We start from the raw sequence: 57,671 nt of genomic DNA on the forward strand, positions 1-57,671 counted from the left end.
CATCGAAAACGGTACCGGCAGTTGATGCCAGGTGGCCTCCGGCTGATGATCCGGCTATTCCGATTTTTTCAGGATCGATCCCCCACTCCGCTGCATTGGCCCGAACTGTACGAACAGCACGTCGGGCATCGCTCGATGGGACTTCATCATTACCGTAAGGCAAACGATATTTCAGCACGATTCCTGCAACACCTTTTTCCTGTAAAAACTTTGCAATATCAAATCCCTCGTGATCCATGGCTTCAATCCAATAACCTCCTCCGGGACAAATAACCACCGCTGCACCGGTATTCTTTTCCTTTTCAGGCAGGTACACATACATTTCAGCCTCCGAAACATTGCGTACCCTGACCCCGTCGTATTTTTCTTCGGGATCCGTCATCCCGTTGTCGTTGGGTGCGCCGTTGGGCCAAACTTTTAATGTTAGGTCTTGTGCAATCACACTTGTCACTGTCATAAAAAATAATAGAACCGGTAAGATTAGTTTCATTGCTAGTTGTTTTTATAGATTTTAGAATATCGATTAACGAATGCTGAATTCAGATTTTCATCCAGAAAACATCCTTCCAAATCTTAATTCGTTAATCTTCAATCAATATTCATTTATTTCGTTTTGGCTCCCACAAAATAATGTTCCTTTTCAGCAAATAGGACATTGAATGTAGTTAACGAACCATAGGCACGCGTGATGTACTGCTGAATATCTACCTTTTCCTCGTCAGTCAGCGACTTGCTGCTGTTAATGTTTTGCTCGAGTACGCGTAAGCGGTCGCGTAGCATTACAATTTTATGAAAAAACGTTTCAATCGGAATTTCCTTGGCCTGAAGTTCGGGATTGGCGGGTTGCAATTTCATCATACCTCCCTGCCATTTTTCACCAAGTGGTACCACTTCGTTCAGCGCGCCGTATTTATCGAGCACATAACTCATCACTTTCTCAATCTCCTTAATGGAAAGTGTTGACTTTGGAGCTGCCTCGTTGGCCTGTAACACTTTCAGGTCGGTATTTCGTTTTGTGATTTCGATTTTACCACCGCGTTCAAAAAATATCTCATAGGCAGTCAGGTTATCTTTGCTGATTATTCCTTCGCCATAACGTGGATGTTCCACACGTGTTCCTACTGTTAAGTCTTCCATTTTTATCGATTTTTTTGAAAACCTTAAAAGTAGAATATTTTAGGAAAAAATACCTGATGAAACGAGCATAATAAAAGAGCTTACTGATACTATGGCAAATGATTATGCGAGTTACATGAGTTGTCTTGAAAATAAACAATTTAAACGAATGAAAATCTATTTCCCAAATTATTGAAGCAGGCTTTTGGGGTGATAAATTAAAGTTTGCATTAAAACTGTTGCAAATGACTAACTCCGGTATTTATGCCGGGGGATTAGAACAAACCAAAACCCTGTGGACTTTAGTCCTTAAAAAACAAATTCGGACTAAAGTCCTGCACCATCTCATGTCATCAACTCCGCCCTGAAGGACGGAGTTGGTCATTAGCAAACAAAACCAATGTGGTTAACTCCTTTACTATTCCTTTTTACGAATTCCAAATTCCGGATCGATTTTCAGGAACGGGATCACCAAGAATATCGGAATGGTACAGATCATCACCCAGATAAAGAAATTCTGGTAACCAATGATCTCCTGCAACCAACCGCTGACCATTCCCGGAATCATCATTCCGAGCGCCATAAAACCGGTGGTTAAGGCGTAGTGCGCTGTTTTGTATTTTCCCTGCGAAATGTAGATCATGTAAAGCATGTAAGCCGTAAAACCAAAGCCATAGCCAAACTGCTCGACCACCACCGCGGCAGCCACATACCACAACGATTCAGGCGTAAACAGCGAAAGAAAAAGGTACGATAAGTTGGGCAGGTTAATTGCAACAGCCATCCACCAGATCCAGTATTTCAGGCCATTTCGCGATGCAACAACACCGCCAAGAATTCCGCCAACTGTAAGCGCAATCATTCCGGCCGTTCCGTAAACCAGGCCAAGGTCGCCGGTAGTGAGTCCCAGTCCGCCAATTTCGCGGGCATCGAGCAAAAACGGCGATGCCAGTTTTACCAATTGCGATTCAGCGAGGCGGTATAACAGCATAAAAAGTATGGCCACGCCAATTTGTTTCTTCTGAAAAAAGCTGGCAAAAGTCTGCAGAAATTCCTTTAACACACCACTGCCCTGTTCCTTGTTAGCCACATCCGATTCCGGACGGGGCAAAATAAAGCGGTGGTACAGGAAGAATAAGGCGAATAAACCGGCAATCACCACAAACACCATCGACCACGCAAAAGTGATATTTCCCGAACGACCAATAAATGATGCCTGCGTCGGTTTGTTTAGTTTCGAATCGAGCTGAACCACTGCAAATGCAGGTTTGTCCCAGTTCTTGGGGCTAAACTCAAAACGGTATTCACGTGTCAGTTTTATGCTTTTGTCTCCTTTATCGAAGCCAAAATTCAGCACCAGCGTTTCGTCTGCTTCCGGCACATTTGCCAGCTGAATCGGAATGATGGCAATGTTACCTACCTCGGCACCTAATTGTGGTGTTTGCCTGTTGAAAACACGTTTCAGCAAATTCTCCATGGGCATGGAAACATGCTTTTTCCAGGCAGAAACACGTTCGGTTTTTGCGAGCGTTTCTTCCGCCGTATAAAAGGAATGATCAATGTTCCACTGGTTTACCAATTGAACAATGGAATCGGCAGTTGCTGCCTTCACTTTAGCAATCGAAACATTTAATTCTTCGGGAGCTACAAAACGGGTTTCGCCCTGTTCTTTTGTTATTTGGAAATCTTCGGGATTAAAGGCTATCTCTTTTGCCGCACTTTGCTGAGCCGACACATTAACTTCAAGCGGTTGCAAACCTGTAAAAGTTTCGATACTTCCGGCCAAAATAACAAGCAGACCCTGACCGGTAAGCATCGCAAAACGGTAAAACGTGCTTCTGATTCCGACAAAGAATGCCTGGTCGCCACTCGAAAGTTCGAGCATGTAATAGCCGTCGGCGGCAATATCGTGTGTAGCCGAACTAAAGGCAATTAACCAGAAAAAAGCCAGTGTAATTTGAAAAAAACGGTCAACAGGAATGGTAAAAGCTACGCCTGCCAAACCTACTCCGATCACCAGCTGCATGATGATGATCCAGAAACGTTTCGTTTTCAGAATATCAACGATCGGGCTCCACAAGGGCTTGATTACCCAAGGCAGGTACAGCCAACTGGTATAAAGTGCAATGTCGGTGTTCGATATTCCCAGTCGTTTGTACATGATCACGGAAAGTGTCATAACAATTACGTAAGGAATACCTTGTGCAAAATAAAGTGAGGGAACCCAGAACCAGGGCGATCGTTGTTTAGATTTAGTTGACATAGTTAATTTCAAATATAAGGCATGCTTCAACTTTGATCAGCATGACGTGCAAAGTGAACTTTGCGAATGATTAATACCTGCTTTCCAAAGTTATATTTTTAAAATAATGATGCAGAATCTCGTCGTATTTATATCCTTTGTGGCCCATTACCGCAGCACCGATCTGGCACAGCCCAACGCCATGGCCCCAACCGGCACCGTGCAAAACAAATTTACCCGGAACTCCATCCTGCTCGTCCTGTTTTTCAATAGTAAAAGCCGAACTGTAAAGGTGAGATTCACTTAACCAGCGGCGTATTTCCAGTTCCTTTCCAACAGTCAGTGTTTTTTTCGAACCTCTGATTTTTAGCCGGATCAAACGTGCCGATGTACCCCTTTCAATTGGAATGAGGTCGAGGATCGTTCCAAAATCGTGGCCCGAACGACGCAAGATCAGATCTGATAATTCCTGATTGGTATATACCACTTTCCAGCGGTAAAAATCTTTGGCTGTCCAGTCGTAGTCGTTCAACACCTGCTTAAGTACCACCTCGTCATGGGTGTTACAAAATGCGTCAGGACTCGCGATTAACCAGGCCGCCGCGTTTTGCTCCACAGTGAGGTCGGCTTCAAAACCTTTCGGAAATTCAGGATTATCAACCACTGCCGTTAAATAAGGATGATTGACCGGCTCCCAGCAATTTTCGAACAACTCAGCCACCCCGCCACAACATTTCGAAAAACGGGCATCGCAAACATTTCCTTTGTAACTTAGAATAACCCCCGAAGTTTCATTTACAGCTTTCACCACATTCGGATTATGAGCCCGTGTAATTCCCTGGTAGCGCTGGCAATGATCGTCGGCACAAACATGGAAATTCAGATGGTCCTCGCGGTCGTACCATTTTATGTATTCATCATCAGAAACAAAAGAACTTTCGTAGGCTGAAGTTTCCGTTGTGATCTTTTCCTGTTTGTCGATTTGTGCAATCAGCCAGCTTCGCGAAATAATGGCGTGCGCTTTTAAGAGCTCCAGCGAACTGTTGGCGCTCATTTCCGACGAAATCACACTGATCAGGTAATCTTCGATCGGCAAAACATTAATCGCAGTTAATTTTCCGTTTTCAACGATCAGTTTCAACGCTCCTTTGAATTGCTGATTTTCCTGTTGCTCCCAGTGAAAGTTTACTCCGATGGTGACGTTTTTCAGTTCGAAAGCAGCATCGGAATACTTCTCCGGAATAAACAATAACTCCTTTTCAGCGATTGAAGAATTGGCCAGACGAACCATTTCTCCGTCAGGCGAGGCAGACAGATCGCCCTCGAAAAACCAATCGATGTGAGGCACTTTGAAACGACCACTGAAACTGAATTCAATGGTCGTTTCACTCATGATTCCTACTGCTATTTCAGGATGTTTTTTTTCCATTCTGTACAAAAATGTTAGTCAAGGCAAATTAACATTTTAATCAATCACCCTGATTGTGCCTTCTACACAATCGTCCCTCTCTATGAATAGAGAGGGATTGAGGGAGATTGCGGATTAAATGCTTTGCAATATTTTGCGTAGTTCATATTTATCTGGCTAAAAAGGCATCAACACCAGCACCTAATGCCGGAGCCTCCCTAAGTTTTGACACCTGTACAACAGCATCAATATCTTTATAATGTTTTTTTATTTCAGCAGGCAGAAACTCTGAATTCTGAATCAGTTCGTGTAACTGTGCCAAAACAGGTTTTCGTACGATTTCTTTTCCGTTTTCATCATCAAACAGGTCGCCAAGTCGCTGACCAATAATCAACACCTCGAACACTTTTCCTTCGTTTGGATGTTCGGGATTCAGTGCCGGACGATTTGGATTCACAAACCCGAACAGGTCTTTCCATCCCTGGTTTAACGTTACTATGCGTTCGTAAAGTAAACGGGCCAGGTTTTGGTTCACCACCTCAAAAGTCCGGATGGCAGCCTCTTCCCCGCTTTTTGCCAGTCCCGAAATCTGCAGCGGATAAATTTCTGCCTCATTCAGTTCTTCCAGAGTTTTTCCGGCAAATCCGGCATAAGTACGCTGAATTCCGCTCACCGACGTTACCAGCTCCAGCGAAATTCCTTCGGCACTTTTCATTTCCCAGGTTTTGGCCATCCATTCTTTGGCATTGTCGAAAGTCACCAGCTTACCATCCAGTTTCATGGCATCGGCAACACCGGTTCCTCCACCAAGGTAGTAAGCGTTTGAAACCGACCGAAACAAACCTTCCTGAGCATAATTCTCACCAATTCCGCAATAATCGGCATCGCTGCCCAAATGTGCGATTGGTGCTGCCAGTTGAATTCCCAACTCCAGTAGACGCTGTTCAAGCCGGTCGGCATAATCCACCATGCGCGGACCATTTGCCACCACGGCAATCCCTCGTTTGCTATCGGTTTTTAATCCCGGCATTCCTATTCCAATCAAAACTTCGGCTTTTCCTGTCTGCTGAGCAAGTGCATGAATTGCCTGAGCACAAGCCTCCACGTATACGGCGGCCTGCTGCTTTTCCTCGCTTGTAGGATGAATTTCTGCAGTTCGCTCGTTGAGCTGAACCGTTAATTCCACCGGTTTGAAATCGGGTATAAAACCTTCTATTTCGCGATATGATTTCACGGCATTCGCAGCACCTAAAACAAAAGTCGATTGCTGTTTGTCGTAAACGATCTCCCAGGCACTGACTTTTGTGGCACCACCGTCAATTCCAATCAACAAAGCTTGATTTTCCATACTTACGAAAACTTCTATTTGTTGAGTTTAATACGTCGCTGAATACTTTCCTTTCGCATAAAATCTTTGGCTTCGTCGTTGCGATCGATGGTATTCTGATCGATGCTGTGGTCGGTTCCACCTGCATGACGGATCACTTTGTAAATTGGATCCCAAACACGGCCAATGCGGTGACGTTCACTAATTTTCATCACCATCTGGTAGTCTTCGCCATAATTTCTGGCAAACGGTTCTTCGTTCATGCTAAAACCAATTTCTTTGATCAGTTCAATCGGGATTGAACGCGGTGCTCCTGCTCCGTTGATACGCAAGAGGTTGTTCCGGCCATTTTCTTCGGTCCACTCGTCGTGAGTTACCACCGGGATCTGCTCCATTCGCGTGATGGCACCGCTGGCATCTTTTTCCCACACTTCGTACGAACCAATTACCATCCCTATTTTGGGATCGCTGTTGTACACTGCCAAAACTTTCTCAACAGCATCCGGCGTCAATCGATCGTCTGAATCAAGCTGCACATAATATTCTCCGCGGGCGATTCTGGCACCTGAATTAAAACACAGACCCAGATTGTTCATATCGTGTATCAGCAAGCGAACTTCAGGTTTTGCAGCATCGTATTTTTCGCCACCCGGTTGGTAGGCCTTTACCGATTCTACGGTAGGGTCATTTTCACCTCCGTTTACCACAACAATCACTTCAACTTCCTTCACTGTTTGCGCCTGCACGCTTTCAATCGCGTCGCAAATAAACTCCGGGCGATTATTTACAGGAATGATCACCGAAGCTTTTAAAGTTGCTTCTGAACCGGCTTTTGGCCGCTCGGTATAATGTGCTCCGGCCTCGAGATAAGCACCGATGCGTTTTAAATGTCCGCTTAAAATATTTTCGGCTTCAAGCTGACTGTCTTTGCTGGCCAGCAGGTAATCGAAAACATTGTGCGCTTTCGACTGCGCAACAACTTGGTACAACGAACCCGCATAACGGTTGGCAATGTGCAGCAGTTTGAATTTCTCTGAAATTTTTAACCGTAGATCGTAGATGGCATTAAACTGTACATCGGCTGAAACAGGCTCGCTGTTTTTTAAAGCCTCAGCAGTAAAAAAGAATACTTTCCCGTAATCCTGGTTATCTCGAACGCGTCCGATATGGTGTTTCAATAAACGGATTTCTTTAACCTCGTTATTTTCCAGCATTTCGTAATCACCGTAAATCATTCCAACATTATTGTTGTTTTTCACGGTCAGGCCCAAAAGTTCGAGTGCACTTTTCTTCAGCACCACTTGCTGTGTTCTGTTATCGATGTATAGATGTCCATCAGCGTTGCTGTTCTCAAAAGCTTTTTGCAGCTGCACCGATTGCGGTTCATCCTGAAGTTTAAGAACAGTTATGGCAACTGCGCTGGTGTTTAAGGCTTCTATTTCGGCTGAAATATCCGAATCTGAATCGTGAAGAATTGTAATTTCAAAATCCTTACCGGTTTGTACAAAAACAGATTGCAGCGTTTTTACCCAGTCTTCCTGACTGTATCCTGCTGATTTCGAATGATGTAATACAATGTTTGTTTTCATTAACTCGATTATTTTATAATTCTATTATTTCAATTAAAAAATTTGACCAAAGAATTTTTTATCAACTACTTCTTAACTTTTTCCAGGCATCAACTTCGTATATTTTCTGACCTTCATTTCCTTCCGTAATCCTAGTGAAAGAAACACTTTCAACAAAAACCTGCGCCCTCACTTCATCGTTCACAATTGGTTCTTACGAAATCAATATCCCAAAAAACTTAGAAACAAATATAGATGAATATTTGTAGTACATATTACAAAATACCAAAAAATTATATATTTGTAGAGCAGTTCATGTCTGAAACAAAATTAGACCAAATATTTAAAAAAGTATGATTGTTATTGCTGATAGTGGATCTACAAAAACCGATTGGTTGTTTATAAACAAACACCAACGGATTTGTATTGAAACTCCGGGAATAGAATTGTTTCTGCAAAACTCAGAAAAGGCAAGTAAAATACTTACCGATTGTTTTTTGAAACAGGATTTCAATAGTGTTTTTGAGGTTTTCTTTTACGGATCAAACTTCGAACAATCCACTATAAATGAAGCAGTTCACCACATACTTGGTAATCTGTTCAATCGCGCTGAAATTCATATTGAAAACGAAATTTTAGGGGCTGCCAGGTCTTTATTGGGGCACGAAAAAGGCATAGCCTGCATCCTGGATACAGCTGCGGATTCAGGGTATTATGACGGACAGACAATTGCAAAAAAGATACCTGCCCTGGGATTTTTGCTCGGCGAAGGCGGGAGCAGATCGCACCTGGGTATGCTTTTCCTGAAAGACTATTGCGATTACGAAGTACCCGGAGACATCAAAGTACTTTTTGAACACGAACTAAATATCGATATGAATGAGGTATTTAGATTGGTTTTTAAAGGTGAATACCCGCTTCACTACCTCTCCGGCTTATCGGAGTTTCTCGAGAAACACCGAAACCATTGCTATGTCAGAAATTTAATAAAAAGAAACTTCTCGGATTTCTTTGTAAGTAATATTAAACAGTATAATGGATTGCAACAACACAAGGTAAACTTTGTAGGTTCAGTTGCGTATCATTACTCTGAATTACTGGAAGAAGTTGCTATCGAGAAAGGAATTCCATTGGGTAAAATAATTGAAAAGCCAATGGACGGTTTAGAACTATTTCATACAAAATAAGAAAAATGAAGATTACTGAATCAACCTCTCTATACGATAACCTGGATCAAATGTCGGTAAACGAAATTCTTACCAACATTAATAATGAGGACGCAAAAATCCATGTTGCCGTAAAGTCACAAATTCCAAAGATTGAGCAACTGGTTACCATGCTTGTTGACCGGATTAAACGCGGTGGACGGCTGTTTTACCTGGGAGCCGGAACCAGTGGAAGACTGGGAATTCTCGATGCTTCAGAAATACCTCCAACCTACGGTATGCCCCATGGCGTGGTTGTTGGCTTGATAGCCGGCGGTGACAAAGCCATCAGAAAAGCAGTTGAAGCAGCCGAAGACAACATCCATGGCGGATGGAACGACCTAAAAAAATTCAACGTGAATCAGAAAGATACCATTGTTGGAATAGCAGCATCAGGTGGAACTCCCTATGTAATCGGAGCACTCAAAGACGCCAATGCCAATGGCTTGCTTACCGCCTGCATCACCTGCAATCCGGACACTGATATTGCAAAAGAAGCAGACATTGCAATTGAAGCAATCGTCGGTCCCGAATTTGTAACCGGCAGCACACGCATGAAAGCAGGAACTGCCCAAAAAATGGTACTGAATATGATCACCACTGCTTTGATGATCAAATTAGGCCGAATAAAAGGAAACAAGATGGTTGACATGCAGCTTACCAATAAAAAACTGGTAGAACGCGGATCGAAAATGATAATGGATGAAACAGGCCTGGAGTACGAAGAAGCCAAACGCCTGCTACTGCTTCATGGTTCAGTTAGGGCTGTACTCGACAACTTAAAATCGAACGCTTCTTAATCGATAAAACCGTAGCAAAACAACGTTCTTACAAATTATAAAAGACAGTATTTTCAATGCAATTACAACACAAAAAAATACATTCATCTTTAACACTTTGTTCACACAAGAATTGGTTAAAAAATTTGCTTTTGTAGTACATTTCTTCTAATATTGCCTTAGGCAATTTGTAATACATCATATTTTAATTAATTAATAACTTTAAATGTCACCTTATGAAAAAAATCTTTACCTTCTTATTTTTAGCCGCACTGGTCATTACGACATCGGCACAGGATGTCAAACTAACCGAAATCTGGCATCATTCAACCCGTAGCACTGCTACTGATCTTGGAGGAGGAACTTTCCTTGAAGGAACAGCACCTGAATGGATGGGAGCAACCACAGAAAGAAGTATGGTTACAGCCAACGGAAAAATGTATGTTGCCTCCAGAAAAAATGGCATGGAAATCGTTATAATCGATCCTGCTACCGGTGAATTCATGAAAGCAATGTCTCTTACTGACACTATTGTTAAGGGTGGATTATTCCCTATGAACTGTGTTGCAGCTACTGAATCGGGCGACTTGATTGTAGCCAGCTTGACAACAAATACACAAGCTGCCGACAGCACAGGAGCACCGCTTCCCAGCAGTTCATTTAAAGCCTATCACGTTACACTTACTGAAACCGATGACAGCATTGCCAGCATTGAAACTATCATTGACTGGAACAATGTAGGCGACACGCTGACTCCGTCTTTCAGAATTGGTGATGGAATGACTTTCTACGGCGACATGACAGATGGAACAACTGGTTACCTGGCAGTTGCAGCAGCAGGAACCGATTACATTTTAAGATGGAATGCCACTAACGGAGTGATGGACCAAACTCCACAAATGTTCCGCGTAGCTACATCTAATCCTGCTCCGGCTGAAGGTTCTGCAGTTAATTTTGCAACTGCACCACAGGTTACACCTGTAAGCGAAAACCTGTTGATTGTTGACGGAAACAACCTTTACCCAGCCGTTTACGACCTGGCAAGTTCAGATCCAATGGCTGTTGAAATGGTAGCCACTTTCGATACGATCGTATATCCGCAAACGCCGAACCTGAACGGCTGTGATTATTTCGAATTCAAAGGAAGACAGTTCATTGTTGCAGTTACTGCCTATTGGACAACGGCTTATGCTGCTCCACCAAACTCATTTGAAGTATTCGAATTGATCAATGGAGATTGGGCTCAGGCTGTATCTTTGGGATTTGTTCCTGCAGACGGATTGAGCGCTACTACTGCAACCAAAAATACTTCATTTGCTTATCCTGCCTCTGTTGATGTACAACAGGATACAGCATTTATCTATGTAATGTCAGCCAACATGGGTATTGCAAAATATGCTCTATCAATGGTAGCTACCGGCATCCAGGATGATTTTACAGCCGACCAGGTTAATATCTATCCTAACCCGGCTACTTCGGTTATTAACTTCAGTAAAGAAATGAGCACCGTTCAAATATTCGATATCAGCGGCCGTGTAGCAAAAGAAGCTACCAACGTTTCAAGAATGAGTGTAAGCGAACTGAAAGGCATGTACATCGTTAACGCGACTGACAGTCAAGGCAACAGAACAATTAAGAAACTCATTGTTCAATAGGTATAATAGTTAAATTTAGAAAAAGGTCGCTCGTTTTGAGCGGCCTTTTTTTGTATCTTCCATTGCCGTAATGAATACATGCATATAACTTTTCGCATACAAAAACGGGAAGATTTATGTGTTGTTAATTCATGTTTAAAAAAATTACTTGAATGATGTATTACATATTTACAGAAAACTTGCTTTTCTGACCTAAAAATGATAAAATTGTACAGCAATGTACGTGCATCTTAAATATGTATCATACAACAAATAATTTAAATAAGTCTCAAATTAAAACTTCCGGGTTTTAATACATGCGTTGAGCTAAAATCAAGCGATCATATTTAGCTTGGTTCATACTCAACAAACAGCTATAAAGCATTGAATAACCAAATCAATTTTCTACAGATGAAAGAAAAACTAAAAACAAGGTTCAGATTCAAACAAGCCGGATTTCCCCGAGCGGGATTTGGAAGTTTGTTGTTGGCTACCTTTATGTTGGTTGGAAATCTAAGTTCTGCTTCAAACGAACAGGCAGACGGACCAAACCAATTCAGGGAAGAAAAAGCCTTATCAACTTCATCGGCACAGCAAAACACCATTAAGGTTACCGGAAAGGTTACCGACGGACAGGGACTGGGACTTCCGGGTGTAAACATTGTTGAAAAAGGAACGATGAAAGGCGTTGTAACTTCAGTTGATGGAGACTACGAAATCGAGGTACCTGAGAATACGACACTCATTTTCTCGTTTATCGGATTCAGCACACAGGAAATCAATGTGAATGGAAGAACCACTATTGATATTGTAATGCAGGAACAAACACATGGATTGGACGAGGTTGTGGTGACCGCCATGGGTGTTGTTTCTGAAAAGAAAGAACTGAATTTCGCAGTACAGGCCATTAATTCCGATGAAATTACCCGCGACAAACAAGCGAGTTTTGTTGATGCACTGCAAGGCCGAATTGCGGGTGTGGATATTTCGGGAACAGGTGGCTCACCAACCGCAAGTTCACAAATACTTATTCGAGGTATCGCCTCCATTAACCCGGCACAAAACAACGAACCGATTTTCATCCTGAACGGAATGCATGTATCGGGAGGAGCTTCAAAGGCTGCCGAAATCAATCCGAACGACATTGAGAATGTAACTGTTCTGAAAGGAGCAGCTGCAGCAGCACTTTACGGACAGGAAGCAGCCAACGGCGCCATCATGATCACCACCAAGTCGGGTAAAGCCGGCGAAGTGATCGTTCAGGCCAGCAGTACTTTCCAAATCGACGAAGCCTACCGCATTCCTGAAATCCAGGATATGTACCTCCGCGGAAGCGACGGAGTTTACCGCGAAGAAACTTTCCTTGGTTGGGGACCGCTTAAACCGGCCAATGTTCAAACCTACGATAATGTTGGAAACTACCTGAAAACAGGAGTTTACCAAAAATATGACCTCTCCGTTTCGGGAGGAACAGATAAATTCACTTCATACGCTTCAGCAAGTTATACCGATCATAAAGGAATTGTTCCAAACGATTACCTCAAAAGAACGGGCGTTTTATTTAAATCGGATTATAACGTTAGCGACAAGCTGAAATTTGGCTTTATGGCCGATCTTACAAAACGTGAATCACGCGGTCCGGGCTCAATGGGCACCGTGTATTCCTGGCCAATCGACGATAATATGGCAGATTACAAAAATCCTGACGGAAGCATGCGTTACCTTTGGTTCAGAATCGATGATCTTGGAAATAACAAGTATAACCGCATCCACAATTCAACCAACCCGTATTGGAGCCGATATGAAGATTCCGGTGTTAGTGAATCGTACCGAACGCTAGTACAGGGAACGGTGAACTGGAATCCGGTTAAAAACCTGAATCTTACCGGCAGACTTGGGTACGATCTTACAAACTCAGAAAGCCAGAGTAGTGTTACGGCACGTTATAAATTGCAGGAAGGCGAAGAGATTATTGCTTCTGATCTTCCTTCGTTTGGATCGTTTAGTTATTACGATGGTAAAAGTTCGGTGGTAAACGCAGCAATTCTGGCTACTTATTCCTGGGACATCAATGAGGATATGTCGCTGAATTTTCTTGGAGGTGCCGATCTAAAAACCTCGAAAGGAAGATCGACAAGTCTATTAGGACAACAATATATTGTACCTGAGTTTGAAAGTTTAAACAACACGGCGGTTATTGAGCCGGATGTTAATTACCGCTCGATGTACCGCACCGAGAAAAACGTATACGGTTACTACGGCGAAGTAAAATTCGATTACCGGGGTATTGCGCACCTGGGAGTTACCGGCAGAAACGACCACTCTTCTACCCTGCCTAAAGAGAACAACTCCTACTTTTACCCGTCGGTTAGTGGTGGTTTAATCGTTACCGAACTCTTCGAAATAAAAAATCAATTAATTAGTTTTGGAAAGATCAGAGGCAACTGGGCTAAAGTGGGTAAAGATGCGCCACTTTACCGTTTGAACAACTGGTACCTGGCTATGCCGTTCCCCGATGGCGGATACGGGATTAACCCTGCTCGAAGCAGTAATCCGAATCTGAAACCTGAGTTTACAACCTCATGGGAAGTCGGCCTCGACATGCGTTTATTCAACGATAAAACTCATTTGGATGTAGCCTATTATTCAACATTGGTGGAAGACCAGATTGTTGACGTACGTGTTTCACCGGCATCGGGAAATATTTTACAGACCAGAAACGAAGGAAACATCAAAAACCGGGGTATTGAAATAACCTGGGGACAGGAAGTCATTAATAACGGATCTTTCCGATGGAATATGACCACCAACTTTGGCAAAAACAAAGGTACGGTTGAAGACCTGCCCGACGACCTGGTGGAAGTATATCATTATGCCGGTCAGGTTGGCGACATTCGCCCAACGGCTTACCTGCACGGATCAACTCTAGCCCTTTCGGGAAAAGACTACCTGCGTAACGATGACGGAAAGATCATTGTTGACGAGAACGGTTATCCGAAAATCAATGCCAGCAGTTCCCTGCTGATCGGTAACCGCGAACCAAAATTTACAATGGGCTGGCAAAACAACTGGAGCTACAAAAACATTTCGTTGTCGGCGCTTATCAACTTCCGTTATGGCGGCGATGTTGTTAACGGAACTTACAAATACCTGATGAGTAACGGTCAATCGGCCAAACTTGAAGATTACCGTAACCGACAAATTCTTATAGATGGTGTTGTGGAACAGGCTGACGGAACTTATACTGAAAACACCACACCGGTTATTTTCGATCATCAGTTTTACACCAACTATTTCGCACCTGTTGGATCGAACTTTATTGAAGACGGTTCTTTTGTGCGTCTGTCGAACGTTACCTTATCGTACGACTTTGCCGGTTTGCTGAAAAACTCGAATATCAAAGATCTCGTGTTCTCAGTAACAGGAAGAAATTTACTGCTGCTTACCAATTACAGCGGCTCTGATCCCTCGGTGAACTACACCGGTTCGTCAGGCGGTACCGGAACTTACGGAATTGATTATATCCCCGTTCCGAATACCCGATCGATTGCGTTTAACATCAGTGCAAAATTTTAAACTGAAACAATTATGAAAAGATTTAAATATATATTTCTGTTGCTGATCATTCTGGGCACCATAACCGGGTGCGAAGATTATTTGGGTGAAAACCGCGACCCGGATTCGGTTGATGCGGTTCCGCCGGATCAGATATTTCCCGTTGTGTTGTTTTATTCGTCGTTACAGAATTACGACCATAGTGAATACGGCACTTATCTCAGCCAATGTCTGACTACTGCAAGTAAAAGCCAAACCAGTGCTCATGCTTACCGAAGTGGTTGGGAATTCCTTGGAATGAACCGTCACCCGCAGTGGCGTCGTCACTTTTTCGATGTAGGTTCAAATGCAAAAGACCTTATTCAGTTTGCAAAAGAAGAAAACTCGGCAAACTATGAAGCTATTACAAGGTTGTTAAACCTGATTTCGGTACAGCTAACTACCGATGCCTTTGGCGACATGCCATTGTCGGAAGCTTACCAGTCGTCATCGCCAAAATACGACACACAGGAAAGTATTTACGAATGGATGAAAAACGAAGTAGCCGAACTGGAGACGATGTTTAACAGCGCTGAAGTGCGCCAGGCAACCAACCGGATAATGGACGGCGATGTTGACCGCGTATTTGCAGGGGATGTTGACAAATGGCAAAAGGTACTTTATGCAATAAAATCGAGAATTTTGTTGCGTCAGCTGCCAAACTTAAATACCGACGCTGCTACCTGCAACCAGATTATTGCTGCAGCCGAAACCGCATTAAATGGCTGGGCTGATCCGCGTTACAAATTCGATGGCGGATCGAGCGTTGAGAAAAACTGTATGTGGGGCCGCACTAACCGTCCGGTAGGTGGATGGCAAAGTCGTACCAACGATTTAAGCGGCGCCATTCCTTCAAAATTCCTGATGGAAAACCTGTTTGGCTATAATCCGAATACCGGCGAATTCACCGATCCACGTCTGCCCCAAATTATGAAAGCTCGTGGTGATGCGGCCAGCGGAATAGATACAACCTACCGCTACCTTGAAAACAACATCGGAATGCCGGCTACTCATAAAATCGAATGGTATCCTGACATGTATGAGTCTCCGCTAACTACTGATACATCAACCATTACATTGTTTACCAAAGGCGAACTGTACTTTATTGTTGCCGAAGCAGCTTACTGGGCCGGCGATAAATCGAAAGCAGTTAACAACCTGGTATCAGGAATCCGATACCACATGAGCCGTTTGGGTGTTCCTGCCAACGAAATTGAAGCTTATATTTCTAATTCAGAACTGGTTCCCGGAACTGCAAATATTAGTTTGAGCCACATCATGCTTGAAAAATACAAAGCATTGTATTTGCAACCTGAACAGTGGACCGACCTGCGCCGTTACGGTTACAGCAACAACCAAAACGGTGTGCTTTACGACAACACGGTAATTTACCCCGGTTTACGTCGGCCGTACAATTTATACGAAGCCTACTGGAGTAACGAAAACGAATGGATTCAACGTATTAACTACGATCCTGAGACAGAAGAGAAATACAACCGCGAAGAGTTGATCCGCCTGGATGCGTTCCGTAACCCGGAATGGCTGAAAAAACCAATGATCTGGGCTCCTCAGAACTAGATAAATTGATTGAATGATTAAAATCAAATGAAAATGAAACAAATCACAAAATACATTTTGGCGTTGATTCTGGGAGCCACAACACTGGTTTCATGCGAAATCAACGATCCGATAGGCGACATTGCCCGAACCGGAGATATTGCCGCCAACATATACATGGTCATCCCATCGTCGATCGTCGATGCCGGTAATCCTGTCGATTTTCATGCCGAATACTGGTCGGTTGACGATCAGTTTGAATCGCTGTCTATCGGTTATGCCATTCAGGCTAAAATGAGCTACAGCATTACTGCAGTGGCAACTAACTATACGTATACGATGGACTCTTCAGAAGTTGCACGCGAGTACCAGCCTATAAAATCGTTTGAGCATTCTTCGGATAACTACGATGCAGAAGCCAGAGCTTATGTTATCAACGACGATTTTCCGGTAAGTTACACACTGGCCACCTCGGGCATTGGTAACAGCGACACCTATAATGAGGAACTCATCAATTCTGTATTCCCGGAAAGTGCCATTGCTGCATTTTACGATGGATTCTTTGAAACACTCGATTACGATTTAATGAAAAACCTGGTGGTTACCACGCATGCCATTGTAGACGAAGAAACTTTCGAATCGCATTGGAATACCGAAACCATTGAAGATCCGGCCGGTGGCGATCCAATCGAGGTAAAAACGATGAAAGAGGAATCTGTTCCGACACTAAAATCGTATACCAAACAAATTCCTTTAAGCGATATTGTATACAATGCCAATAAATTCATTTATGAAATTGCCTATACAAAGTCCTACGAATTAAATACACGGTTCAGGATAGTGAACGGTACCGGTATCGAGAACTTCTCTGAAGTAAAAACAATCACCGTTAATTAAAACGTAACATCATGAAGAAGACAAATAGAATCATATCATTTATTCTGATAGCTGTGTCGATGCTGGCATTCACGGCCTGCGAGCAGGAACTGCTCGTTGAAGAATTTGAATCGGACATGGTGAATTTCAGCTACAAAGCAACATCAATTCATTATGTTATCGGTGAAGAGATCAGCTTTATTAACGAATCGAAAGTTGGGAGCTCATGGGAATGGAATTTTGGCGATGGAACTACGTCCACCGATCGCGATCCGGTTCACAAATACGACGAACCGGGAACCTACAAAGTAAAATTGGTGGTTGACGGCGGAACATACTCGGTAGAGAAAAACATCATGGTTAGCGATATCATTCCAATTGTAAGTTACAGTACCGAAGACCCAACGATTGTTTTTAAGCAGTCGGAAGTTACTTTCGATGTACAATTGCTGAATCCTGAAGGCCTGCCTGTGACCTATACGTGGGCTTTCCCAAAAGGTTCGAGCGGCGAAGGAATCGATGAGAACGGAAAGTCGGAACTGGCTTCACCTACGGTTGTTTTTGGTTCAATTGGTAGCCAGATCGTAAACCTCACCATCAAGCTGGGCGACAAGGACCTTGCCCCCATCAGCGTGAATGTGAAGGTTAATTACGACAAGCCGGTTAAAACCTTGTTCTACGCCGTAAAAAATGGCAATTTAATGTCGCGCAAAATCATCAACGATGCTATCGATCCGGAAATTAACCAGCCTTTCGATTTGGGTTATCGTTCAGGAAAACACCCGATGACACTGCAGGTTGCCGGCGACTGGGTATATGTTTTTGATGCCGGTACAAGAATTAGCTATGTAGCGGATCCTGCAGGCCTAGGTGATGGTGAAATTTTTGCCGTTGCTACCGACGGTTCGAAAAGAGAATCGGTGATCGAAAATTTTGGTGGCGATACCTACTACGATTTTTATTACGGTTTTGTTGATGAAGCCGCCAACACCTTATATTGGACCGACCGCCGCGAAGGAATTTTCCGTACTTCAATGAATACCCGAAATGCCAAATTCTCTCTTGATGAATACAACTACTTCGTACAAAACAGCTGGCTGGGCTATTACGGCAAAGGAATATACTGGGGTAACGTAAACGGACCGATCTTCAGAAGAGGTGACACCTGGTGGTGGGGTAAAAACTCAAACGGTGCCGGTATTTTCCGTTTTACCGAAGCCGATATTAAGGGTGCACCTGTTGAAGCTGAAGAGCCGGAACCGGCAGCAGGTTCATTGTTAACAACGTTTACGATCCGCGGCATGGTGGTTGATGAAGTAAATCAGCGCCTGTATGTTGCATCACAAAGCCATAAAGTGATTTTCTGTTTCAATTTGGATGGAACCTTCGTTAAAATTGTTGAAGCTTTTGGTGCCGACGACGCTCCACCAACAAGCAATGAAAACATTTTTGTTAGCGGCATGGCTATTGATGTTGACGAGAACGGCGACGGTTACCTCTACTACGCCTACCGAGGCCCGGAAGGCTCAGAAGATCCGAAGTTGAAATCCGGAATCAAAAGATATAAACTAAATGACGATACAGCCGTACCCGAGTTTTACATCGAAGGTGTTGAAGCCTACGGTCTGGCCATCGATCAGGTAGCCAAGTAATAAAAGCGGGTGTGGAACAAAACCACACCCGCTTTTGCTCTCCCGACATGCTATTTTTAAAAATTTGAAACACTTCCATGAAAAGATTAAACACTTTTATTTTACTTTTTACCCTACTTTTTGGGGCTTCGAACCTAAAAGCGCAGGAACTGCCAAAACACGAAATGCGTGCCGCATGGATGGCAACCATTTGGGGACTGGACTGGCCATCGGCAACCATTCCTTCAACAGGAAGCAGCTACTACATCAACCTGCAAAAGGATCAGTTTATATATCTTTTAGATGAACTTGAGAAAGCGAATATCAACACCTTGTTCTTTCAGGTGCGTTCGGAATGCGATGCCATGTATCAGTCGTCATACGAGCCGTGGTCGGCCTACCTGGTAACAACCCGTGGCCTGGATCCCGGATATGATCCGCTTGAATTTGCAATCAGCGAATGTCATAAACGAGGTATCGAATTGCATGCCTGGCTGAATCCGTACCGCTTTGAATCTTTTGTAGGTAAATATGAAGGGAAAGCCGGAGACTACAGGGAAAGCCACCCGGAATGGGTACTGGAATATCCCGACAAAAAGGACGGCACAAAAAACATTTCCATTATTGATCCGGGAAATCCTGAGGTTCGCCAACGAATTGTGGATGTAGTAACCGAAATTGTTACCAACTACGATGTTGACGGCATTACTTTCGACGATTATTTTTACGCATACGGCGGCACTCCAAATAACCTGGATGCCTACGCACAGCAAAACTTTAAACCGGCCGATATAAACCTGCACGACTGGCGCCGCGATAACGTAAATCGCATGGTGGCTGATGTGTACGCTAAAATCCAGGAACTAAAACCATGGGTAACCTTCGGGCTATCTCCTTTCGGAATCTGGACAACCGATAACAATGTAGCCGAAAAAGAAGGGATTGAATTACCGGCAGGAATTTCCGGCTCGAACATGTACCAGGAAATATATTGCGACCCGGTGGCGTGGTTAAAAGAAGGCACCGTGGATTATATTTCACCACAGCTTTACTGGCCAACTACAAGCAGCGGACAGGACTACGATGTACTTGGTCCATGGTGGTCGGATATCGCAAACCGTTTTTACCGTCACTTTTATTCAAGCAACAATTTATACGACCTCACTCCTACCAGTTACGCCAGCACCGAAAAATCGGCAGGAACAAACGATCTGTCCGTTGAATTAAATGGTTTATCAATGCTGGAGTACCTTGGTGTGTATAACGACAACTTAAAATCAGCAACTTCGCAACACCCTACAGAAATTGGTAAACAGGTAGCTGTAAACCGCAAGTCAGACAAAAACGGCGCTCCGGGCAGTGTAATGTACCGAACAAAAAACTTTACCACCCAGGGCTTTGTGAACTACCTGAAACAGGAGGTATTCAAATACCCGGCGCTGGCACCTGCCATCAACTGGAAACCGGCTGAAACAAGAAGCATTCCCGAAAATATCCGTTTAGAGGGAAATAGTGTAAAATGGGATTCGGAGGAAGACAATGTGCGTTTTGTGGTTTATGCTATACCGCAAGAACAAGCCGGAGCCTCCGGTAATTTCAGTACCGGAGAACATATTCTGGGCATTTCTTACTCGAAACAATTCGATCTCGCCGAAGATTCAGCCCTGATCTCAACACACACATTCGCGGTTTCGGTTCTCGACAGGTTTGGTAACGAATTTCCAGCCGGGTTAATGAATCCGATTTCAGGCGAAAATCAGGCTGCAAACCTGCTCTTTCCAACAGCTGGAGAAGAAGTATTCAAACCATTTGTTTTCAGCTGGGATTCTGTTGAAAATGCCGACTCCTACATTTTTGAAGTAGCATCTGATTCTACTTTTAACAATACTGTTTATAAGCGCTCGCTAACTGCCACCGAATTTGACGCAGCGAATATTTCAATGGCAGAAGATTCAATGTATTTCTGGCGTGTTTCAACGCGAATGGCAGGTGTTCACGATACGGTTTCTGCAACTGAATCATTTCTGCTGATCGCAGAACCCAGTCCGGAGATTACAAGTCCAATTAACGGCGAAGAAAATATGAGTCTCACACCAACGATCACCTGGACCGATTTTGGCGAAGGATTTTTATACCGGGTACAAATCTCTTATCAAAATGATTTTTCGACACTGGTAGTTGACACAACAGGAGTGGCGGGACAAAGTTGGCAGGCGGCTGAAAATTCTTTACACGCCTACGGATCGTATTTTGTTCGTGTAATAGCATACAATAACAACATGACGTCGGCGTGGTCGGATGCAGTTGCTTTTTCAACCATTGAAGAAGCCCCTGACATTCCGGTAATACTTTCACCAACTGAAGACGAAAATATCAGTGCCCAAGAGGTTTCTGTAAAAATTCAGGACGATGCCAGAGCTTATAGTTTCAGACTCGAGTTATCGAAATCGAGCACTTTCCCGTGGACTGACAGAAAGGTGTTAACCTTGAATACCTTTGAATATGAAGGCCTGTACACCGGACTCACCTCAGGAACTTACTATGTTCGTGCCAGAGCTTCGTATAACGGCACAAATACCGAGTGGTCGGAAACCCGTTCCTTCAATGTTATACTCACATCAGCGATCGATCAGGAAGAAAATGGCTTGTCGCTGAACTGTGCCACTTTGCTAAGTGAACAAAATGCTCCGGTAGTAGTAAACCTTCCACGTAAATCGTTCATTCAGCTAAAATTATACGATACAACCGGAAGACTGGTAATGGATCTGGCTGAAACGAAGTTACCCGCGGGTGTGCACCATTTCAGCATTCCGGCTTCAGGACTTTCGAGCAAAGTATACCTCTTATCGCTAAGAACCGATTACGGATTCAAAACTTTGAAATTGGTTAAATAGCTATTGTTTGGAATTGTTTTTGTCTTGAAAAGAAGAAATTTAAACCAGATATTATGCAAATAAAGATTTCAATTTTATCCCTGTTCCTTTGCTTTTCGTTGCTTTCGAAAGCGCAAACCGAAACAGGTGTAGCAGAAAAGATCAAGTTGCCAAATAACGAGCGGATCAAAGCGTTCAAAATCAGCTCAGCAGGTAACTACATTGCATTTACCTCGCTCCTCGACAACAAGACAAAAACCTTGAGTTTAAGAGATAATTCCCTGGAAATACTGCCTGAAGAAGCACAGCTAAATTCAATAGCTTTTTCGGCTAACGAACAGCGCGTGTTCTTTCTCGCTGACCAAAACCTTATGGTTTATGACCTGAAAAACCGCGAAACGCAAAGCATAACTCAGGATGAATTTAAGTCTTCGCAAAAGTGGTTATGGTGGTATCGTTTCTGGGACTCGAAAAAAGCTGAAATGCTACGACTCGACTGGAATGCATTGGCAGCAGGAGCAACGCAACTTCCGGCAGTAAGTTTGAAAAACGGAAAGCTCATTTTATCCACTGAAAACGGTGCTCAGGAAATTGATCCGTTGGATTCGAGGTATTACCTCTCTCCCGGCCTATCGCCCGACCAAACAAAGATTTGCGGCGTGGCTTACGGAAAAGGAGCTTTTGTTTGCGATCTGAATAAAAAGGTCGTGTTCGGCCCTGAAAAGCTGGAAGCACCAATCTGGATCGATGACGAGCTTATTGTTGGCGTAACGACCAAAGATGACGGACTAAATATTCAGCAATCAGCGTTAAAGGTTGTGGACATCCAAACCGGAAAATCGGAAGTTATAGAACTGGCCGGTATAAAGCCTTTGTCACCAAAATTCAGCAAAGCCGACAATAAAGTGTACTTCCAGACTCCTGATGGAGAAATGTATTCAATAAAAATAAAACACGTAGACGAATGAAAATGAAAAAAATGATGCTCTTTCTGGGCCTGTTTGCGGCAATGATCGATTTGTCGAACGCCCAGCCGGTGCAAGGCACCACTCCCCGAAAAATCATCAGTGGAGAAAACCAGTTTTTCATGCGACCACAGTGGTCTCCCGACGGAACAAAGATTGCTTTTACCGCTGAAAAGAATCAGGGAATCTGGATCAGTAATGCCAAAGGGAACAAACTAACACAAATAACCGACGACAACGAAGCCGGTTTCGGGTTTAGCTGGTCGGCTGATTCAAAATCGATTTTGGCACGCCCCGTCGTACAAGTGGATGACCAACGGTTTCACCAGGTAAAAGCCTATGATATTGAGAGCGGTGAAGACAGAATCATTGTTGAAAATACCCGAAAGTTGCAGAGTCTGCCGGTCTGGAGCAACCACGATGCGTCAATCGCTTTTCTTATGAATAACGCCGTTGAAACACGCAACAGCGGAAAAACTCAGGTTAAATCGGCATCAAAAGATACACCAAAAGCCATGGCCCTGGGAAATGCACTTAAAACTACAGCCGGCTCTGAAACCATTGAATTCGATCAGTTCAAAGACCGGTACATTTTCAACGTAAAGACCTCGCCCAACGGACAAAAGATGGTTTTTCAGGTTAACGGGCTTGGATTGTTTGCCTGTAACGCTGACGGCACTGAATTAAAGTCGCTTGGACACAGTGAGCAAGCAAGCTGGATGCCCGACAACCGTTACATCGTTACTACAAAAGTAGCTGATAACGGTGTGGCGATCACCGCCGCAGAACTGATGCTGATTGATACCGAATCAGGTTCGGAATTCCCTTTGCTAAGCGACGCCGATTACATTGCGCTTAATCCTTCGGTTTCGCCCGACGGAGCAAAACTGGTTTTCGAAAATGTGAAAGACGGCGCCATTTACCTGATGCCTCTTAAATAAACCCACTAAATGAAATTGTTATGAATGTAAGATTTTTACCTACTATATTTTTCATTGGATTGTTGTTCTTCGTTAACAACTCATTTGCCCAGGTAAGTGGATTGGCCGATTACAAAATTTTTCTCGATCCCGGCCATGCGCAAAAAGAGAATATGGGGCTGTATAACTATTCTGAAGCTGAAAAAGTTTTACGTGTTGCCCACGAGTTAAAAGATCTTTTTGAAAGCCAAACCGACATTGAGGCTGTTCACTTGAGCCGCCTGACCGATGCTGACCAGATTTCGCTTTCTGAACGTACCGACCTTGCCAATTCGCTGGGTGTCGATTTCTACTATTCCATCCACAGCGATGCGGGGGGTTCTACGGCAAACAGCACCCTCACCATGTATGGCGGCTGGAGAAAGAACGGTTCTACAGTTGAAAAAAGTCCGGTTGGCGGTAAAGCTTTTGGCGATCTCCTGAATGTAGACCTTTCCGGAGCAATGCGTATCGCCAACCGTGGCAATTATGCCGACCGTGTTTATTACCAGGGTGAAATTTACCACCACGATAATCAGTGGCCCTACCTTCATGTGAACCGTACTACAAACATGGCTTCGCTGCTTAGTGAAGGAGGATTCCACACCAATCCGACTCAACAACAACGCAATATGAATGCGAAGTGGAAAAAACTGGAAGCTATGTCGGCTTTTCGTTCTTTTCTGAAATACAAAGGCATTGAGCCACCGGCAATAGGTGTCGTAACCGGAATTATTACCGATGAAGACAATGGGTTGCCTGTTAACGGAGTAGTGGTAACCATTGGCGAAAAACACGATACTACTGACACTTACCAGTCGTTGTTTAAAAATTATTCCACAAAAGACGGTCAACTTCGAAATGGTTTTTACTGGATTGACAACCTCACTCCGGGAGCAGAAGTGGAAGTGATTTTCAGTTCTGAGGATTATCTACCCAAAACGGTGAGCCTGACCCTGGCTACCGATTCAGCCGGATGGACAAAGGACAACCTGAGTTTTCTGGATGTGAGTTTAACCAGCAATAAACCACCCCTGGTTGAAAGTGTAACGGCTGAAAACGGTCTGGGGAGAGTAATTCCGGGAATGGATCCGATTTCGATCACCTTTAACCGTACCATGAATAAAGAATCGGTGGAACAGGCCATTTCGGTTTCGCCTGAAGTACCAATCAGTTTTAATTGGAAAGATGATGCCACTATCATGATCAACACGGATAGCCTGGCGTTCAACGCCAACTACACCTTTACGATTGCCGACAGCACTGCCAAGAACGACGTTACCGGTCAGTTTCTGGATGGCGATAACGATGGCGTGGAAGGTGGAGCTTATCAATTCGACATAACAACTTCCACCGAAGACATTACCGCACCGCAGCTACTCACATACTGGCCAAATGATACTACAGCCTCTGCTGAAATAAGGCCGGTGATCAGGATGGTTTACGACGAAGAAATTGCCGATGAAAGTGTAGCTTCGAACATCGTTTCGGTACAACGTATTTCCGATGGCAGATATGCTTACGGGAAAGTTGGACATGTTGTGGTGAACGGTCAAAGTGTTTTGCACTTTTTTACAACGCAGGATCTGGTAAACCGCGAAACTTACCGGGTAAGTATTAAAGCGGGGCTTAAAGATGTGAACGGAAATGCAACTGAAGCTTTCAGTTTTACTTTCACAGTTAAGGAGGAAGAAATTACAGCCAAGACCATAATCGACGATTTTAACGCAGGCGTTACCGGCTGGTGGCAGCCACAGGCATCAGGTTCTACCTCGGGAATTATTACCGAAGTAACCAGTTCGGGTGCCGATACAGAAGAAACCGTTCTTTCGGTTGGCAGTACCGGAAGTATGAAGCTGAACTACGGCTGGGATGTTGAAGCCTCAGGCCAGTATATCCGCGAATACCTTCCATCAACTGCAGATCAGAATAACAACCGATTTGGCATCGACGACGTACTGCAAATGTTTGTGATGGGTGATGGTTCCGGCAACCAGTTTCGTTTTATGATCAAAGATGGCGATTCGAAATACGAAGCCAGCCAGTGGTACACGCTCGACTGGAAAGGCTGGAAACTTGTTTCGTGGAATTTAAGCGATGATCCGGTTTATGCCTGGGTTAATGGCGACGGTGTGCTGAACGGCGATAATTTCCTCGTTGACGGTATCCACCTGCGTTATGCCGATGGCGCTGTTGCGCAGGGAACGCTTTGGTTCGACGACCTGCGTTTTGTAACGCGTTCGGCTTACACACCACCTACCGACGTGGAACTCGTTGCTGATGATGAAATGATCAGCATGTTTCCAAACCCTGCCCGGAGTAAAGTCAGAATTGAAACAAAGGAGAACATCAGAAGTGTTTCTTTCTACAATTTATCGGGGCAGCTTACAAAACAACTTCAACCTGATTCACGCGAGGTTGAAATTAAACTGAATGAGATCGAACCGGGCTTATACCTTGTTAAAATTGAAACGACAAAAGGAATTTCAACTAAAAAACTGAACGTTGTCAAATAAATTCATAACCAGCACCTGTTCAATTTAGCAGATTGAACGGGTGCTTTCTTTCAAAACAAAAACGGAATAAACCGTTTGGTCACCTTCATATAATCCTCATACTCCGCTCCAAAATAAGCAATACACTCCTTTTCATCGGCACGCGCAGTGAGGTATAAAAATGAACTGGCAAAAATGGTAATGTGAATCAAAATCCAGTCGGGTTGCTTTAAATATGCGCCCCAGGCCAGTAACAAAAGCGATGCATACAAAGGATGACGAATGTATTTGTAAATTCCTGTTGTTACAAGTTTCGATGTTCGTTCAAAAGCATACAGATTTTCTTCTCGCCTTTCCTTCTTTTGCTGCCCTTTCTTTTTAAGCATAACTGTACCTGCAAGCACAAAATACAAGGAACTGAACAATAGAATCCAGGAAATGATCTGGTTCCAGGAGAAGGGATCTTTAAACCAGAATTCAATCTTGAAGATCAACAATACAAGGATAGCTTCCCAGCTAAAAAAGCGATAAAAACCATGACTGCCTTTTGCCTTCAACGATTTCCATGAAATAAGTAAAACGGGTAGGCTGACTAAGATAAATGCGAGTAGGTATTTCATTGATTAAAAAGACAGAAACATTCGGTTTTAATCAAATTACGCAATTATCCGGCCAATAAGAAATATACTATTCTGAAATTACAATTTTCTAACCCCAATCCCGGGCAGATCATTCAAAGTTACTTTGCCATCGATCACTTTCATGCCTTCAAAAATATCGTTGCTGATCAACAAGGCACCATCCAGATCGGCCCAATCAACAAGCGGGGAAAGCTGAGCCGCCGCAGAAACCGCACATGAAGTTTCGGTCATACATCCCAACATCACTTTCATATCAAGCGAGCGGGCTGCATCCACCATCAGTTTCGCTTCGCGCATACCTGTACTTTTCATCAGTTTAATATTGATGCCGGAATAAACATCTTTCAACCCTGAGATATCATACAAGCGTTGAAATGCCTCATCGGCAATAGTTGGCAGCGGACTGTGAGCCGTCAGCCAGGCCATGTCATCCAGCTGTTCCTTTGGCATCGGTTGTTCAATAAACACAATCCCCTTTTCTTTTAGCCAGAAGATCATATCCAGCGCCTGTTGTTTATCGGTCCAACCCTGGTTAGCATCCACACAAAGCGGTACGTCAGTAACCGAACGAATTGTTTCAATGATCTCGCGATCGTTATCGCGTCCCAGTTTTATTTTCAGAAACTTAAACTCAGCGGCTTCTTTTGTTTTCTGAATGATCATTTCCCGTGTATCAATCCCGATGGTGTAGGTTGTGAAAGGTGTTTTTTTGGCATCCAGTCCCCATATCTGATGCCACGATTTTCCCTGAAGTTTCCCTACCAGATCGTGCAAAGCAATGTCCACCGAAGCCTTTGCAGCACTGTTTCCCGGAGCAATGGAATCCACGTAATCAAGCATGTCATCCATTTTCAGCGGATCGGAAAAACCAGATAGATCAACCTTCTGTAAAAACCGTGAAACAGTTTCATGCGATTCGCCCAGGTAAGGTGGCATCGAAGCTTCTCCATAACCAACAACTCCCTCATATTCGAGTTCAACCAGCATAACCGGGGTTGATGTTCGCGAACTGGTTGCAAGATTAAATGCGTGTTTTAGCTTTAGTTCGTAGGGTTCGTAACGTAGTCGGATCATTCTTAGAGTTTTTATTATTCGGGAAGGACCATTTTATAAAAAGCATTATCCACAATCCACTCAATCCCCTTATCGTCCACATTATTCATTACACGGCGGGCGCGAACGTAGCCTTTTTCGTAATGTTCGGTATAATCTTCACTTGTGGCATCGAGGCTGTTAACACGCACCTTTCCCGATTCGTGAATAAACTTCTGATCGCCGATGCAAAGCCCAACGTGAGTTACTCTTTCAGGACGATCTTCAGTTGCTTTTCTGCCAAAGAATACGAGATCGCCGGCTTCAAGATTTTCATAGCCATTTTCCACGCTGATTTCCTCGCCATACAACGTTTGCTGCGAAGCATCACGCTGCAGAAGCAAACCGTTAAAATAATAGGCAGTTTTCGTAAAACCGCTACAGTCCATCATTTTAGGCGAAGTTCCACCCCATAGATATGGCACGCCTTTAAACCGGAAAGCGGTTTTTAAAAGATCTTCTATTGTGAAAGATTTACTGTTCCACTGATCGGTTGAAACACATTCATTTTTCTTCACAAAAGCCTCGCGACCATCGGGGTAAAGTATTTTGTAATATTCCTTATCCTCATTCTCAACACTGAGCAAATTTCCTAAAACCAGGTCCGATTCCACACCGGAATTTTGTTTTGGTTCGGAATAGGCAAAGCCGCTAACCTCGGCATAAATCACTTTTGGCAACTTCTTCCATTCAAGCATTTCGGCATTCGTCTTTGCAGAAATACCTGCTCCATCGACCCAGCCAAAATAGCGATCGGGTGTTTGTACAAGGTACCAACCACCTTTTTTCCTGTAAATTTTTACAGGGGTGCCAAACAAAGCCTGCGTTAACAGTTCTGCTGCATGATCCGGTTTTGCCCGCATGTTACATACCGAAAGCGTAACTATTCCCCATGGATTTTCCTTAAACACTGCTTCGGGAAGCAATTCGACCTGGAAATCGTAATCGTTTTCCTTTGCCAGTTCCTGAAGCTTCTTAAAAGCCGGTTCCGAAACCGTTGCTCCGTGTAAAATTCTTTCGTCGTTGTTAACTGTTACATCGAAGTATTCCAGACGAGTGTCGGGAATTATTTCTTTTTGAATCTCCTGTATCTGTTGAGTTGTGACTTTGGGCGTTTGTTGCTGGCATGCAAACAATAAAACGCCAAAAGCAATAAACAAGATTTTAAAGTAATTCTTCATGATTGAGTTGACTCCTAATGATCAGTTAAATATTCCACGTCCAAATGATACGACCAGGCATCGAAATACAGGTTGCCACCTTTCCATTCAAGTTCTCCCCGTTGAAAATCGTAAGGTTCACTTCGGTAATATTTCTTTTTGGGCATGAATTCAGCTGCTACATCATCGTTAATGATCAAACGATAGGGATCCATTCCGTTTAAATAAAATTCACGAACCCGGATATCGTCCGAATCGATCAGTTTGAACGATGGATCAACCGGTACCCAGCCAATACCTTCGTAATATACTTCGGCCCAATCGTGCAGGTTCTTTTCCTGCGGTAAAAGGTACCAGCCACTTTGCCATTTGCACGGAATTCCAAGACTCCGTGCCATACTCAGAAACAAAAAAGTCTGCATGCCGCAATCGCCCCGATGATGTTCCAGAACGTATTCAGGAATGCATTCCATTACCGAATATTCGAGAGCTCCGGCCCACGGAATGTTATCGTTGAGCCAGTAATACAACAACTTAACCTGGCTTACCGGATTGGTTTCGGCGCCCACAATTTGCTGAGCCAATGCTTTTATATCATCGTTGAATACAATGTGCGGAAGTTGTTCAGAAGTGTATTTTTTATAGAGTGTCGATTCTACATCGTAAGGTTTTGTTTCCTCCGGTTTTACATCGAACCACTGCGCTGCAGTTTGCACCGTATATGCAACTTGAAACACAGTTGTTTCGTCTTTTACAGCTTTTTTCTCCAAATAAACCGATCGCTGATCAACCGTTGTTGGTGCAATATTCATCGCATCGCCATCAATTTGCAGCAACTCGACTTTTGAAGAACGCGCAATACCCATTTTAGGATAAGGCAACCAGCAACGAAGAGTTTCTCCTGCAGGAACTGCGTTGACGTCCACTTTAACACTGTAGGTTATTTTCAAGCTTTGCTGGCTGAAAGGTTCTCTGCCGGCAATTCCTTCTTCAAAATAAGTTGGAATTACTTGCTGTTGAAAAGCTTCTACTCCGCTGTAAGATTCTCCATCGATACTTGCCTTTAACTTTTTAGCTTCAGGATTTATCCTGAAAAAATTACCGACGGCTCTGGAAAAATAGCGTTTTTCGCCATCGATTACCTTCATTTCAAGCTCACCGGAATTTTCCCATTTATCCAGGTCTTCATCCTTCAGATCAGGATAATACTTCTCAAATTGCTTTTTAACGTCAGCCCGTTTATACCGAAACTCTTTTCGTATTCTTCTGAGCGTTTCCAACTCCACAATGTACTTTTCCTGAAGAAGCGAATCGTTGCGTGATTCACCAATTTTTTGAGAGAGCACAAACTCTGCTTGCCCAAATTCACCTTTTTGAATCAATTCATTCAAATCATATCCGGATTTTTGCCGGCACGCTGCCAGCGCAATGAAAAGCAATACATTGAGAAATGGTCGGAACACAAAGAAAAATTATAATGAATTATGCAGATAACGTTTATAAATTTCAGAAGTACGTTCCAGGTGTTCGCGCATAAATCCTGATGCTGCCTCGCCATTTTGCTTATTGATGGCATCAAATACTTTGAGGTGGATGTCAAGTGTGAAATCCTTTTCGCCTTCCACATTTGCATAAATAAAATTGCGCATCCTTGGTAACAAGCTGTAAATCGGCTCCATAGTAATCTGAACGATTGGATTATGCGTAGCCCGAGCGATTAAAAGATGGAACTTATTATCGAGGTCGGCTTCCAGCTGTGTGTTGTCGGGATCGCAGGCCTTAAAAAGTTCAATGTTATTCTGAATGTCTGAAAGGTCGTTTTGATTTCGCTGACGGGCAGCCAGTCCTGCTATTTCAGGTTCGAATAAACGACGCACTTCAATAATCTGAGGGATCAGGTTCTGATCCAGTTGCATATCGTAATACAGGTTCATGGTTTTAATGGCATCGCCAATCTTAAAACCGGTAACCGTCATTCCACTCCCCTTGGTTATTTCAATCAGTCCTCTCGCACTCAACCGACGCAATGCTTCGCGTAGAGCCGTTCGACTAACGCCAAATGCTTCGCACAATTCTCTTTCAGTCGGTAGTTTCGATCCCACGGGAAGTTTCTTCTCGCGGATGGCAGCCTCAATTCTTCGTTCGATTTTCTGACTTAAGGTTAATTTGCTGCCAATTTTTTCAAAGATTTCATCCATAATTCTATCCCCAATTTCAATCCAAATTGTAAGTATGATTTAGTTATATTTATAGTATGTCAGACAAATATACATTTTATCTATCTGAGGCTTCCTTCCAATATCAATAATTTATCAATATGGGCAAAAATTTAAAAAGTTCAATAGTAATTGAAACGACATTTTTGATTAGGAGTTCAATTTTACTAAAATTATCGAAACGTTTATTAAGCCTGAAATTGCATTTTCACTGTTAAATGCCTGCACGATTTGATTGTTTAGCAAGCTACCTGCTTATATTTGTAAGATACGTTCAATACTATACTATCATCCGATGAAAAATAACAACCGCGAAACAAAAATATCACGAAAAACATTTCTTAAAACCTCAGCCTTTGCCGGCGCTTTCGTTGGAATAAGTGGCACTATGGCCTGTTCAGGTGCAAAAGCAGATGTAAAGGAAGAATATAAAGGATTGCGTTTCCTTTTCCAGGGTGATTCAATAACCGATGGGAATCGTGGACGTAATGAAGATCCGAATCACATAATGGGCCACGGTTATGCGTTTTCGGTAGCCAGCAGAGTTGGCGCCGATTTTCCATCAAGTGGTTTTACCTTTTTCAACCGCGGAATCAGTGGAGATACCGTAACCAAACTGGAAAAAAGATGGCAAAACGATACGATGGATTTAAAACCGGATGTTTTAAGTCTGTTAGTGGGCATTAATGATGTGGGTGATATTGTACGACAATTGGGAGAGCCCAAAACGTTGAGCGAATTTGAATCGGGCTACCGCAGACTACTGGATTTGAGCCGGACACAAAATCCCGATATACTGTTTGTTTTGGGAGTTCCTTTTGTTTACCGGGTAGGCAAACGAAACGAAAACTGGGAACTTTGGAACAAGGAAACACAGGACAGAGCCGAAGTTGTTCGAAAAATTTCAAAAGAATATGATGCTGTTTGTGTGGAATATCCCGGGGTTTTTGAGCAGGCAACAAAGCATACTCCTATCGAATACTGGATTTGGGATGGCGTACATCCAACTGTTTTCGGGCACGAACTGATGGCCCGGGAATGGATAAAAACAGTAGCAGAACGATTGGATTTTCTGAACCGATATAACTACGACAGCTAAAGGAACTTACCCCAAATCCATTACCTTCTGGTTCTGGCTACTGTCTAAATCCGAAAACAACTAATTCATTTTTGCTTCAAATATTTCTACATGAATCATTTTTTATCTTGATTTGCTTTACTAACTTTAAACCACTAACTAGAAGGTTTCTATGTTCCTTTTACAATAAGGGAAGCACTAACTAAACTAAACTATTCATGCTTATAGAACATAAGGACCAACTTTTAATTGCCCAGGGCAACCAGGCGAAATTCAGGCAGCTCATGGAATTGTGTTCGGATGAGTTGTTACATTTTGCCATGGGATTTCTTCGGAACAAAGAATTGTCGGAAGAAATTGTGAGCGATGTATTTGTAAAAATCTGGTACAAGCGAAAAGAGCTTGTCAATATCCAAAATTTAAAATCCTACCTTTTTATTAGTGTTAAAAACGCTTGTTTATCGCATTTAAGAGCGGCCAAAGGAAATAAAATTGTTCTTATTGATGAATACAACGATTTTATGTTTCTTGAAGTTAGCGGACCGTCGGATGATCTGATTGACGAAGAAGACCTGGATCGAATACATGCGGCTATCCAAAGTTTACCACCCAAATGTCAGCTCGCTTTTACGCTCGCCAAAATCAATGAGCTAAAACACAAAGAAATAGCAGCCATCATGGAAATTTCAGAGAAAACGGTAAATAATCATCTAATTGCTGCTGTTAAAAAGATTAGCGAAATGCTCGAGATCGATAAGAAAAGCAAAAAAGCTTCCTATCCTTTAAAGCGAGCCAGCTTTTATTCCTTTTTTTTATAAAAAAGTTCATTTTCCACTAGGTATATTTCAACGAATCTGCGTCTTAATTTACAGACGACAACTTATGACTATAAACGACAAGTTTTACAGACTTATAACCAAAGAGTTAACCGATGGACTTTCTCCTGAGGAGGCAAATAAGCTTCAACAGGAGTTGGAAAAAGATAAGTCTGCCGAAAAACGACAAAAGCAAATTTCACACTTCTGGAAATTTTTCTTTCCACAAACAAAACAGCATAATATAATATCGAAAACCGAAAAAAAGCTTGGTTTCACATATCATTCAGGCCGGGAAAATAAACTTTGGAAACGACTCGGAATTGCTGCTACTGTATTATTAGTAGTATCGGTTGGAGCTTATATTTTAACGCCTCGTCAGCATACTACATTAAACGAATACCGTTGCGATGTAGGTGAACAAAAGAAAGTGGTATTAAGCGATGGCACCCAGGTATGGCTCAACTCCATTTCATACATTGTGGCCAACGAGCCATTTATTGGCGATAAACGCGAAGTGATTCTTTTTGGCGAAGCCTATTTCGAAGTCGCTCCTAATCCGGATCAGCCATTCATCGTAAAAACACCGATGTTAAGCACTAAGGTTCTGGGAACCAAGTTTAACATTGCTGCCATGAATCCGCACGCCCGGCAGGAGATCTCATTATACGAAGGAAAAGTTGAACTTATTACCGATAACAAAGCCCATCAGAGCATCATCATGAAGCCCGGAGAAAAAGCATTTTTCTCGCCTGAAAGCGGAGAGATAGAAGTACTGAGGACAACACTGGGCAAACCGGCGCAATGGAGAGAAGGTATTTTATACCTGTATAACGAAGACCTGTTTAGCATTGCACTAAAACTCGAACGTAGATTTAAAACAAAAATATTTATCACAGACCCTGCTGTTGGCCGTTTAAGGTACACGGCGGAATTTGAAAACGAGCCTTTGGAACGGATTATAAAAATCCTGTGCGAAGCCAAAGCATTCGCTTATGAAAAAACTGAAGGAGGATTTATTATAAAATCAAAATAAGAAGATTTCGATTGCTATGATATATCGGATCTATACCAACTAAATCGGAAGTAAAGAGCTATTAAGTTCTTTACTTCCAAAAATGTGATTACTAATTTTTTGTTTAATGAACTAAACCATTAACTGTATGGAACTAAACGAACAAAACATGCTGCCTCGTATTCGGGGTTGGCAAAGCAAACTTCGTCGTGTCTCTGCATTAGTTTTATTAATGCTAACGGCGATTGTAATCAATGTTCAGGCAAGTACATATTCAGAGTCGGTTAAATTCGACCTGAAAATGAAAAAAGCAAGCCTGAAAGAAGTCTTTCAAACGATCTCTGATCAGAGTGAGTTTAAATTTGTTTATAACAACGACGTTGTAAACGACAACCAGCAGGTTACAATTACAACTGAAGGTGCCCGCGTTGAAGAAATTTTAGATGAAATTCTTCCACAGCACAAGTTAGAGTACCGTGTAATTGATCGTCAGGTTATTGTTTTTCCTGCTGAATCGGAAAAAAGCGAACCTTCAGAAGCAGGCACCCCGCAGGAGAAAACTGTTTCGGGTAAAGTGACTGATGCCGGTGGTACTCCACTGCCCGGGGTTACTGTAATTGTTAAGGGGACTACTGTTGGTATCGTAACCGACGCCGACGGTAATTTTAACCTTAGCGGTGTTCCTGCCGATAGCAAAGTACTGGTTTTTTCTTTTGTTGGTATGAAAACCCAGGAAGTGACCATTGGCAACATGACAACCTTTAACATTGCAATGGAAGAAGAAGCTATTGGACTCGACGAGGTTATTGCCGTGGGTTATGCCACTCAGAAAAAGGCCAATGTAGTAGGTTCGGTTTCTTCTGTTAACGGCGAACAAATTGAAGCCATTCCGGCTGCCGATGTTTCTAACACACTGTCAGGCCGTATGTCGGGAGTTACCGGTATTCAGCAAACAGGTGAACCCGGACAAAGTGATGCCAGGCTTTTAATACGCGGACGTACAACACTTGGCGACGACGAAGCCAACACTGCCCCACTTGTGGTGGTTGATGGAGTTCCCGGTCGTTCTTTAACCGATATCGACCCGGTTGACATTGAAAGTGTTTCGGTATTGAAAGATGCATCAGCAGCAATTTATGGTGCAACTGCCGCAAACGGTGTAATTCTGGTTACTACCAAAAAAGGTCAGACCGGTAAACCACGTTTGAACTATCAGTTCTACCAGGGATTTATGACCCCAACAATTCTTCCGAAAGCAACCAGTGCCGGCGACTATGCTACCATGCTTAGCGAATACCAGGATTATGAAAACAGGAACAGAACCTACACCGATGAAGACATCGCGTTATTTTACAGTGGCAGGGACCCCTGGCAACATCCAAACAGTGACTGGATGGGCGATTTGGTAGCCGATTGGACAACAACCAGTAAGCACAATTTCAGCATCGACGGCGGTACTACCAACGGTATGCGTTATTATGTTTCGTTGGGTTACAAAAACGAAGAAGCGATTTACGAGCAGGAATCGACCAACTACAAACAATACAACCTGCGTGCAAAACTTGAAATGCCAATTACTGATTGGTTAACCACATCGGTTGATTATGCAGGTTTCCTTAACCATAAGCTTTATCCAACCAAAAGTGCCGGTGCCATTTACGGTCAGGCAACACGTCTGCTCCCAACCCGCTGGTCGTTCTGGCCAAACGGATTACCGGGACCGGATATTGAGTACGGTGATAACCCGGTTGTAACTTCAACTTTTGAAGGTGGTACCGATGACCAAACGGATTACATCAACCAGTTTACCTTTAAAGGAACCATTACTCCTCCAATGATCGAAGGTTTAACGCTCAGCGGATATTATACCTATGACATTTCAAACTGGTACCGTAAACGTTTCCGTAAACCCTGGACGCTTTATACCGAAAACTGGGATACAGCAGAGTACGACTCGGAGGGTTTCATTACAAATATGGAATTAACTCCTGCATTAAGAGGATATTCTGCGCCGGAGCTTGCAGAAGATTACCGCAGAAGTATACGTAAATTAGCAAACGTAAACTTTAACTATGCACGCGATTTTGGCGACCATTCAATTAATGTATTTGGTGCTTACGAACAAATTGACCAGAACTGGAATAACTTCGGCGCATTCCGTAAGTACTACATTTCTGATGTTGTTCAAACCATCGATGCCGGTTCTGACAAGGACAAAGATAACTGGGGTAGCATGAGTATTTATGCACGAAAATCGTGGATCGGACGTTTCAACTACAGCTACAAAGGAAAATATTTGGTTGAAGCGCTGTTCCGTCGCGATGGTTCGCTGAAATTCCCACCTGATAGCCGTTGGGGTAATTTCCCTGGATTATTATTAGGATGGCGTGCCTCAGAAGAAGACTTCTGGCAAAACAACATTGGCTTCATCAATTATTTTAAGTTAAGAGCTTCTTACGGTAAAATGGGTATGGACCCGGGTGATCCATTCCAGTTTATGAACAAATACGTGCTTGGAACAGGTTTAACCATGGGCACGGGAAAAGTTGTAGAAACCGTTGTACAACAGCAAGGAGTAGCTAACCCAAATATTACCTGGGAAAAACAAACCACTTATAACCTTGGTTTCGAATCGCAGTTATTGAATAACATGTTCTCGTTAAATGCTGATTTCTTCTACAGTAAACGTTCCGATATCTTGGCATCACGCGATGCATCGGTTCCTCAATTTACTGGTTTGGCATTACCCGACGAAAATATTGCCGAGGTAGATAACCGTGGTTTTGAAATTGAAGCCGGTTATCATAAAGATTTCAACAGAGACTGGAGATTGAACGTTAGCGGTAACTTCAGTTACAACCACAACGAAGTGGTATTTATGGATGAACCCGAACGTGCCGAACCATGGCAGCAACGCACCGGTCACCCTTACGGAGCATGGTTAATGTACGATGCCATTGGCATTTTTGCCGACCAGGCTGCAGTTGACAACTATCCTCACTGGGACGGAGCAAAGCCTGGTGATGTAATTTTCAGGGATGTTGATGGCGACAAGGCGATTACAAGTGACGATAAAATACTTGTTGACCAAACCGATGCTCCGGAAGTATCGTACGGTTTATCGCTGGACCTGACTTACAAAAACTGGAACTTATCAGTACTGGCTCAAGGTCAGGGAACTTATTACCGTATGAACATTTCTGACGGACGTCGTGGTGAAGCGGGTAACTATTTACAGTGGAGTTTCGACGACCGTTGGACACCAACCAATACCAACACTGACGTAGCCAGAGCATACAACCGAGACGACTTGTACTGGTCGTTCGACCGTAACATGAGTACCTACCATTTGGATAACATGGCATTCTGCCGTTTGAAAAATGCCGTTCTTACGTATACTATTCCTAATAGTGTTTTTGGTAATCTTGGAGTTTCCAGAGCACAGGTATTTTTTGCAGGAAATAACCTCTTCCTGATCTATGCCGCTCAGAAAAACTTCGACCCGGAAATTGGTGCTCCATTAACCTATCCGGCCGTTAAAACGTTTGCTCTTGGTGTTAAGGTTACCTTTTAGTGAATTATGAATTATTGAAAAATGAAGAACATGAAAAAAATATTAGGATATTCAATAATGATGTTGGCGCTTATGTTGGCAACAACGTCATGCGACGATATTCTCGACCAAAAGGCTGTTGATGCCTTTAACGAGGAATCTGTTTTTGAAGACTTAAACCTAACCAAAGCATATTTAGGAAGATGCTATGATTTTATTGGAGTAGACAACAATATGTTATTAGGTTTACGAGAAGATTTACTTGTTGGTGCAACCGATGAAGCATTATGTATTCACCGTCCGGGTGGTTACCCCTTTGTTAAAGGAAGTATGAGCCCCGACGAATTGGGACATTTTGGAAACTGGCGTTTTAACTGGATTACATGGAACTTATACGGTAACATTAAAAACGTTAATGTATTTCTTGCCAATGTTGATAATGTTCCTGTTGAAAAGCCTGCTGATAAGGATCTCATCGAGCAAATGAAGGCAGAGGCCTATTTTATCCGCGCTTTCGATTACCACAATCTAATGCGCTCGTATGGTGGTGTTGTATTAGCAGAAAAGCCATATGAATTAGATGAAGATTTCCTTTCAATTACAAGATCTTCACTGGACGAAACGCTTGATTTTATTCTTGCCGACCTTGATAAAGCCATTGCAGGGCTTCCAAAGAAAGGCGATATGGAGCAGGGACGTGCCACAAAAGGAGCCGCCGCCGCTTTAAAATCAAGAATCCTAAGTTGGAGTACAGGAGAATTAATGCATGGTGGATATTCTTCCGATGCATTGGTTTCATTCAAAACACATAGCCGGAATACATTACTGACACAGGCTCAAACCATTGCCAAAGAAATTATGGATGGCAAATATGGTAATTACGCGCTTACAGGAACGACAAATGATCCACCTTCACCATTAACCGAAGCTGATGTTCAGGCTTACTCCGAGAACTTCTTTAGTATTTTCACGCAGAAAGGTGAATGGAACGATGAAGCCATTTGGGGTGTTCAACACTTACAGGCTCAGGGTAACCGCACCACTCAAAACCGTTGGTGGGGACCATGCGGGTACCACAACTGGGGTAATAACGGCCCGAACGAACCTGTTGTTCGTGAGTTTGAAATGGCCGACGGAACTCCTTTTGTTTGGGATAAATACAGCCCAGGCGACGAGTTTCTTAGAAAAGGAACAGCTGCTGAATTGGCAGCCGATCCGGAGATTAACCCATACGTTGGACGTGAACCACGTTTTTATGCTACAGTGTTTTTCGATGGAGCGCCATGGATTCAACGTCCTGATGATGCAGCACCTCTTGATCCCGAGAATAAAGTAAGAACAGGTTATTATGTTGGTACCAGCAGGGACGATATTATCAGTAATGGTTTGGATACCCGTCAGGGGCCAATTGAAGCCTGGAACGGAACCAAGAATGGCTATTACATTAAAAAGTACCAGGATCCGGCAACTGTTGGTCAGTACTTTAATAACGAAAATGCATGGATTGAAATGAGATATGCAGAGGTTATTTTAGATTATGCTGAAGCCTGTATTGAACTTGGAGAAGTTGATAAAGGTATGAACGCATTAAATATGATTCGTAACCGTGCAGGATTACCCGATAAAACGACCACCGATCAGGCGCAGGCCAGAGAATGGTACCGTCACGAACGTCAGGTTGAATTCTTTGGTGAAGGCGACCGTTGGTACATGATTCGTAAATGGATGATTGCGGAAGATGTCATTAAAGACGTTCACGCGATTAAAATTTACCATTATTCAAATGGTACTACAGAATGGTTCTACGACACTTCAACAGTGGTTGATAACCGATCGTGGAATGACGTGAACTACTGGCTGCCAATTTCGAGAACAGAACAAAATAAGGCCCCGCAGTTACAACAGAATCCGGGGTATAATTAATAGTTAGTTTAGCTGGATAATAAAAAAGATCGGCCCACAGTGGCCGGTCTTTTTCATATTCGACTAACCATATCGTAAAAAACACAATAACACTTACACCATGCAACAAGGAGCAATTACCCCGGGACATACATCAGGCGCAATCAAAATAAAACTTTCAGTAATGCTATTTTTGCAATACATGATGTATGCTGTTTGGTGGGTACCTCTGGCCGCCTACCTTACCAACCTTGAGGTAAGCAGTCTCGAAAAGTCATTGATTGTAAGCTCCATGGCAATTGGGTGTATTTTCTCGCCTGTTGTAGGTATGCTCGCCGACCGTTTTTTCGCGGGGCAAAAAGTTCTGGCGGTGCTCAACCTCATTAATGCTGTAATGCTCTTTCTGGCCGGAACTACCAATAATACCGATTTTCTGTTTATCTGCCTGGTAATTGCCATGTTAGGATACATGCCAAGCTGGAGCCTTACCAGTTCCATCGCCATGGCTCATCTCGATTCGGAACAATTTCCAAAAGTCAGGATTTTTGGTTCGATAGGTTGGGTAGCTTCGGGTATTTTCAGTGTTATTTTTATTCAATTACTTCAACTTGATTTCGACGGCACAAACCTGCCATTTTATTGCGGTGCCGGAGTAAGCCTGGTTGCCATTGCAACCAACCTCACTTTGCCCAATACTCCCCCACCCGCCAAAGGACAAAAAGGTTCACTCATTGATGCATTCGGATTAAGATCGGTAGAATTGATGAAGGATCGCAATTTTGCGGTTTTTATCGTTTTCTCCTTCTTATCGATGATCCCTTTTGCCATGTACTTTTCCTTTTTTTCCGAATTTTTACTCCACATAAAAACCAAATACATATCGGTTACCATGAACTGGGGAGTTTTAGCCGAAATGGGATTTTTGCTTTTAGTGCCGCCTGCAATCAAAAAATTTGGACTACGCAAAGTGATGATCTTCGGATTGGTTGCCCTGTTCATTCGCTACTTTTCATTCTTCACCGGAGGAGTGATCAGCCAAAGCTGGATGTATTACATCGGTATTTTGATTCACGGACTGATCTTCGGTTTCTTTTATGTTGGTGGCCAGATTTACATCGATAAAAAGGCACCGGCTGAATTAAAATCGCAGGCACAGGGCTTTATTTTCCTGGTGACTTTTGGCGCAGGTCTGCTGGTAGGGAATTTTATTTGTGCCAAAATCATCGACTTTTACAAAACCAATGGTGGCTACAACTGGGATGCCATTTGGGGAATAATCACAGTAAGCTCAGCCGTCCTCTTAATTGCTTTCATGCTCCTATTTAAAAAGGATGAAAGCTTAATTCCTAAAAGCGAATAGTTTTTTAGGCAAATTAGTACCTATGATCTACTAATTCAACTTTACTATGAAATACTGTTTCCCCCTTTTCTTTTTACTGATCGGACTGTTTTCCTGTACGGAACCGGAGGAAACAGAACCTGAAATGGAACCGTGCGACTTCTACGCCACCGGACATTTTAAGGATACCATTCCCGGGAAGATCCCGGAGTTATACTGGCCGTGTATGGAAACAAAAGATCTGGTGGATGCCGTTTCCTACAACTTTCCGAGTCTGTATATTCAAATGGCAGGTTGCTGTGGTTTGCAAAGTGGTTACGATATGGTTAAAAGAAGCCATGGTTTCCCTGAACTTGAAAGTCGGGAAGATGCACTTGAGAACCTTATTGCCAAATATATTTCGATTGATACAATACATTACAACCGCAATCTGCTGTCGATTCAGCACGGTGGTTTTAATTTCTATACCTACAACCTTGAAGTTGTTTTGGCCCAGGAAGTTTTTCTCAAAAGTGCTACCAAACAACAAAAGCTCGATTTACTAAACGAACTTAAAATAAAGCAAGACCTCAGAAACGGAGAGTCAGGTGATTACGCAGCTGAAGGTCCAACTTTTGCAACTTCAAGAGTAATGTTCTTCGACGATTATCAGCCCCTGCTCGACAGTATGCAGCAAAATCACATTATAAAATCGATAGTTGAACTGGGAACAATAAATCACGGAACCGAAGCTTTTGATGCTGCACAAAATACAATTTTCGTAATGGCCGGGCAATATGCATTGCAGCTTTAAACACTACATTTAACAGCAACAATCAATCAAAAAATACATAATACCAGTATGTATCAGCAAACTCTCGTAACGCATTTTGTGCTTTTTGCTTATTCCCCTGGTTTTGCTGAAAAAGCTGGTAGTACCGTTGAAACCGTTGTTCGGTTTGCGGATTGATTTGAAGCCTTGTTAATTCAGGCAGCTCTCCTACCCGAAGTAATTTATAGGTTACAACTGCCTCTTCCACATTTTTGGGAATTTTGGTGTAACCTGCCTTTTCCATTGCAGGAAGCAGTGCTACAATGCCTTTCATATCTTTTTGAAGCATTAACCAGGCCAGTTCGTATTCCAAAGCAATTCTATTTGTTGAGTCGGATTGTAAAACCGGCAGGAGGTTTACCCACGGTTTATCGCTTTGCACAAAAAAATCAAGTTTCGTATCCAACCGCCTTTTTTCGCCAAGATCCTTATCGGCCAATACTGCCTGATCATCGTTCAGGAACTTTCGAAGATCCTGTGCTCGTTTCTTATAAAACAGCGACTTCTCCAGTATTGAAATGTATTTCTCTGCTGTTTTGTAATTGCCTTTTATCAGCTCGGTTTTAATCATCATCGTAAGCGATTCCGGCGTATTTCCTTGCATCACCATATATTCGTAGGCCCACCGCTGAGCCTCGTTAACCATTCCGGTGGCATAGTAATAAAATCCGCCGCGTTTCAATATTTCGCTGATTATCTCCCAATTCAAAAAAAGTGTGCTTCCATCGGGGCTTTGCCTGAAACGAAAAAAAGAATCAGCCAGTTTGCCGGTTTCGGCCAGAGCAACATTGTTCAGAAACAAGGTGAGTTTGTTGTTGGTTGGGAAACGTTGGTTAAAACGAATCAGCTCATCGTATTGCTGCGCGTAAAACAGTTTTTCGGCCTGAAAATAGTCACGGTTCTTTTCATCAACTCGATTAAAAACCAAAACAGCCAACACCAAAAGAATAATGTATGGAGTGAACTGATTAAGGTGATTTTTCTTTATTCTAAGCCGATCAAATACTTTTAATTTCAGTTTCGAAAGGAGTGGAACAAACAGAATTAGCAAAGCCGTTGCTGAAAAAAGCTTGACTTGTCCTCCAATTCCTACTGTTTCCAGCGGCGCAACAAACAATGATTCGGTAGTTTGGTAAAACAAAAGCCGGCTGCCAAACACAAAAAATACAGCAACAGCCAACCAGCTTACCAGTAATTTTAACCAACTTTTCTCCAGGATAAAAAACAAGGTCATCATCCCGAGCAGCAAAAAAGAAAAGCTGCCAAAAAGAAAATAAGCCAGTGGAAGTAGCACCACAGAAATCCACTGAAATTTAGGTTTGAATGGCGTGATTACACGATACAAAATCAACTGAAATAAGATTCCCAATGTATTTAAAGCCTGGTACTGGTAGTTGGTTTGCATTAAAAATATGGCAGCACCAACAACAAACGGCACCAGAACAAACCGACTTCGATCCGGCTTTTCGGCGAAACTTTGCAGTAGCAATACAATTCCACAAACTTCGATACTTACCAGAACAGCCCCAATAATTGGATAATAATAGAAACTGGTCTGAAGTGTTCCCAAATACTCCAGAAATCCTCCCGGATAATGAAGGTGATCGATTAAATACGGTAATGAAACCAGGAACAAGGATGATTTTTCCTGGTAGAAAAAAATGTAATCGGTAAAGCGATACAGAAAAAAGGTTCCAAACAGGAACAAAAGCAGGTAAGGAAAGAATCGAAAAAGCAGTTTGTTTTTTTGTTCAACTGAATTCATTGCGTCATTTTTAGTTCGTTGCCCAACTTGCCTGAACCGCCTGTTTATTGGCAGTGCTTCTCAACTTTCCGGGTTTGAAATGTACATCGGCAGTTGCAAATTCGGGAATATTAAAGGTCTTTATAAATTCGTCGTAAAATTCCGGATCTTTCTGAGGCAGAATAAAAGGTTTCGAGGTATTTCCGTTTTCATCAACAAACGAAATGTAAGGACGAGCAGTTAAACCGTCGTCACGTTTACTGCTAAACACCAGCCAGCTGCTGTTGGTCGACCAGCTGTGATAGCTTTCGGTAAAATCGCTGTTTCCTTCACACTTTGTAACCTGAAAATCGGCAAGATCAATACTGTACAAATCGGCTTCCTTATGCCAGATTGAAAAACAACCATAATCGTGCAAGGTGAAAACAAGTACATCACCCTTTGGCGAAATCCTTGGAAAGGAAACGCTTTTGCCTATCGCTTCAGCATCAAAAACCAGCTCAGGTGCATTAAACGATCTTGTTTCGGGATCAAATTCGGCACGGCACAGGTTGTATTTTGTATCCTGATAATCATAGTCTTCAGCAATCTGTTTTGCACGGCAGAAGTACAGATAGCGACCATCGGGCGACCATTCGGGATAGGTATCCATAAATTGCTTGTCGGGATCAACAGGCACCTGCATCATTTCATTCTTAGCCACATCGTACATCACCAGCGAAGAATTAAGATCGGAAACCTCGATCTTTTTATTGTCCATTGAATGAAATTGCTGCACGACTTTATTCGATGAAAAAGCCACAAATTTGCCCGAAGGATGCCAGCGCGGGTAAGTTGCGCCGTTTTGCATTTCAGGCGTTTTCAGGTTTACCTTTTTTAAATCGTCACCGTCGGCAAAATAGGTGCCACCCAGGTTTCCACGCATGTGAAACATGAAATCATCGGAGTTCTGGTTGTTAAAGGCGTGGCAATTGACGCAGTTCTGCCCCACCACATTGTTCTCGATCACCACCTTTTCTTTAAAACTATCCAAACTTCGCTCAACAATGCTGATCTCGGTCCAGCTTTCGTAACCGGGGTACAACAAGCGATAATACAAATACGGATCGATTTCCTGCGCAGAAACCTGGTTGCTAAAACTTTTCAATTTTAACCACTTTCCGCTTTGCTTTACGAATACCTGAAACGAAATTTCTTTTCCCTTGTTTTCGCTTAGTAGCTTTTTCCACTTTCGCTCGGGAAACTGAATGATGCTGTTTTTACTTTGAACGGTAAAACCTTGGTCATCCGCTCCAACAACTTTTACCACGCAGGCTTCATTTTCATCCACCACCTTAAAATTTAAAGGAGCAATATTGAAAGGTATTGTTAATGCGGTGTAATCCGGCTTTATATGGGGCAGTGTTTCTGTACTTTTCAGGTCATCGCCGGGTGTTCCCGTGCAACTCCATAAAAAAATACTACTAATCACAAGTATGTAGAACCCGCGAATGCTCATAAGTTTAGATTTTGTATAAAGTAAAAGTTGAAAATTGTATTAACCAAATATTTACGCGTATAATTAAGTATAAAATTGCTTTGGCATATCGGTTATCAATCCGTGCTAAATATCATGCTAAACTTTAAATTTCGTATAAAAAGCTATTTTTTAATTTCAAATCGTTTTGCTTATTAATTATAATTTCTACATTTGTTTCCGAAGTCAAAATTATACGATGAGAGTAATTAATAACATTCTAGTCCTTCTGGTTGTCATTCTTGGATTTTCTGAGGAAGGTTAGATCATGTTATAAATTGAACGATATTTACAAGCCTTTCTCAAAAAAGAGAAAGGCTTTTTTAATATTTAAACCGACAGTAAAAGACAAAATAGTATGCAGATTCCATTAAGAAGCGATACCACAACAAAAGGTCGCCGAATGGCTGGAGCAAGAAGCCTTTGGAGAGCAAATGGCGTAAAAGAAGAGCAATTTGGTAAACCGATAATTGCGATTGTAAACTCATTTACACAATTTGTACCCGGACACGCACACCTCCACGAAATTGGTCAATACCTGAAAGGCCTGATAGAAAAACACGGTTATTTCGCCGCCGAGTTCAACACCATTGCAGTAGACGATGGTATTGCCATGGGGCACGACGGTATGTTGTACTCACTGCCTTCGCGCGATGTAATTGCCGACAGTGTTGAATATATGTGCAATGCACACAAGGTGGATGCGATGATCTGCATTTCGAACTGCGATAAAATTACACCCGGAATGTTGATGGGCGCCATGCGTTTAAACATTCCGGCAGTATTTGTTTCGGGCGGACCGATGGAAGCCGGTGAAGTGGACGACAAGTACCTCGACCTGGTAGATGCCATGGTAATGGCCGCCGACACAAATGTTTCTGACGAATACCTTACCCGTGTTGAACAGAACGCCTGCCCTACCTGTGGCTCGTGTTCAGGAATGTTCACTGCCAATTCAATGAACTGTCTGGCAGAAGCCATCGGTCTAGCGCTTCCCGGCAACGGAACAATTGTTGCTACTCACGGCAACAGAAAACGTTTGTTTGAGGAATCAGTTGAGAAAATTGTTACGGCAACAAAAACGTATTATTACGAAGGCGACGACCGCGTGCTTCCAAGAAGTATCGCTACCCGCGATGCTTTCCTCAATGCCATGAAGCTGGACATTGCCATGGGCGGATCGACCAACACGGTTCTTCACCTGCTGGCCATAGCACACGAAGCAGGCGTTGATTTCACCATGAGCGACATCGACAAGCTTTCGCGCCAAACACCTAACCTTTGTAAGGTAGCTCCGAATTCTCATTACCACATTCAGGATGTAAACCGTGCCGGAGGTATTTTATCCATTCTGGCCGAGCTTAATCGCGGTGGATTGCTTGAGACCGCCGTTAACCGGATTGATGGCAAAACACTGGCTGAAGCAATTGCGGAATATGATTTAATGAGTGAAACGGTTAGCGATGATGCCATCAGAAGATTTAAATCGGCTCCCGGCGGAGGCAGAAACCTGGTAATGGGATCGCAGGAAAGCCAATACAAGGAACTGGATACCGACCGCGAAAAAGGTTGCATCCGCGATATGGAGCATGCCTACAACAAAGATGGAGGACTGGCTATTCTTTTTGGAAATATCGCTGAAAAAGGCTGTATTGTAAAAACAGCAGGAGTGGATTCCTCCATTTTCAAATTCACAGGAACAGCTAAAGTTTTCGATTCGCAGGATGATGCAGTAAATGGCATTTTAGGCGATACCGTACAAAAAGGAGATGTTATCGTTATTCGTTACGAAGGCCCGAAAGGTGGTCCGGGAATGCAGGAAATGCTCTACCCCACTTCGTACCTGAAATCGATGCAGTTGGATAAAGATTGTGCCCTGATCACCGACGGACGTTTCTCGGGAGGAACTTCGGGTCTTTCTATCGGACATGTTTCACCCGAAGCTGCAGGAGGCGGAGCCATCGGATTGATACAAAACAACGATAAAATTGAGATTGATATTTCGGCACGTTCTATCAACCTGTTGATTTCGGATGAAGAACTGGCAAACCGCCGGAAAGCCGAAGACGCAAAAGGTGATAAAGCATGGAAACCCGGTGCACGTGAGCGAAACGTGTCGAAGGCACTGAAAGCCTACGCCAGTCTGGTTTCTTCAGCCGATCTTGGAGCAATAAGATTAATAGATTAGAACTAACATTGAAAAACAAAATATAGACATAGCCTGTTATGGCAGATAAAATCAAACAGTATGACAGCTAAAAAAGTTACCGGTTCGCAAGCATTGATCCTTTCATTACTGGAAGAAGGAGTTGATACCATTTTTGGGTATCCGGGAGGCGCAATTATGCCTGTTTACGATGCTTTGTACGATTTCGATCAAAATGTAAAACACATTCTAACCCGCCACGAGCAGGGAGCCATCCATGGAGCTCAGGGCTATGCAAGAGTCACAGGGAAACCCGGTGTCTGCTTTGCAACTTCAGGCCCGGGTGCAACTAACCTGATGACAGGTATTGCCGACGCCATGATTGATTCCACACCATTAGTCTGTATTACCGGACAGGTGGCCTCGCCATTGCTAGGTACCGATGCTTTCCAGGAATCGGATATTGTTGGGATGTCGATTACGGTAACTAAATGGAACTACCAGGTTACTACACCCGAAGAAATTCCTGAAGCAATTGCTCAGGCCTTTTACATTGCCAATTCCGGACGTCCGGGACCTGTGCTCATCGATTTAACGAAAGATGCGCAGTTTGGCGAACTTGATTTTGAATACAAGAAATGTACAAAAATACGCTCCTATCTTCCTGAAACACCGGTTGATCCGCATCAGGTAAAAGCTGCTGCCGAATTGATCGATGCCGCGAAAAAGCCTTTGTTGCTTTTCGGTCACGGTATTATTATTGGTCGTGCCGAAGAAGAGTTAAAAGCATTTGTTGAAAAAACCGGCATTCCTGCTGCATGGACCATCATGGGACTTTCAGCTTTACCTACCGATCATCCACAAAATGTTGGTATGTTGGGAATGCACGGAAATTACGGTCCGAACCTGCTCACAAACGAAGCCGATCTGATCATCGCCGTTGGAATGCGTTTCGACGACCGTGTGACCGGAAAAGTAAGTGAATATGCAAAAAAGGCCAAGATCATTCATCTCGAGATTGATCCGGCAGAAGTAGATAAGATCGTAAAAACCGACGTAAGAGTTGTGGGCGATGCGAAGAAATCCCTGAAAATGCTTACGGCCAATGTGAAGGAAAACCAGCACAGTGAATGGCTGGGTGAATTCAACAAGTGCATGGCAATTGAAAAGGAAAAAGTGATCGATAAAGACCTTCATCCTACCAAACCCGGATTGACTATGGGTGAAGTAATTCGCCTGGCTTCTGAAAAAACCAACCACGATGCCATTCTGGTTACCGACGTGGGTCAGCACCAGATGGTTGCACAGCGCTACTTCAAATTTAAAACATCGCGTAGCAATGTTACTTCCGGAGGTCTGGGAACCATGGGATTTTGCCTGCCAGCCAGTATGGGGGCACAACTTGGAGCGCCTGACCGGACAATTATTGCAGTAATTGGCGATGGTGGTTTCCAAATGACCATCCAGGAATTGGGTACCATTGCACAAAATAAACTACCGGTTAAAATTATTGTTCTTAACAACAACTTCCTTGGGATGGTGCGCCAGTGGCAGCAATTGTTCTTCGATAAACGCTATTCGTTTACCGAGTTGCAAAACCCCGATTTTATCATGATCGGCAAAGGTTTTGGAATTGAAGGCCACAAAGTGGAAAAACGCGAAGACCTTGATGCCGGTGTTCAGAAGATGATAGACCACGACGGTCCGTATTTGCTGGAGGTTGTTATCGAAAAAGAGGACAATGTATTCCCGATGGTACCAACCGGAGCTTCGGTTTCCGACGTATTACTTGAACCATAATTTAACCTGGAACGCTTAAAAAAAGAAAAATGAAAAAAGAATTTATTGTAACAGTATATTCCGAGAACCACATTGGTTTGCTGGCAAGAATTACGATAATGTTTACTCGTCGTAAAATAAATATCGAAAGTTTAACTGTATCAGAATCTGCTATTAAGGGTATTTTCAAATTCACCATTGTGATTCAGGAAACGGAAGCGCAAGTGAAAAAAGTTGTTGGTCAGCTCGAAAAACAGATCGATATTCTGAAAGCATTTTACCACACCAACGATGAAATGGTGTACCAGGAAATCGCGCTCTATAAAGTACCGATCGAGCCGATCTACGAGAGCGACGATATTGAAAATATGGTTCGAAATGCAGGCGCTCGTATTCTGGAGATTACAAAAAACTATGTGGTGATCGAGAAAACAGGCCATAAAGAAGAAACTCAGGCCTTGTTCGAAGAGCTCAATAAGTTTAAGGTAATGCAGTTTATCCGCTCTGGTCGTGTGGCCATCACCCGCGATCCGATCGAACGCCTTTCAGAGTTCCTGAAAGAAAGAGATGCCTTACTGGATAGCATGGACTAATCCAATTCAGATATTACATAAATGAGCCTGTTTCGCATTTGAAACAGGCTTTTTAGTTTTTCAAAAAAATGTATGTAAATTGAAACATGAACGCAGTAGATCAATACATCGCAGGGTTTCCTGTCAATATTCAGCAACTCCTGAAAGAAATGAGAAAGCTTATTTTAGAAACAGCACCCGATGCTGTTGAAAGTATTTCGTATGGAATGTCAGCTTACAAACTAAACGGAAAACCACTGGTGTATTTTGCGGGCTATAAAAATCACATAGGTTTTTATGCCACCCCCAGTGGTCATAACGAATTTGCAAAAGAGCTTGCCGGTTACAAACAGGGAAAAGGTTCAGTGCAGTTCCCGGTTTCCAATCCGCTTCCTGTCCACCTTATCAGAAGGATCGTAGAATTCAGAATAGCAGAAAATAAGGCACCATAAGTTTGATGTTAATTATGTTTTGCTGATAAAACATAATGCAACAAGCTGAAGAACTCATTTATTTAGTTTTCGTACATTAGCACAGGAAACGGCAAACAAAGAAACAAATGAAATTTGCTTACCAACTACTAACCTTTCTGCTGATGCTGGCGAGTCTGGCTCCTGTTCGCAGTTTTGCACAAATCCCGTTTCCCCTTCAGGATACCACCGTAGTAAACGATCCACTCGAAGAAATTACCGTAACAGCTTTTCGTTCGCCATATAATGTTTTTAATACCCCTGCTCCCATCAACCTCGTTCTCAGCGAAAAACTCGAAAGTGGCGATGCACTTACTCCCGTTGATGCACTGAACCAAATTCCGGGTGTTTTAATGCACCATGGCACGCTGAACACTAACCGGCTGACCATTCGCGGGATTGGTTCGAGAACACCTTACGGCACCAATAAAATCAAGGCCTATTTTGGAGAGATTCCGCTAACTGCAGGCGATGGTGAAACCACGCTCGAAGACCTCGAAAACACGGCCATTAAACGTATTGAGGTAATTAAAGGTCCAGCTTCAAGCCTCTACGGTGCCGGTCTTGCAGGTGTCATTCTTTTTCACCCTAAAACGGTCGTTAAAAATTTTGTACAAAACCGAAGTACGGTGGCTTCATTCGGAACGTTTAAAAACACTTTGTCGGCCGGCGTTAACAGCGGAAAGTACAAGGTATTTGCGCTGGGTTCGTACCTCAACAGCGATGGCTACCGCGACAATAACAACACCAAACGTGGCAATCTCTTGCTAAATAATACCTATTCAATTTCAGAAAAAACCAATCTGCAGGTTTTGCTGAATACCACCAGCATGAAGGCTTTCATTCCGAGTTCGCTCGATAAGGAAACATTTGATAACGATCCGAGCAGTGCAGCGGCAAACTGGCAAGGTGTAAATGGATATGAACAATATTCGAAAGCCCAAATGGGTGTTTCGCTGAACCGATTTACTACCAACGACGGGAAAATTTCGGTTTCGGTAGTCGGCAGTTTAAAAAAGCTGGAAGAGAAGCGACCGTTCAACTTCCTGGAAGAATCGTCGGATTATCTGGCATGGCGTGCCGAAGCCCAGAAAATACTGGAGTCAGACAATTCTCGTTTTGTATTTACCACCGGTTTTGAGATGTTCCGTGAAAATTACGACTGGAGTACATCGGACAACGACAATGGCAGCCTGATTTCGGACAATAACGAGAAACGCCAGTACGAAAACCTGTTCGTTCAAATGGAGGCAAATTTTAAGGAAAAAGTGTTTTTCTCAACAGGTGTTAACGGCAACCTCACCCGCTTCGATTACAAAGACCACTATACCGATAACGGAGACCAATCAGGAGAGCGTAGTTACAAACCGGTAATTTCGCCGCGAATTGGAATGAATGTGCTCTTATCGCGAAATACTTCTGTTTTCTGGAATGTTAGTCACGGTTTCTCAACACCATCCTTTCAGGAAACCTTGCTTCCCGAAGGCGAAGTAAATCCGGATATAAAGCCCGAAACAGGCTGGAACTTTGAAGCCGGAATACGTTCAATAATCGCAAAACGACTACAGCTGTCGGCAAGTTATTACCGCATTTACATCAAAGACCTGCTGGTTGCCCGCCGCACCGGAGAAGATGCCTACATCGGGGTTAACGCCGGTCGATCGCTACACCCCGGTTTTGAAGCTGAACTCGACTGGAGAGCTATAACCTTAAATGGAAATACTTTGTTGTCGTTGGCAGCCAATGCCACTCTGGCGAACTATCATTTTCAGGATTTTGTTGATCTCGGCAAAGATTATTCAGGCAACCTGCTGCCCGGAACAGCCAAAGAAATGATGTCGGTTTCGGCACATTTTTATCCGAGTAAGAATTTCGATATAAAAGCCTGGTACCATTTTAATGGGGAAATGCCGGTGAACGATACCAACAGCGAATTCTCCGATGCCTTTGGAATCACTAATTTAGAAATGCAGTTTAAAGGAAGTATCGGTGAGTTTGAAATCGGGTTGAAAGGTGGTGTTCAGAATATTTTCGATATTCACTACGCATCGATGCTGGCGGTAAATGCTCCGTCGTTTAACGGTGTTCCGCCGCGCTATTATTACCCCGGAAATCCGCGAAATTATTATGTTACCATAATAATAGGTCTGCTGGAAAATCAGCACTAATTACTTTGCCTGTTATAAGGAAACAATTAACACCTTTATACTTACTTTGTAATTCGCAGAACACATATCTTAAATAACAACACTTTATGTCGAGCAAAAAAGAACAAAAGGAAGCCTACAAGCAAATGAAATTCCAGATGGGTGTTTTTCAGATCAGGAATCTGACCAACAATAAAATACTGATCGACAACAGCACAGATATTCATTCGAAATGGAACCGACACAAAATGGAATTGCGCTTTGGAAATCATAAAAACCAGGCATTACAACACGACTGGAATGCAAACGGAGAAACCAATTTTGCACTTGAAATTCTTGCTGAATTAAAAGAAAACGAGGAACAAAACGTAAATTATCAACGGGAATTGAAAGCCTTGCAAAAACAAACGATTGAGGCGCTGAACATCCCTGAAGAGTTGAAATACTAAACTTCGCTTAAAGCGACTTTCGCTGAATAAATTCAAACGGACTTTTAATTCTCCGAAAATCATTATCAAGGATCATACGGGCAACAGTTCGTCCGATTTCGTCGTGGTTTGTAGTAATGGTGGTTATTCCATCCTCGAGAATTTCCTTCACCGGATTGTCGTTATAAGCCACTACCCCAACATCCTTACCTGTTTTCCAGTTTCGCTCCCGGCAGATTTTTATAAAACGGTACAGGTCGTCGTCGGAAACCAAAACATAGGCCTGGCTTTTCTTTAAGTCCTCATCGGCAAACTGATGGATCACCGAAAATTCAAGATTATTCACCTGACAGAAAATATGAAATCCGCGTATGATGTTTTTTGAATAGTACTCGTTTTGCGGAAAAACCAGGTTAATATTTTTATACTTTCTAATCAAGGGAAGCGCTTTCCCAAGGGCTGTTTGAATGTCTTTTTCAAATTCCTGATACACCACCGGGTAATCATTCAGTACATCCAGGTTCCGGTCGATCAGCAGGACCTTCTTTTTAGGAATACGTCGAATCACTTCTGCAGCACGGTCATTCTCGTCGTTAAACTGAGGCAGGATCACAAAATAGTCGTATGCCGTCAGGTGATCGTTGATGATCTCTTCAAACTTATCGATGCTGTAGTTATAAATAAACACATCAACACCGGCTTTGCTGCCCATCGTTTCCACGAACGAATAATAGATGTTACGTTTATAGTTGCTCAGCTTGTTAAAAACCAGGGCTACTTTTAGCTTTTTCTGAAGGTTCGCCTGGTTTACGTAATAACCCTTTCCCCGAACCGACGAAAGTATCCCGTTTTTCCGCAGGTGTACATAGGCTTTTTCAACCGTATCGCGCGAAAGTAGCAACTCTTCACTCGTTTCGTTTATCGACGGAACACGCTGGCCTTTTTTAAAGATCCCTGCCTCGATATCAGAAATGATCAACTCAACAACCTGCTTGTATTTTGGGATTTCGGATTCGTGATTTATACGCTCAATACTCGGCATCGTGTTTTATTTTCCAATGATCTTGATGGTAGTTCTACGGTTTTGTTTTCGCCCATCGGCAGTTTCGTTACTTGCAATTGGCCGGGTGTCGCCATAACCTTCCGATTTAAGTCTACCTGCCTGAATCGCGTGTTCAACAAGGTAATCAACTACCGATTTTGCCCTGCGCTTCGAAAGTTCCAGGTTGCTTTCCGGATTACCCGAACTGTCGGTATGTCCCTGAATTTCAACTCTCAGCTCCGGATTTTTACCCAGGAATTCCACCAGTTTCTGCAATTCCGGTTCCGACTGTGGCAAAATACGGAACGAATCGGTTTCGTAGTAAATATTGTACAACTCCATTTGCGCTCCAAGTTCTATCGGCTCCAACTCAATATTTAAAATGATTGGATCTGTGAGATCGTTGGCATTAGCGAGCTGCATCGACTGCGAGTAAAAAAGAAAACCATCCTCAGAAACATTAAAAGCATAATTGCGGCGAAGCGGCAAAGCCAGCATAACTTCGCCTTTTTCGTCGGCACGTTGGATACGGCTTTTTTCAAACTTCGAATTCAGGTTTACCAATTCAATATCGGCAGCGATAGGCGCGTGCGTTTTCCTGTTCGTAACCGTAGCTTTCACATAAGTAACCGGTTGCGGTTGCAATCCTCGGTCGAGGTTGAACGAAAAAATGTCGAGTCCACGATCAGCCTCCCGGGCAGATGAAAAATAAGCAACATCACCAATCGAACTGATAGTCAGTCCCATATCATCGCGGTAGGTATTTATTGGATAGCCCATATTTTTCAAATCCGTGATGTTTCCATCCTCATCAATCATGGCCGAATACAGGTCGAAACCTCCCATCCCCACATGCGAATCGGAAGCAAAATAAAAATTCTGGTTATTGGCATGAATAAAAGGTGAGATTTCGTCGCCTTCGGTATTTATCGATTCCAGGTTTTCGAGCTTTCCCCATTTCGGATTTCCGGCTTCTGAAAAACCAAGAAATTCAATGCGCCAGATATCTTTCTTTCCTTTTCCTCCGGGTCTGTTACTCGCGAAATACAGGTAATGATTATCTGACGACAAAGAAGGCTGGGCTTCCCATGATCGCGTATTTAACGGTTCCCCTGCATTGCGAGGTGTAGTCCATTGTCCGTTTACAAAACGAGAAAAGAAAATATCGCAACTTCCATATCCTTCTTCACGATTGCAGGCCGTAAAAAACATGATCTTTGAATCAGCCGACAAGGTTTGCGCCCCTTCGTTTTCGGGCGTGTTTACGTCGCTTATCGGTTCGGCTTCCCATTGCAGTGAATCGAGGTCGGCCATAAAAAAGTCTTCCTGAGGCCGCGTTACCGAGTCTTTCATCAAACGCGTAAAAACAAGGTGTTTCCCATCCAAAGTTGGTGTTGGCCAGTATTCATCGTTTGGGCTGTTAATGTTATCACCCAGGTTATTCGGCTCAAAATCAACCGGGTTGGCTATCGAATTTAAGGCAAATTTGCAGCTGGCTATTTTGCAGGCCAGTAAAAACTGCCGTTTCTCCGGGATGGTTTTATTCTCCTTGTATTTGTCGTAAAAACTCAGCGCTTCCGAGTACATTCCGAGTTTGTAAAAAGCCTCGCCTAAACGGAAATCGATCAGCGGATTGGTGCTGTTCTTTTGTGCCTTGGTCAGGTGACTGATTTCGAGCCGTGTAGAATCCATATCCTTATACATTTCGGCCATCAGCAAATGGGTATTTGCATTATCGGGATCAAGCCTGAGAATATCCTCACAAATTTCTAACGACTTGCTGTAGTTATCCGCTGAATACAAACTTCGTGCTTCTTCGAACAGCTTTTCAACGCGTTTGTTGTTCTGTGCGACTGCTGTTAGCGACAGGCCTAAAAAAACAACTACTGAGAATAAAAGCTTTGGGTATCTCATTACTAACTGGTTACAATTTTTAAATAAAAACTTCTTTTTAACTGCTATGGTATTTTTTCAAATTAATTTTTTTCCTATTTTGCCCTAAAATACAAATTAATATCTGAATCTAATTTTGAATAATGGGCTAATGAATCGAAGACCGCGCAAGCGGAAATTTGCTTCATCGAAAAAATGAAAAGTCTTAGTTTTAAATGTGATGAAAAAGAATGTAAAAAAGAGAGAATTCTCTGATCTTGACAGATTTGACAGGAAACACAAACGCGTTTCTTCACCAAAAGAAAAAGGTTCTTCAAAGCACAGGTTTTCCATTTACGACGATTTTGAAGACGAAGATTTAACAGATAACTCATCAGAATACGACGACCTCGACGACTAACATCTCATTATTACATACATTTCCCTGCATCGGCTAAACCTAATTAGTTCTTATCGCTGTAGTAAAACGCTTCTTTCCCGGGGAAGTGGTAGCGGGCTTTTGCTATTTTCTCAGGAAATACGAAGTAGGATAATGTTGCGCTTGCACATTCCACTCCATAAGCGTTAAACAATGAAGCAGAGATTGTTGCAATACGGCCATCTACCGATTCCAGTTTCCCGCGAACTGTAAGTTCGCCACCGGAGATCTGCACCGGTTTAAGGTACTTCACCTGCATTTCGCTGGTGACGCCCGTGGTTCCCAGTTTTAGCATGACTACCCAGCCACCGATCTCGTCGAGCAGAGTGGCCTGAATTCCGCCATGCAGCACGCCGATCCAGCCTTCATACATTTTTAAAGGGTCCCACTTGCTGATAATTTCATCACCATCTTCCCAAAACTCAAGTTGCAATCCCGATTCGTTGTAGGGCGAACAGGCGAAGCAATTGTAATCGCCTATGTTTTTGGGATCTTTCCAGGGATTTCTGATTTTTTGCATACTTAAATTAGCTTCTCTGTTGTTTCAATCACCCCCTATCGTAACTTTGTTCCGATTGTCTCCGTCAGCTGACGGAGGACAGGAGCGCCGAAGAAGCGACAGGGGGTAAATCGAGGCACTCCTTCTTTTAAATAAAAAGGCCGGTGTAAACCAGCCTTCTGTATTGTTCGGTCAAATATTAGTTTCCTCCCAGTATCAATGGTAAACCATCTTCACCGCTGCCAATAACAATCACTTTTGTATTTGGCGATTCAGCCAGCGAAGTAGTTGCTTCAATACCACGTTGTTTCAGAATATTATCGGTCAAACTCGCATTGATAATACGGTTATAATTAGCAATACCTTCTGCTTCAATCCGGCGACGTTCGGCTTCAGCGGTTTCTTTTGTCAGACGGTATTCGTAAGCCAGCGATTCCTGTTCCTGCTGAAGTTTGTTTTCAATGGCGCCCTTAATTTGCGGCGGCAGATTAATCGAACGAATCAACAAAGCTTTCATTGCAATGTAGTTTTCGCCCAAAGTTTGTTTAGTTTCAGTAATTATGGCCTGTTCTACCTCTGCCCTTTTGGTTGAATAGATTTCTTCGGCAGTATAACGACCGGCTACCTGACGAACCGATGAGCGCACTTCGGGAATAACCAGTACGTTTACAAAATTCACCCCAAACTGCTCGTGCAAATATCCGATTTTATCGTAACTCGGATTAAAACGAACGGTTACATCGGTATTTATCGACAGACCATTTTTATCGAGCACATCCATGGTTTCTTCACGCTGTTGTTCGCGAACACTGTAAACGTACATTTCGTTCCAGGGTGCAATCACGTGGAATCCTTCACCATAAATATTTTCCTTGTCCAGACCGGTGGTGTAGGGTCGGAAAATCACTCCGCGCTCACCAGCCTCGATGATCAGGAACATACGGCCACCAAAAAGCAGCAAAACGATTAAAGCGATAACACCGATTATGATGTACGAAGACTTAAAATTGAATTTCATAGCATTGTATTTTGTTGTTTGCACAAATGTACAAAGTTTAACGACTCCTTTCATGTTTCATTATGATTAATTTGGAGTTTGGGCCTGAGTGATTTTGTGGAACATTCTTTATATTTGAAGGACTGTTAAAACCACTGTTTATGAAAAA

The 57,671-nt window shown here is 43.0% G+C and carries 43 protein-coding genes (2 of these 43 cut by a window edge); 26 read left to right on the top strand and 17 right to left on the bottom strand.

Features of this window, described 5'->3' with window-relative positions; all coding sequences use genetic code 11:
* The 6 genes from HFD85_RS10325 to HFD85_RS10350 all read right to left on the bottom strand — a co-directional run.
* Positions 1-490 carry the 5' portion of an alpha/beta hydrolase gene (locus HFD85_RS10325; protein ID WP_167608675.1) on the bottom strand. It extends 413 nt beyond the left edge of the window, so 490 of the gene's 903 nt are visible here — the first part of the coding sequence; the start codon lies at positions 488-490; its stop codon lies beyond the left edge, outside the window.
* Between the two features lie 113 nt (positions 491-603).
* Positions 604-1,137: a hypothetical protein gene (locus tag HFD85_RS10330; RefSeq protein ID WP_167608678.1), complete on the bottom strand. Its 534-nt coding sequence runs from the start codon at positions 1,135-1,137 to the stop codon at positions 604-606.
* A gap of 397 nt (positions 1,138-1,534) precedes the next feature.
* Positions 1,535-3,379 carry an AmpG family muropeptide MFS transporter gene (locus tag HFD85_RS10335; protein ID WP_167608681.1) on the bottom strand — a complete coding sequence of 615 codons (1,845 nt, stop codon included), beginning with the start codon at positions 3,377-3,379 and terminating at the stop codon, positions 1,535-1,537.
* Positions 3,380-3,449: 70 nt separating this feature from the next.
* Positions 3,450-4,787 carry a SpoIID/LytB domain-containing protein gene (locus HFD85_RS10340; RefSeq protein ID WP_167608684.1) on the bottom strand — a complete coding sequence of 446 codons (1,338 nt, stop codon included), beginning with the start codon at positions 4,785-4,787 and terminating at the stop codon, positions 3,450-3,452.
* A gap of 148 nt (positions 4,788-4,935) precedes the next feature.
* Positions 4,936-6,114: an ROK family protein gene (locus HFD85_RS10345; protein WP_167608687.1), complete on the bottom strand. Its 1,179-nt coding sequence runs from the start codon at positions 6,112-6,114 to the stop codon at positions 4,936-4,938.
* A 14-nt stretch (positions 6,115-6,128) separates the two neighbouring features.
* Positions 6,129-7,682: a glycosyltransferase family 2 protein gene (locus HFD85_RS10350; protein WP_167608690.1), complete on the bottom strand. Its 1,554-nt coding sequence runs from the start codon at positions 7,680-7,682 to the stop codon at positions 6,129-6,131.
* 332 nt (positions 7,683-8,014) lie between these two features.
* Here HFD85_RS10350 and HFD85_RS10355 point away from each other — a divergent pair, with 332 nt between their 5' ends.
* From HFD85_RS10355 to HFD85_RS10405, 11 genes are all read left to right on the top strand, one after another.
* Entirely contained in the window at positions 8,015-8,848 is an 834-nt protein-coding gene (locus HFD85_RS10355; protein ID WP_167608693.1) for a hypothetical protein, read from the top strand.
* Positions 8,849-8,853: 5 nt separating this feature from the next.
* Positions 8,854-9,666, top strand: a complete 813-nt coding sequence (gene murQ, locus HFD85_RS10360; RefSeq protein ID WP_240925034.1) for an N-acetylmuramic acid 6-phosphate etherase — start codon at positions 8,854-8,856, stop codon at positions 9,664-9,666.
* Between the two features lie 215 nt (positions 9,667-9,881).
* Positions 9,882-11,300, top strand: coding sequence for a T9SS type A sorting domain-containing protein (locus HFD85_RS10365; RefSeq protein WP_167608696.1), 1,419 nt, complete (start codon positions 9,882-9,884; stop codon positions 11,298-11,300).
* A gap of 390 nt (positions 11,301-11,690) precedes the next feature.
* Positions 11,691-14,855: a SusC/RagA family TonB-linked outer membrane protein gene (locus tag HFD85_RS10370; protein WP_167608699.1), complete on the top strand. Its 3,165-nt coding sequence runs from the start codon at positions 11,691-11,693 to the stop codon at positions 14,853-14,855.
* Between the two features lie 12 nt (positions 14,856-14,867).
* On the top strand, positions 14,868-16,451 hold the full coding sequence (locus tag HFD85_RS10375) for a SusD/RagB family nutrient-binding outer membrane lipoprotein (RefSeq protein ID WP_167608702.1): 1,584 nt from the start codon (positions 14,868-14,870) through the stop codon (positions 16,449-16,451).
* Between the two features lie 33 nt (positions 16,452-16,484).
* Positions 16,485-17,327 (top strand): hypothetical protein, encoded by an 843-nt coding sequence (locus HFD85_RS10380; protein WP_167608705.1) that lies wholly within the window; start codon positions 16,485-16,487, stop codon positions 17,325-17,327.
* Between the two features lie 11 nt (positions 17,328-17,338).
* Positions 17,339-18,958 carry a PKD domain-containing protein gene (locus tag HFD85_RS10385; protein WP_167608709.1) on the top strand — a complete coding sequence of 540 codons (1,620 nt, stop codon included), beginning with the start codon at positions 17,339-17,341 and terminating at the stop codon, positions 18,956-18,958.
* Between the two features lie 77 nt (positions 18,959-19,035).
* Positions 19,036-21,831 (top strand): family 10 glycosylhydrolase, encoded by a 2,796-nt coding sequence (locus HFD85_RS10390; protein WP_167608712.1) that lies wholly within the window; start codon positions 19,036-19,038, stop codon positions 21,829-21,831.
* Positions 21,832-21,884: 53 nt separating this feature from the next.
* The gene (locus HFD85_RS10395; protein WP_167608715.1) at positions 21,885-22,778 is read left to right on the top strand and encodes a hypothetical protein; all 894 of its coding nucleotides are present in this window, start codon (positions 21,885-21,887) and stop codon (positions 22,776-22,778) included.
* Complete coding sequence (locus HFD85_RS10400) at positions 22,775-23,716, top strand: TolB family protein (RefSeq protein ID WP_167608718.1); 942 nt, start codon at positions 22,775-22,777, stop codon at positions 23,714-23,716. Before HFD85_RS10395 ends, HFD85_RS10400 begins: the two co-directional genes overlap by 4 nt.
* A 20-nt stretch (positions 23,717-23,736) precedes the next feature.
* Positions 23,737-26,250 (top strand): Ig-like domain-containing protein, encoded by a 2,514-nt coding sequence (locus tag HFD85_RS10405; protein WP_167608721.1) that lies wholly within the window; start codon positions 23,737-23,739, stop codon positions 26,248-26,250.
* Between the two features lie 50 nt (positions 26,251-26,300).
* On the opposite strand, the gene HFD85_RS10410 is transcribed toward HFD85_RS10405, so the two are convergent.
* The 5 genes from HFD85_RS10410 to HFD85_RS10430 all read right to left on the bottom strand — a co-directional run bounded on the left by HFD85_RS10410 (position 26,301) and on the right by HFD85_RS10430 (position 31,320).
* Positions 26,301-26,849, bottom strand: coding sequence for a methyltransferase family protein (locus tag HFD85_RS10410; RefSeq protein ID WP_167608724.1), 549 nt, complete (start codon positions 26,847-26,849; stop codon positions 26,301-26,303).
* Positions 26,850-26,927: 78 nt separating this feature from the next.
* The gene (locus HFD85_RS10415; protein WP_167608727.1) at positions 26,928-27,944 is read right to left on the bottom strand and encodes a dipeptide epimerase; all 1,017 of its coding nucleotides are present in this window, start codon (positions 27,942-27,944) and stop codon (positions 26,928-26,930) included.
* A 14-nt stretch (positions 27,945-27,958) separates the two neighbouring features.
* On the bottom strand, positions 27,959-29,143 hold the full coding sequence (locus HFD85_RS10420; protein WP_167608730.1) for a C40 family peptidase: 1,185 nt from the start codon (positions 29,141-29,143) through the stop codon (positions 27,959-27,961).
* Between the two features lie 14 nt (positions 29,144-29,157).
* Positions 29,158-30,585, bottom strand: coding sequence for a transglutaminase-like domain-containing protein (locus HFD85_RS10425; RefSeq protein WP_167608734.1), 1,428 nt, complete (start codon positions 30,583-30,585; stop codon positions 29,158-29,160).
* A 9-nt stretch (positions 30,586-30,594) separates the two neighbouring features.
* Positions 30,595-31,320, bottom strand: a complete 726-nt coding sequence (locus HFD85_RS10430; RefSeq protein ID WP_167608737.1) for a FadR/GntR family transcriptional regulator — start codon at positions 31,318-31,320, stop codon at positions 30,595-30,597.
* Positions 31,321-31,633: 313 nt separating this feature from the next.
* On the opposite strand from HFD85_RS10430, the gene HFD85_RS10435 reads away from it, so the two are divergent.
* From HFD85_RS10435 to HFD85_RS10465, 7 genes are all read left to right on the top strand, one after another.
* Positions 31,634-32,437, top strand: a complete 804-nt coding sequence (locus tag HFD85_RS10435; protein ID WP_206081939.1) for an SGNH/GDSL hydrolase family protein — start codon at positions 31,634-31,636, stop codon at positions 32,435-32,437.
* 197 nt (positions 32,438-32,634) lie between these two features.
* Positions 32,635-33,234 (top strand): RNA polymerase sigma factor, encoded by a 600-nt coding sequence (locus HFD85_RS10440; protein ID WP_167608740.1) that lies wholly within the window; start codon positions 32,635-32,637, stop codon positions 33,232-33,234.
* A 64-nt stretch (positions 33,235-33,298) separates the two neighbouring features.
* The gene (locus HFD85_RS10445) at positions 33,299-34,267 is read left to right on the top strand and encodes a FecR family protein (protein ID WP_167608744.1); all 969 of its coding nucleotides are present in this window, start codon (positions 33,299-33,301) and stop codon (positions 34,265-34,267) included.
* Positions 34,268-34,394: 127 nt separating this feature from the next.
* On the top strand, positions 34,395-37,820 hold the full coding sequence (locus tag HFD85_RS10450; protein ID WP_167608746.1) for a TonB-dependent receptor: 3,426 nt from the start codon (positions 34,395-34,397) through the stop codon (positions 37,818-37,820).
* A gap of 30 nt (positions 37,821-37,850) precedes the next feature.
* The gene (locus tag HFD85_RS10455) at positions 37,851-39,722 is read left to right on the top strand and encodes a RagB/SusD family nutrient uptake outer membrane protein (RefSeq protein WP_167608749.1); all 1,872 of its coding nucleotides are present in this window, start codon (positions 37,851-37,853) and stop codon (positions 39,720-39,722) included.
* 100 nt (positions 39,723-39,822) lie between these two features.
* Positions 39,823-41,061 (top strand): MFS transporter, encoded by a 1,239-nt coding sequence (locus tag HFD85_RS10460; RefSeq protein WP_167608752.1) that lies wholly within the window; start codon positions 39,823-39,825, stop codon positions 41,059-41,061.
* A 46-nt stretch (positions 41,062-41,107) separates the two neighbouring features.
* Positions 41,108-41,833 (top strand): hypothetical protein, encoded by a 726-nt coding sequence (locus HFD85_RS10465; RefSeq protein ID WP_167608755.1) that lies wholly within the window; start codon positions 41,108-41,110, stop codon positions 41,831-41,833.
* A gap of 22 nt (positions 41,834-41,855) precedes the next feature.
* Here the strand turns inward: HFD85_RS10465 and HFD85_RS10470 are convergent, their stop codons facing one another.
* Both HFD85_RS10470 and HFD85_RS10475 read right to left on the bottom strand, forming a co-directional pair.
* Entirely contained in the window at positions 41,856-43,616 is a 1,761-nt protein-coding gene (locus HFD85_RS10470; RefSeq protein ID WP_167608758.1) for a DUF6057 family protein, read from the bottom strand.
* Between the two features lie 10 nt (positions 43,617-43,626).
* Entirely contained in the window at positions 43,627-45,093 is a 1,467-nt protein-coding gene (locus HFD85_RS10475) for a TolB family protein (protein WP_167608761.1), read from the bottom strand.
* Positions 45,094-45,469: 376 nt separating this feature from the next.
* Between HFD85_RS10475 and ilvD the strand changes: the two genes are divergently transcribed.
* The 6 genes from ilvD to HFD85_RS10505 all read left to right on the top strand — a co-directional run bounded on the left by ilvD (position 45,470) and on the right by HFD85_RS10505 (position 52,674).
* Complete coding sequence (gene ilvD / locus HFD85_RS10480; protein WP_167608764.1) at positions 45,470-47,299, top strand: dihydroxy-acid dehydratase; 1,830 nt, start codon at positions 45,470-45,472, stop codon at positions 47,297-47,299.
* 60 nt (positions 47,300-47,359) lie between these two features.
* Positions 47,360-49,057 (top strand): biosynthetic-type acetolactate synthase large subunit, encoded by a 1,698-nt coding sequence (gene ilvB, locus HFD85_RS10485; protein WP_167608767.1) that lies wholly within the window; start codon positions 47,360-47,362, stop codon positions 49,055-49,057.
* A gap of 29 nt (positions 49,058-49,086) precedes the next feature.
* A complete protein-coding gene (gene ilvN, locus HFD85_RS10490; protein WP_167608770.1) occupies positions 49,087-49,629 on the top strand; it encodes an acetolactate synthase small subunit in 543 nt (180 codons plus the stop codon).
* 86 nt (positions 49,630-49,715) lie between these two features.
* On the top strand, positions 49,716-50,060 hold the full coding sequence (locus tag HFD85_RS10495) for an iron chaperone (protein ID WP_167608773.1): 345 nt from the start codon (positions 49,716-49,718) through the stop codon (positions 50,058-50,060).
* A gap of 107 nt (positions 50,061-50,167) precedes the next feature.
* Positions 50,168-52,246, top strand: coding sequence for a TonB-dependent receptor (locus tag HFD85_RS10500; RefSeq protein WP_167608776.1), 2,079 nt, complete (start codon positions 50,168-50,170; stop codon positions 52,244-52,246).
* Between the two features lie 86 nt (positions 52,247-52,332).
* Positions 52,333-52,674 carry a GIY-YIG nuclease family protein gene (locus HFD85_RS10505; protein WP_167608779.1) on the top strand — a complete coding sequence of 114 codons (342 nt, stop codon included), beginning with the start codon at positions 52,333-52,335 and terminating at the stop codon, positions 52,672-52,674.
* Between the two features lie 7 nt (positions 52,675-52,681).
* On the opposite strand, the gene HFD85_RS10510 is transcribed toward HFD85_RS10505, so the two are convergent.
* Both HFD85_RS10510 and HFD85_RS10515 read right to left on the bottom strand, forming a co-directional pair.
* Positions 52,682-53,695 carry a GntR family transcriptional regulator gene (locus HFD85_RS10510; protein ID WP_167608782.1) on the bottom strand — a complete coding sequence of 338 codons (1,014 nt, stop codon included), beginning with the start codon at positions 53,693-53,695 and terminating at the stop codon, positions 52,682-52,684.
* 6 nt (positions 53,696-53,701) lie between these two features.
* Complete coding sequence (locus HFD85_RS10515) at positions 53,702-55,609, bottom strand: OmpA family protein (RefSeq protein WP_167608785.1); 1,908 nt, start codon at positions 55,607-55,609, stop codon at positions 53,702-53,704.
* A gap of 199 nt (positions 55,610-55,808) precedes the next feature.
* On the opposite strand from HFD85_RS10515, the gene HFD85_RS10520 reads away from it, so the two are divergent.
* Positions 55,809-55,988 (top strand): hypothetical protein, encoded by a 180-nt coding sequence (locus HFD85_RS10520; protein WP_167608788.1) that lies wholly within the window; start codon positions 55,809-55,811, stop codon positions 55,986-55,988.
* 43 nt (positions 55,989-56,031) lie between these two features.
* Here the strand turns inward: HFD85_RS10520 and HFD85_RS10525 are convergent, their stop codons facing one another.
* Positions 56,032-56,526: a PaaI family thioesterase gene (locus tag HFD85_RS10525; protein ID WP_167608791.1), complete on the bottom strand. Its 495-nt coding sequence runs from the start codon at positions 56,524-56,526 to the stop codon at positions 56,032-56,034.
* A gap of 178 nt (positions 56,527-56,704) precedes the next feature.
* Complete coding sequence (locus tag HFD85_RS10530; protein WP_167608794.1) at positions 56,705-57,523, bottom strand: prohibitin family protein; 819 nt, start codon at positions 57,521-57,523, stop codon at positions 56,705-56,707.
* Between the two features lie 140 nt (positions 57,524-57,663).
* On the opposite strand from HFD85_RS10530, the gene HFD85_RS10535 reads away from it, so the two are divergent.
* Positions 57,664-57,671, top strand: partial view of a gamma-glutamyl-gamma-aminobutyrate hydrolase family protein gene (locus HFD85_RS10535; RefSeq protein WP_167608797.1) — the beginning only. 1,102 nt of this gene lie beyond the right edge of the window; 8 of the gene's 1,110 nt are visible here — the first part of the coding sequence; the start codon lies at positions 57,664-57,666; its stop codon lies off the right edge, out of view.

Source organism: Maribellus sediminis, from assembly GCF_011799805.1.
Lineage (GTDB): Bacteria > Bacteroidota > Bacteroidia > Bacteroidales > Prolixibacteraceae > Draconibacterium > Draconibacterium sediminis_A.

Coding starts and splice junctions, on each gene's coding strand:
- HFD85_RS10330 (WP_167608678.1), bottom strand. CDS start 1,137: ATGGAAGACTTAACAGTAGGAACACGTGTGGAACATCCACGTTATGGC.
- HFD85_RS10335 (WP_167608681.1), bottom strand. CDS start 3,379: ATGTCAACTAAATCTAAACAACGATCGCCCTGGTTCTGGGTTCCCTCA.
- HFD85_RS10340 (WP_167608684.1), bottom strand. CDS start 4,787: ATGGAAAAAAAACATCCTGAAATAGCAGTAGGAATCATGAGTGAAACG.
- HFD85_RS10345 (WP_167608687.1), bottom strand. CDS start 6,114: ATGGAAAATCAAGCTTTGTTGATTGGAATTGACGGTGGTGCCACAAAA.
- HFD85_RS10350 (WP_167608690.1), bottom strand. CDS start 7,682: ATGAAAACAAACATTGTATTACATCATTCGAAATCAGCAGGATACAGT.
- HFD85_RS10355 (WP_167608693.1), top strand. CDS start 8,015: ATGATTGTTATTGCTGATAGTGGATCTACAAAAACCGATTGGTTGTTT.
- murQ (WP_240925034.1), top strand. CDS start 8,854: ATGAAGATTACTGAATCAACCTCTCTATACGATAACCTGGATCAAATG.
- HFD85_RS10365 (WP_167608696.1), top strand. CDS start 9,882: ATGAAAAAAATCTTTACCTTCTTATTTTTAGCCGCACTGGTCATTACG.
- HFD85_RS10370 (WP_167608699.1), top strand. CDS start 11,691: ATGAAAGAAAAACTAAAAACAAGGTTCAGATTCAAACAAGCCGGATTT.
- HFD85_RS10375 (WP_167608702.1), top strand. CDS start 14,868: ATGAAAAGATTTAAATATATATTTCTGTTGCTGATCATTCTGGGCACC.
- HFD85_RS10380 (WP_167608705.1), top strand. CDS start 16,485: ATGAAACAAATCACAAAATACATTTTGGCGTTGATTCTGGGAGCCACA.
- HFD85_RS10385 (WP_167608709.1), top strand. CDS start 17,339: ATGAAGAAGACAAATAGAATCATATCATTTATTCTGATAGCTGTGTCG.
- HFD85_RS10390 (WP_167608712.1), top strand. CDS start 19,036: ATGAAAAGATTAAACACTTTTATTTTACTTTTTACCCTACTTTTTGGG.
- HFD85_RS10395 (WP_167608715.1), top strand. CDS start 21,885: ATGCAAATAAAGATTTCAATTTTATCCCTGTTCCTTTGCTTTTCGTTG.
- HFD85_RS10400 (WP_167608718.1), top strand. CDS start 22,775: ATGAAAATGAAAAAAATGATGCTCTTTCTGGGCCTGTTTGCGGCAATG.
- HFD85_RS10405 (WP_167608721.1), top strand. CDS start 23,737: ATGAATGTAAGATTTTTACCTACTATATTTTTCATTGGATTGTTGTTC.
- HFD85_RS10410 (WP_167608724.1), bottom strand. CDS start 26,849: ATGAAATACCTACTCGCATTTATCTTAGTCAGCCTACCCGTTTTACTT.
- HFD85_RS10415 (WP_167608727.1), bottom strand. CDS start 27,944: ATGATCCGACTACGTTACGAACCCTACGAACTAAAGCTAAAACACGCA.
- HFD85_RS10420 (WP_167608730.1), bottom strand. CDS start 29,143: ATGAAGAATTACTTTAAAATCTTGTTTATTGCTTTTGGCGTTTTATTG.
- HFD85_RS10430 (WP_167608737.1), bottom strand. CDS start 31,320: ATGGATGAAATCTTTGAAAAAATTGGCAGCAAATTAACCTTAAGTCAG.
- HFD85_RS10435 (WP_206081939.1), top strand. CDS start 31,634: ATGAAAAATAACAACCGCGAAACAAAAATATCACGAAAAACATTTCTT.
- HFD85_RS10440 (WP_167608740.1), top strand. CDS start 32,635: ATGCTTATAGAACATAAGGACCAACTTTTAATTGCCCAGGGCAACCAG.
- HFD85_RS10445 (WP_167608744.1), top strand. CDS start 33,299: ATGACTATAAACGACAAGTTTTACAGACTTATAACCAAAGAGTTAACC.
- HFD85_RS10450 (WP_167608746.1), top strand. CDS start 34,395: ATGGAACTAAACGAACAAAACATGCTGCCTCGTATTCGGGGTTGGCAA.
- HFD85_RS10455 (WP_167608749.1), top strand. CDS start 37,851: ATGAAAAAAATATTAGGATATTCAATAATGATGTTGGCGCTTATGTTG.
- HFD85_RS10460 (WP_167608752.1), top strand. CDS start 39,823: ATGCAACAAGGAGCAATTACCCCGGGACATACATCAGGCGCAATCAAA.
- HFD85_RS10465 (WP_167608755.1), top strand. CDS start 41,108: ATGAAATACTGTTTCCCCCTTTTCTTTTTACTGATCGGACTGTTTTCC.
- HFD85_RS10470 (WP_167608758.1), bottom strand. CDS start 43,616: ATGAATTCAGTTGAACAAAAAAACAAACTGCTTTTTCGATTCTTTCCT.
- HFD85_RS10475 (WP_167608761.1), bottom strand. CDS start 45,093: ATGAGCATTCGCGGGTTCTACATACTTGTGATTAGTAGTATTTTTTTA.
- ilvD (WP_167608764.1), top strand. CDS start 45,470: ATGCAGATTCCATTAAGAAGCGATACCACAACAAAAGGTCGCCGAATG.
- ilvB (WP_167608767.1), top strand. CDS start 47,360: ATGACAGCTAAAAAAGTTACCGGTTCGCAAGCATTGATCCTTTCATTA.
- ilvN (WP_167608770.1), top strand. CDS start 49,087: ATGAAAAAAGAATTTATTGTAACAGTATATTCCGAGAACCACATTGGT.
- HFD85_RS10495 (WP_167608773.1), top strand. CDS start 49,716: ATGAACGCAGTAGATCAATACATCGCAGGGTTTCCTGTCAATATTCAG.
- HFD85_RS10500 (WP_167608776.1), top strand. CDS start 50,168: ATGAAATTTGCTTACCAACTACTAACCTTTCTGCTGATGCTGGCGAGT.
- HFD85_RS10505 (WP_167608779.1), top strand. CDS start 52,333: ATGTCGAGCAAAAAAGAACAAAAGGAAGCCTACAAGCAAATGAAATTC.
- HFD85_RS10510 (WP_167608782.1), bottom strand. CDS start 53,695: ATGCCGAGTATTGAGCGTATAAATCACGAATCCGAAATCCCAAAATAC.
- HFD85_RS10515 (WP_167608785.1), bottom strand. CDS start 55,609: ATGAGATACCCAAAGCTTTTATTCTCAGTAGTTGTTTTTTTAGGCCTG.
- HFD85_RS10520 (WP_167608788.1), top strand. CDS start 55,809: ATGAAAAAGAATGTAAAAAAGAGAGAATTCTCTGATCTTGACAGATTT.
- HFD85_RS10525 (WP_167608791.1), bottom strand. CDS start 56,526: ATGCAAAAAATCAGAAATCCCTGGAAAGATCCCAAAAACATAGGCGAT.
- HFD85_RS10530 (WP_167608794.1), bottom strand. CDS start 57,523: ATGAAATTCAATTTTAAGTCTTCGTACATCATAATCGGTGTTATCGCT.